At 60.9% G+C, this 57,671-nt stretch carries 50 protein-coding genes and 2 pseudogenes (1 of these 52 running past the window's edge); 26 read left to right on the top strand and 26 right to left on the bottom strand.

Going from position 1 to position 57,671, the window contains the following annotated elements:
* On the bottom strand, nt 1-270 hold the 5' portion of the coding sequence (locus NQL71_RS14360; RefSeq protein WP_077183875.1) for a Csu type fimbrial protein. The gene continues 261 nt to the left of window position 1, outside the view; the window shows 270 of its 531 coding nt (coding positions 1-270); it begins with the start codon at nt 268-270; its stop codon lies beyond the left edge, outside the window.
* 106 nt (nt 271-376) lie between these two features.
* Complete coding sequence (locus NQL71_RS14355; protein WP_274642860.1) at nt 377-904, bottom strand: Csu type fimbrial protein; 528 nt, start codon at nt 902-904, stop codon at nt 377-379.
* 187 nt (nt 905-1,091) lie between these two features.
* Here NQL71_RS14355 and NQL71_RS14350 point away from each other — a divergent pair, with 187 nt between their 5' ends.
* The 4 genes from NQL71_RS14350 to NQL71_RS14335 all read left to right on the top strand — a co-directional run bounded on the left by NQL71_RS14350 (nt 1,092) and on the right by NQL71_RS14335 (nt 6,326).
* On the top strand, nt 1,092-2,015 hold the full coding sequence (locus NQL71_RS14350; RefSeq protein ID WP_046819266.1) for a LysR family transcriptional regulator: 924 nt from the start codon (nt 1,092-1,094) through the stop codon (nt 2,013-2,015).
* Nucleotides 2,016-2,344: 329 nt separating this feature from the next.
* Nucleotides 2,345-3,634: an MFS transporter gene (locus NQL71_RS14345; RefSeq protein ID WP_248686744.1), complete on the top strand. Its 1,290-nt coding sequence runs from the start codon at nt 2,345-2,347 to the stop codon at nt 3,632-3,634.
* Nucleotides 3,635-3,638: 4 nt separating this feature from the next.
* Nucleotides 3,639-4,835 (top strand): M20 aminoacylase family protein, encoded by a 1,197-nt coding sequence (locus tag NQL71_RS14340; RefSeq protein ID WP_077183359.1) that lies wholly within the window; start codon nt 3,639-3,641, stop codon nt 4,833-4,835.
* Nucleotides 4,836-4,985: 150 nt separating this feature from the next.
* Nucleotides 4,986-6,326 (top strand): OprD family outer membrane porin, encoded by a 1,341-nt coding sequence (locus tag NQL71_RS14335; RefSeq protein ID WP_274642859.1) that lies wholly within the window; start codon nt 4,986-4,988, stop codon nt 6,324-6,326.
* 144 nt (nt 6,327-6,470) lie between these two features.
* Here NQL71_RS14335 and NQL71_RS14330 read toward each other — a convergent pair whose 3' ends face one another.
* On the bottom strand, nt 6,471-7,544 hold the full coding sequence (locus NQL71_RS14330) for an NAD(P)-dependent alcohol dehydrogenase (protein ID WP_274642858.1): 1,074 nt from the start codon (nt 7,542-7,544) through the stop codon (nt 6,471-6,473).
* A gap of 334 nt (nt 7,545-7,878) precedes the next feature.
* Here NQL71_RS14330 and NQL71_RS14325 point away from each other — a divergent pair, with 334 nt between their 5' ends.
* The 3 genes and pseudogenes from NQL71_RS14325 to NQL71_RS14315 all read left to right on the top strand — a co-directional run bounded on the left by NQL71_RS14325 (nt 7,879) and on the right by NQL71_RS14315 (nt 12,022).
* On the top strand, nt 7,879-9,354 hold the full coding sequence (locus NQL71_RS14325; RefSeq protein ID WP_046819271.1) for an APC family permease: 1,476 nt from the start codon (nt 7,879-7,881) through the stop codon (nt 9,352-9,354).
* Between the two features lie 55 nt (nt 9,355-9,409).
* Complete coding sequence (locus NQL71_RS14320) at nt 9,410-10,603, top strand: iron-containing alcohol dehydrogenase (RefSeq protein WP_274642986.1); 1,194 nt, start codon at nt 9,410-9,412, stop codon at nt 10,601-10,603.
* Nucleotides 10,600-12,022: pseudogene (locus NQL71_RS14315) on the top strand (aldehyde dehydrogenase family protein). Before NQL71_RS14320 ends, NQL71_RS14315 begins: the two are co-directional and overlap by 4 nt.
* Here the strand turns inward: NQL71_RS14315 and NQL71_RS14310 are convergent.
* From NQL71_RS14310 to NQL71_RS14285, 6 genes are all read right to left on the bottom strand, one after another.
* Entirely contained in the window at nt 12,003-12,923 is a 921-nt protein-coding gene (locus tag NQL71_RS14310) for a LysR family transcriptional regulator (RefSeq protein ID WP_046819274.1), read from the bottom strand. The pseudogene NQL71_RS14315 and the gene NQL71_RS14310 overlap by 20 nt on opposite strands.
* 131 nt (nt 12,924-13,054) lie before the next feature.
* Nucleotides 13,055-13,735 carry a nitroreductase gene (locus NQL71_RS14305; protein WP_274642857.1) on the bottom strand — a complete coding sequence of 227 codons (681 nt, stop codon included), beginning with the start codon at nt 13,733-13,735 and terminating at the stop codon, nt 13,055-13,057.
* Nucleotides 13,736-13,868: 133 nt separating this feature from the next.
* Complete coding sequence (locus NQL71_RS14300; protein WP_166619578.1) at nt 13,869-14,717, bottom strand: ureidoglycolate lyase; 849 nt, start codon at nt 14,715-14,717, stop codon at nt 13,869-13,871.
* A 38-nt stretch (nt 14,718-14,755) separates the two neighbouring features.
* On the bottom strand, nt 14,756-15,496 hold the full coding sequence (locus NQL71_RS14295; RefSeq protein WP_274642856.1) for an SDR family oxidoreductase: 741 nt from the start codon (nt 15,494-15,496) through the stop codon (nt 14,756-14,758).
* On the bottom strand, nt 15,493-16,875 hold the full coding sequence (locus NQL71_RS14290) for an MFS transporter (protein ID WP_046819278.1): 1,383 nt from the start codon (nt 16,873-16,875) through the stop codon (nt 15,493-15,495). The genes NQL71_RS14295 and NQL71_RS14290 overlap by 4 nt, the downstream gene beginning before the upstream one ends.
* Before the next feature lie 145 nt (nt 16,876-17,020).
* Complete coding sequence (locus NQL71_RS14285; RefSeq protein WP_046819279.1) at nt 17,021-17,971, bottom strand: LysR family transcriptional regulator; 951 nt, start codon at nt 17,969-17,971, stop codon at nt 17,021-17,023.
* Between the two features lie 112 nt (nt 17,972-18,083).
* On the opposite strand from NQL71_RS14285, the gene NQL71_RS14280 reads away from it, so the two are divergent.
* Together NQL71_RS14280 and NQL71_RS14275 are read left to right on the top strand one after the other, a co-directional pair.
* Nucleotides 18,084-19,265, top strand: a complete 1,182-nt coding sequence (locus tag NQL71_RS14280) for a fumarylacetoacetate hydrolase family protein (protein WP_046819280.1) — start codon at nt 18,084-18,086, stop codon at nt 19,263-19,265.
* A gap of 47 nt (nt 19,266-19,312) precedes the next feature.
* Nucleotides 19,313-21,100 carry an IlvD/Edd family dehydratase gene (locus NQL71_RS14275; RefSeq protein WP_274642855.1) on the top strand — a complete coding sequence of 596 codons (1,788 nt, stop codon included), beginning with the start codon at nt 19,313-19,315 and terminating at the stop codon, nt 21,098-21,100.
* A gap of 112 nt (nt 21,101-21,212) precedes the next feature.
* Here NQL71_RS14275 and NQL71_RS14270 read toward each other — a convergent pair whose 3' ends face one another.
* Together NQL71_RS14270 and NQL71_RS14265 are read right to left on the bottom strand one after the other, a co-directional pair.
* Nucleotides 21,213-22,034 carry an SDR family oxidoreductase gene (locus NQL71_RS14270; protein WP_046819282.1) on the bottom strand — a complete coding sequence of 274 codons (822 nt, stop codon included), beginning with the start codon at nt 22,032-22,034 and terminating at the stop codon, nt 21,213-21,215.
* Between the two features lie 150 nt (nt 22,035-22,184).
* The gene (locus tag NQL71_RS14265; protein WP_248686750.1) at nt 22,185-22,544 is read right to left on the bottom strand and encodes a DUF6124 family protein; all 360 of its coding nucleotides are present in this window, start codon (nt 22,542-22,544) and stop codon (nt 22,185-22,187) included.
* 558 nt (nt 22,545-23,102) lie between these two features.
* Between NQL71_RS14265 and NQL71_RS14260 the strand changes: the two genes are divergently transcribed.
* The 3 genes from NQL71_RS14260 to NQL71_RS14250 all read left to right on the top strand — a co-directional run bounded on the left by NQL71_RS14260 (nt 23,103) and on the right by NQL71_RS14250 (nt 27,346).
* Nucleotides 23,103-23,543, top strand: coding sequence for a VOC family protein (locus NQL71_RS14260; protein ID WP_343228876.1), 441 nt, complete (start codon nt 23,103-23,105; stop codon nt 23,541-23,543).
* A 93-nt stretch (nt 23,544-23,636) separates the two neighbouring features.
* Complete coding sequence (locus NQL71_RS14255) at nt 23,637-25,793, top strand: ATP-binding protein (RefSeq protein ID WP_248686752.1); 2,157 nt, start codon at nt 23,637-23,639, stop codon at nt 25,791-25,793.
* Nucleotides 25,794-26,023: 230 nt separating this feature from the next.
* Nucleotides 26,024-27,346, top strand: a complete 1,323-nt coding sequence (locus tag NQL71_RS14250; RefSeq protein WP_046819286.1) for a DUF1329 domain-containing protein — start codon at nt 26,024-26,026, stop codon at nt 27,344-27,346.
* A 136-nt stretch (nt 27,347-27,482) separates the two neighbouring features.
* Here the strand turns inward: NQL71_RS14250 and NQL71_RS14245 are convergent.
* Nucleotides 27,483-27,645, bottom strand: a pseudogene (locus tag NQL71_RS14245) (dihydrofolate reductase family protein); the annotation flags it as partial.
* 251 nt (nt 27,646-27,896) lie between these two features.
* Here NQL71_RS14245 and yghU point away from each other — a divergent pair.
* Nucleotides 27,897-28,736 (top strand): glutathione-dependent disulfide-bond oxidoreductase, encoded by an 840-nt coding sequence (gene yghU / locus NQL71_RS14240; protein ID WP_274642853.1) that lies wholly within the window; start codon nt 27,897-27,899, stop codon nt 28,734-28,736.
* Between the two features lie 23 nt (nt 28,737-28,759).
* Here yghU and NQL71_RS14235 read toward each other — a convergent pair whose 3' ends face one another.
* From NQL71_RS14235 to NQL71_RS14225, 3 genes are read right to left on the bottom strand one after another with little or no spacing between them, the layout of a single operon-like run.
* Nucleotides 28,760-30,520: a SulP family inorganic anion transporter gene (locus NQL71_RS14235; protein ID WP_248686754.1), complete on the bottom strand. Its 1,761-nt coding sequence runs from the start codon at nt 30,518-30,520 to the stop codon at nt 28,760-28,762.
* 50 nt (nt 30,521-30,570) lie between these two features.
* Entirely contained in the window at nt 30,571-31,392 is an 822-nt protein-coding gene (gene ppk2 / locus NQL71_RS14230; protein WP_046819289.1) for a polyphosphate kinase 2, read from the bottom strand.
* Nucleotides 31,393-31,448: 56 nt separating this feature from the next.
* Nucleotides 31,449-32,111, bottom strand: a complete 663-nt coding sequence (locus tag NQL71_RS14225; RefSeq protein WP_077183346.1) for a VIT1/CCC1 transporter family protein — start codon at nt 32,109-32,111, stop codon at nt 31,449-31,451.
* Between the two features lie 189 nt (nt 32,112-32,300).
* Between NQL71_RS14225 and NQL71_RS14220 the strand changes: the two genes are divergently transcribed.
* On the top strand, nt 32,301-32,456 hold the full coding sequence (locus tag NQL71_RS14220) for a hypothetical protein (RefSeq protein WP_160309960.1): 156 nt from the start codon (nt 32,301-32,303) through the stop codon (nt 32,454-32,456).
* 12 nt (nt 32,457-32,468) lie between these two features.
* On the opposite strand, the gene NQL71_RS14215 is transcribed toward NQL71_RS14220, so the two are convergent.
* From NQL71_RS14215 to NQL71_RS14180, 8 genes are all read right to left on the bottom strand, one after another.
* A complete protein-coding gene (locus tag NQL71_RS14215) occupies nt 32,469-33,464 on the bottom strand; it encodes a membrane dipeptidase (protein ID WP_274642852.1) in 996 nt (331 codons plus the stop codon).
* Nucleotides 33,465-33,656: 192 nt separating this feature from the next.
* Entirely contained in the window at nt 33,657-34,874 is a 1,218-nt protein-coding gene (locus tag NQL71_RS14210) for a DUF3422 domain-containing protein (protein WP_077183345.1), read from the bottom strand.
* Between the two features lie 115 nt (nt 34,875-34,989).
* The gene (locus NQL71_RS14205; protein WP_274642851.1) at nt 34,990-35,589 is read right to left on the bottom strand and encodes an eCIS core domain-containing protein; all 600 of its coding nucleotides are present in this window, start codon (nt 35,587-35,589) and stop codon (nt 34,990-34,992) included.
* A gap of 125 nt (nt 35,590-35,714) precedes the next feature.
* The gene (locus tag NQL71_RS14200) at nt 35,715-36,362 is read right to left on the bottom strand and encodes an amino acid ABC transporter permease (RefSeq protein WP_166619585.1); all 648 of its coding nucleotides are present in this window, start codon (nt 36,360-36,362) and stop codon (nt 35,715-35,717) included.
* A 1-nt stretch (nt 36,363) separates the two neighbouring features.
* The gene (locus NQL71_RS14195; protein WP_166619586.1) at nt 36,364-37,044 is read right to left on the bottom strand and encodes an amino acid ABC transporter permease; all 681 of its coding nucleotides are present in this window, start codon (nt 37,042-37,044) and stop codon (nt 36,364-36,366) included.
* A gap of 3 nt (nt 37,045-37,047) precedes the next feature.
* Nucleotides 37,048-37,824, bottom strand: coding sequence for an amino acid ABC transporter ATP-binding protein (locus NQL71_RS14190; protein WP_274642850.1), 777 nt, complete (start codon nt 37,822-37,824; stop codon nt 37,048-37,050).
* A 16-nt stretch (nt 37,825-37,840) separates the two neighbouring features.
* Entirely contained in the window at nt 37,841-38,806 is a 966-nt protein-coding gene (locus NQL71_RS14185) for an ABC transporter substrate-binding protein (RefSeq protein ID WP_166619588.1), read from the bottom strand.
* Between the two features lie 91 nt (nt 38,807-38,897).
* Entirely contained in the window at nt 38,898-40,331 is a 1,434-nt protein-coding gene (locus tag NQL71_RS14180) for an amino acid permease (RefSeq protein WP_166619589.1), read from the bottom strand.
* Between the two features lie 348 nt (nt 40,332-40,679).
* Between NQL71_RS14180 and NQL71_RS14175 the strand changes: the two genes are divergently transcribed.
* The 7 genes from NQL71_RS14175 to NQL71_RS14145 all read left to right on the top strand — a co-directional run bounded on the left by NQL71_RS14175 (nt 40,680) and on the right by NQL71_RS14145 (nt 47,372).
* Nucleotides 40,680-42,098, top strand: a complete 1,419-nt coding sequence (locus NQL71_RS14175; RefSeq protein ID WP_166619590.1) for an aminotransferase-like domain-containing protein — start codon at nt 40,680-40,682, stop codon at nt 42,096-42,098.
* Between the two features lie 4 nt (nt 42,099-42,102).
* Complete coding sequence (locus NQL71_RS14170) at nt 42,103-43,347, top strand: NAD(P)/FAD-dependent oxidoreductase (protein ID WP_274642849.1); 1,245 nt, start codon at nt 42,103-42,105, stop codon at nt 43,345-43,347.
* Between the two features lie 28 nt (nt 43,348-43,375).
* On the top strand, nt 43,376-43,726 hold the full coding sequence (locus NQL71_RS14165) for a RidA family protein (RefSeq protein ID WP_166619592.1): 351 nt from the start codon (nt 43,376-43,378) through the stop codon (nt 43,724-43,726).
* Between the two features lie 127 nt (nt 43,727-43,853).
* Nucleotides 43,854-44,291 carry a potassium channel family protein gene (locus NQL71_RS14160; RefSeq protein ID WP_077183344.1) on the top strand — a complete coding sequence of 146 codons (438 nt, stop codon included), beginning with the start codon at nt 43,854-43,856 and terminating at the stop codon, nt 44,289-44,291.
* A gap of 197 nt (nt 44,292-44,488) precedes the next feature.
* Complete coding sequence (locus NQL71_RS14155) at nt 44,489-46,069, top strand: sensor domain-containing diguanylate cyclase (RefSeq protein ID WP_274642848.1); 1,581 nt, start codon at nt 44,489-44,491, stop codon at nt 46,067-46,069.
* A gap of 142 nt (nt 46,070-46,211) precedes the next feature.
* On the top strand, nt 46,212-46,655 hold the full coding sequence (locus NQL71_RS14150; protein ID WP_080957073.1) for a hypothetical protein: 444 nt from the start codon (nt 46,212-46,214) through the stop codon (nt 46,653-46,655).
* A 132-nt stretch (nt 46,656-46,787) separates the two neighbouring features.
* Entirely contained in the window at nt 46,788-47,372 is a 585-nt protein-coding gene (locus NQL71_RS14145) for a hypothetical protein (protein WP_046819295.1), read from the top strand.
* Between the two features lie 44 nt (nt 47,373-47,416).
* Here NQL71_RS14145 and NQL71_RS14140 read toward each other — a convergent pair whose 3' ends face one another.
* The 3 genes from NQL71_RS14140 to NQL71_RS14130 all read right to left on the bottom strand — a co-directional run bounded on the left by NQL71_RS14140 (nt 47,417) and on the right by NQL71_RS14130 (nt 51,500).
* Nucleotides 47,417-48,508 carry an AI-2E family transporter gene (locus NQL71_RS14140; RefSeq protein ID WP_046819296.1) on the bottom strand — a complete coding sequence of 364 codons (1,092 nt, stop codon included), beginning with the start codon at nt 48,506-48,508 and terminating at the stop codon, nt 47,417-47,419.
* A gap of 75 nt (nt 48,509-48,583) precedes the next feature.
* A complete protein-coding gene (locus tag NQL71_RS14135) occupies nt 48,584-49,219 on the bottom strand; it encodes a response regulator transcription factor (protein ID WP_046819297.1) in 636 nt (211 codons plus the stop codon).
* A 4-nt stretch (nt 49,220-49,223) separates the two neighbouring features.
* Entirely contained in the window at nt 49,224-51,500 is a 2,277-nt protein-coding gene (locus NQL71_RS14130) for a PAS domain-containing sensor histidine kinase (RefSeq protein WP_274642847.1), read from the bottom strand.
* Nucleotides 51,501-51,731: 231 nt separating this feature from the next.
* Between NQL71_RS14130 and NQL71_RS14125 the strand changes: the two genes are divergently transcribed.
* The 5 genes from NQL71_RS14125 to NQL71_RS14105 form a co-directional block, all read left to right on the top strand.
* Complete coding sequence (locus tag NQL71_RS14125) at nt 51,732-53,354, top strand: acyl-CoA synthetase (RefSeq protein ID WP_274642846.1); 1,623 nt, start codon at nt 51,732-51,734, stop codon at nt 53,352-53,354.
* A gap of 120 nt (nt 53,355-53,474) precedes the next feature.
* Nucleotides 53,475-53,801, top strand: coding sequence for a DUF485 domain-containing protein (locus tag NQL71_RS14120; protein ID WP_077183340.1), 327 nt, complete (start codon nt 53,475-53,477; stop codon nt 53,799-53,801).
* On the top strand, nt 53,801-55,471 hold the full coding sequence (locus NQL71_RS14115) for a cation acetate symporter (protein WP_274642845.1): 1,671 nt from the start codon (nt 53,801-53,803) through the stop codon (nt 55,469-55,471). The genes NQL71_RS14120 and NQL71_RS14115 overlap by 1 nt, the downstream gene beginning before the upstream one ends.
* Before the next feature lie 67 nt (nt 55,472-55,538).
* The gene (locus NQL71_RS14110) at nt 55,539-57,311 is read left to right on the top strand and encodes an acyl-CoA dehydrogenase C-terminal domain-containing protein (protein ID WP_274642844.1); all 1,773 of its coding nucleotides are present in this window, start codon (nt 55,539-55,541) and stop codon (nt 57,309-57,311) included.
* Between the two features lie 126 nt (nt 57,312-57,437).
* Nucleotides 57,438-57,671, top strand: a 234-nt coding sequence (locus tag NQL71_RS14105) for an OprD family outer membrane porin (RefSeq protein WP_274642843.1), incomplete at its 3' end; no start/stop codon positions are given.

Raw genomic sequence — 57,671 nt, 5'->3', positions numbered from 1 at the left:
GGTGACCGAAGGGTTGCAGGCCACGTTCAATTTGCCGCTGACTTCGTCATTGATATTGGCCTTGATCGGGTTGCTCCAGGTCGGGCCTTGCTGGCCGAAATCCAAGGCGCCGAGGTCGCTGGACGGGCTGTCGGGATGGCCGCCGTTAGTCACTTCGCAACCGGCGATAAGCGTCAGCCGCGCCTGGATCTGCCCGCTGACGGCCGCCTGTACGGCACCGGTCAACAACACCAGCGCGCCCGCGGCAAACATCTTCCAGAACCTGGTCATGACACCCATCCCGATTCCCTCAGGTTGACAACACGGTCGTTCGATCGCGAACGCCCCCTTCCCTGCACAACCCGGACTCCGCTTGGGCTGTTGACGGCTCATGCGATTACCAGGTGAGCGTCACCTTCACCTGATCAGAATAGCGACTGACCCTGGGTATCTGTGCCAAGGGTTCGATGCGGGCGTACAACGGCAGATCCACCGAGCCGGTATCCGGCACCCGACCACTCACTGGCACATCCACTGCCAGCGCAATTCGCCGCGCCGGGTCCTGATAGAGTCGATAAGGAATGGGTTTGCTGTGTTCGGCGCTACCGGCCATGTAACGAACGTCGCCGACGCCCCCGTGCAGGCCGCCATCGACGCGTATTTGATAAGTGGTATCGGGATTGCATTCGAGCCGGGGCAGGCGTTCGTTCATCAAGGCGGCCCCGAGCGGCCCAGCGGGATCGTCCAGGCGCGCGCTGCTGCCGAAGTCCAGCACGCCCAATTGCTCGACACCCGCACTGCGTTGTTGCCCGACCAGTTGGCAGCCACGTTGCACATCGAGCCGCACCTGCACCTGGAGTTCGGCGCCCGACACGGTTGCACTGAGCCCTACGCCCAAGACTGCCAATAGCCTACGTCCATTCACGACCCCATTCCTTGTGAGGGATGTCTTGTAGGACTGAGGCTAGCAATGCACGGGGAAATCGCCAGTGATCGGGTAAAAATCGCTCCATGGATGGCTCATGCCAGTCCCCACAATGTCACCATGGACGCGGCGGCCTGGCACTTGTAACGTGCATCACCTTCGTCGCACTGCAAGGACCTGTCGTTAAGTGAAACTCCATCAAATCAAGGCACTGGTCGCCATCCACCAGACCGGCAGCATCAGTGAAGCCTCGCAGATCCTGCATGTCACCCAGCCCGCCATCAGCCGATCTATCAAGGACCTGGAGAGCGAACTGGGCCTGGCCCTGTTGCAGCGATCCCACAAGGGCATGTCGCTCACCGACGAAGGCCGCCGCATCATTCGCCATGCACAGTTGACGGTCGAAAGCATGCGCCGCCTGCAACTGGAGGCGGAAAACATCAGGGACATGCAGGTCGGTGAAGTCACCATCGGTGTCACGTCCCTGACATCGGTGCTCAAGGGCCTGGGTGAATGCATTGCCGGATTCCAGACCCGCAATCCGCGTGTGCGCATCCGCCTGGTGGATCTTCGGCCCAACCTGATGCTGCAGCGACTGCGGGACGGCACGCTGGATTTTGCCATCACCTCGCAGCAGCATACCCAGCGGCTGAACCTGGATTGGGAGGCGCTGAGCCGCATGCAGGGCCTCGTGGTCTGCCGAAAGAACAACCCGCTGCGCCACTCCCACTCGCTGCGTCAGTTGCAGTTCGCCAACTGGATCAGCCTCGATGCCATCGACGATCACTCGTCGCAGTTCTATCAGATGTTCGAAGACAACGAGATTCCTCCCCCGCAGCGGATCACTGAGTGTTCATCGGTATTGTTGGCGCTGGATCTGTTGCACCACGCCGATGCGTTCATGACGCTCAGCGAAGCCGGCATGGAAAACTCGCTGCCCAAGGGCCTCAATGAAGACCTGGTGCAGGTCAAGATCGAAGAAATCATTCCCGAATACCCCATCTACCTGGTCTGTATCGACCGCAACGCCCTGACCACGACGGCTCGCGACCTGTATTACGCGATCAGGGATGTGCTCTCAAAGCATGGATCAGCGGATTCTTCGCGCTAGCGCAGCCCCGAGAAACTTAAGAAAAACGCAACGATATGCCTGACGGTTAAGTTTCTCCCGATCCGTTGGGCCCGGTCACCCTAACGTCCCGCACAGTGGGCTGGAACCTGTAGCCACGGCCTGCACGAGGTGCCAGCAAGACGGCGTCGCTGTTGTCAAACAGTGCGAGTGATCGATAATCGACCGATATCGCACCGAACTGGCGCCGCGATTGCCAAGAGCGGCCAGGCATCTTAACCAACGGTTAATCCTCGAAGAAAAGCGCAAGTGCGCCGTGACAGTGTTTGCCGGATATTCGGGCCACAACAAAACTGTCACAGGAAAAACCGATGACTACCCTGCAAGCGCCCCCCCTCCGCTGCGCCGCGACGCCCACCGCGATCGGTTCCAGGAAAGCCACTGTCGCCTGCGCGCTAGGCAACGCCCTGGAAATGTATGACTTCACGATCTACAGCTTCTTCGCGGTGGTGATCGCGAAAAACTTCTTCCCCGCACAATCGGCCATGGCTTCGCTACTGATGTCCCTGGCTACCTTTGGCGTCGGTTTCCTCATGCGCCCGGTGGGCGCCGTGGTGATCGGACGCTTTGCCGACCGCCGGGGTCGCAAGGCCGCGTTGAGCCTGACGATCAGCCTGATGACCTGCGGCACCGCACTGATCGCCTTCGCACCGTCCTATCAGGACATAGGCTTGTTCGGCACCTTGTTGCTGGTGGCTGGCCGCCTCACCCAGGGCTTTTCCGCCGGCGGGGAAATAGGCACCGCGTCGGTGTACCTGATGGAGTCCAGCGCCACGGCAAATCGCTGCCGCAATGTGAGTTGGCAGGCCGCCAGCCAAGGCTACGCGGCCATGGTCGGGGCCGGTCTCGGTTTGCTGCTCAACAATGCGTTGAGTGTCGAGGACCTTGAAAGCTGGGGCTGGCGCATCCCCTTCATGCTCGGGCTGCTGATCGGACCGCTGGGCTGGTACATCCGTCGCTGCCTGCCGGAAACCCACGAAGCCGAACCGAGCAAACGCGACGGTCGGTTGCGCGATCACATCGACCTGCGTCACACCCTGCTGGCGATCGGCCTGATGGCCAGCGCCACCATCGGCATCTACCTGTTCATTTTCTATATGCCCGCCTACCTGACGGTCACCCTGGGTTACCCGCAGCGCAGCGCCTTGGCCATCGCCTGCGTGGCCAGTGCCTGCCTGGCGATCATCACGCCCCTGGCCGGGCGCTTTGCCGACCGCCACGGCCTGCGCAAGAAACTGCTGGCCTGGACCATCACCCTGCCCGTGCTGATGGCGTGGCCTGCCTTCTACCTGCTCGGTTTGAGCACCAATTTGTGGGTGGCGATGTTCGTCATCGCCATGCTGGTGCTGCCTGGCTGTATCGGTTCGGGTGCCTTCTTCGCCCTGATCATGGAAGCCTTTCCAAAAAATCGCCGGGCGCTGGGTACCGCCGTCAGCTACAGCTTCGGCGTCACCCTGTTCGGCGGCTTCTCCCCGTTGATCGCCACCTGGCTCACGGCGGTCCTGGATAACCCCCAGGCGCCGGCCCTGTACCTGCTCGCCGGCGGCGCCATTAGCCTGGCGTGCCTGGCGGTATTCCCCGAAAACCCTGGTCGGGAGTGACCTGATGAATGCATTTAGCCCAACCCAAAGCCCTAGCCAAACCCCGGCCGAACTGGACCTGGAAGCTTTTATCCAGCTGCGTCGGGACATCCACCAAAACCCTGAACTAGGCGCGCACACCCCGCTGACCGCCGAACTGGTGGCCAGCAAACTCGAAGAATGGGGCTACGAAGTGCATCGCGGTATCGGGGGTCATGGCGTAGTCGGCGTACTGCGCCGAGGCAGCGGCACGCGTCGCCTGGGCCTGCGCGCCGACATGGATGCCCTGCCGATGCAGGAGAACAACCGCTTCGCCCATGCTAGCCGGATCGATGGCCGCATGCACGCCTGCGGCCACGACGGCCATACCGCCATCCTGCTGGCTGCCGCCTGGCGAATCGCCCGGTCGCCCGACTTCAATGGCACCCTCAACCTGATTTTCCAACCGGACGAGGAAGGCCTGGGCGGCGCCAAGGCCATGATGGACGACGGTCTGTTCACACGTTTTCCGTGTGACGCGATCTTTGCCTTGCACAACTTGCCGGGAATACCGCTGGGCACCGCTGTGGTCCAGGCCGGTCCTACCATGGCCTCTTCGGAATGCGTGCGCGTGCTGATCAAGGGTCGCGGCGGCCATGGCGCGATGCCCGAGCGTTCGGTCGATCCGGTACCGGTGCTGGCGAGCCTGATCAGCGCGATCCAGACCGTGAAGTCGCGCAATCTGTGCGTTGATGAACACGCCGTGATCAGCATCGGCATGGTCGAGGCCGGCACTGTCTACAACATCATTCCCGACACGGCCTCGATGCTGATCAGCGTGCGCACCGACACCGCGCAGACCGAAGGCAAGATCAACCAGCGCCTGGCAGAAATCGCCCAAGGCCATGAATTCACGTTCGGCGTCAAGATCGAACTTGAAACCACGCAACTGGCGCCAGCGCTGGTCAATACGGCGACGGAAACGGAGTTGCTTCGCCAGAGCCTGACGCCGCTGTTCGAGCCCGGCCACCTGTTGCCGCACGCGGCGAAGATCATGGCGACCGAAGATTTCGCCTGGATGCTCACCGAAGTGCCCGGCTGCTATTTCTTCCTGGGCAACGGCGAAGGCGAGTTTCATGGCTGCTCCGTGCATAACCCCCACTACGACTTCAATGACGAGCTGATTCGCATCGGCTCCGACTGCTGGCTGAAACTGGTGAAGGACTATCTCCCTAGCCGCTAACCCGACCACCCGATAACTGAACGATCACCCTCAGGCCAGCTGCGGCCTGAGGGGCACGTCGGGCCACGCCCTGCCCGCGCAAAAAACTTCATAACGATGACTCGGCGACTTACTTCTTATCTGCCCTAAAAACAACAACAGGCAAGGTCTATGTATCGCACAGGTAATTTGGCGTTATTCACCGTCGGCTCGCTGGCGGCTGCAGTTTCTTCTTCCCAGGTTCATGCCCAGGAACAGGGTTTTCTGCAAGACAGCTCACTGACGCTCAATACCCGTCAGTGGTACTCACACGAAGTGGGCCACAAGGACACTTTTTTCAGGCTGCAAACACCCGACGGGGTCCGCAAGCTGCGTGACCGTACCGCCTGGCTGCAAGGCATCAGGCTCGACTTCGTCTCCGGTTTTACCCAAGGGCCGGTGAAGTTTGGCCTGGATCTGTCAACCTTCTCGGCCGTGGCGCTGGAACGTAGCCGCGAAGCTGCGGCAGGCGGCAGTAACCGATTGCTGGTGAACCAGGACGGCGATGTGGTGGATGACTGGAGCAAACTCGGCATCGCGGCGCTGAAGTTCAAGGTCGCCGACACACTGCTCAAGGTGGGCCGGCAGCAAGTCAGGACCCCGATGATGTCCTATACCGATACCCGTACCTTGCCTTCATCGTTCAATGGGGTGTCCCTGGAAAGTCATGACATCGAAGGCTTGACGATCAAGTCTGGCTATTTCGACAAGGGTTCGCCGCGCACTGGAGCCGGAAGCCAGGACTTGACGCCCACTTATGGATCGCCCCTGGTCACCAGTGACTTCAACGCTTACGCCGGCGCCGATTATGTGTCGAGCGCTGGCTGGCGCAGCAGCGCCTATGTCTCTCGCTTCGACGATATCTGGGATCGTGAATACCTGGGCCTGGGCAGGAAAACCAACTGGGGACCGGTCACGGTCGACGTACAACTGGATGCCTACAACACCCGCTCCAGTGGTCGCGAAACCGGCGGAAAAATCGACCAGCAGGCCTATGGCCTGAGTATCACGCCGCAATGGCGCAACCACTCGCTGAAGATCGGCCTGCAGAAAATCAAGGGTGACGAATATTTCGATTATCCCTTCGAGTCCAATGCCATCAGCCTGCCCAATATCATGATGTCTTTCTTCAACGGTCCCAATGAGCACTCGGTCGGGGTGTTCTACAGCAACGACCTGGTCGCTTACGGGCTACCGGGCCTGAAGACTACGCTCTGGTACATCAAGGGCATGGGCATCGACGGCAGTCATTACGACGGTGGCCCGAACGGCATCTACGATTCGGTACTCAAGCAGCAGGGGGAAAACCACTATGAAGTGGGCGTCAATGCCAGCTACACCGTGCAATCGGGCACCTTCAGGAACATCAATCTGATCACCAGTTATTCCACGCACCGTGCCAGTGACTATCAGCTGGAAGGCAATGAGGACGAGCTCAGGCTGATCGTCAACGTACCGATCAAGGTGTTCTAGCCACACAGCGGCAGGTCGGCCCGATGAGACGGTGAAACAGCCGCAAGGTGCACAACTGGCCTTGCGGTTTTCTCGACGGGTTCAAACTCAACCAACAAGACCTGGACGAGCCAGTTGCATGAAGTTTGTTTTTCTCATGGATCCTCACGGGGTAATCGCCACCTTCATGACCCCATCCCTTTGATGAGCAAACAACTCATACGCCGCTTCGATGTCATCAAGCTTGTACCGATGAGTCACCAGCGGCGACAGATCCACCCCGCCACTTTCCACCACCGCCATCAAGCGGCGCATGCGTTCCTTGCCGCCGGGGCACAAGGTCGTGATGATGCTGTAGTCGCCCAGGCCGGCAGCGAAAGCGTCCAGAGGAATGCGCAGATCGCTGGAGTAAACCCCCAGGCTGGAAAGCCGACCACCCGGACGCAAAACCCGCAGTGCCGATTCAAACGTACCCTGAGTGCCCAACGCCTCGATGGACACATCGACACCACGCCCATCGGTCAGGGCCATGATCTGTTCAACCACATCGCCGTCCTTGCAATTGACTACATGGGTTGCGCCCAGTTGTTTGGCGACGGTCATGCGTTCGGCGACTGCATCGACGCCGATAATCGTGGTCGCGCCTTTGAGGCGTGCACCCGCCACCGCACAGAGCCCGATCGGCCCCAGGGCGAACACCGCGACGCTATCGCCGATTTCCACCCCGCCTCGCTCGGCCCCGGAAAAGCCAGTGGACATGATGTCCGGGCACATCAGCACCTGTTCGTCGCTGAGGCCGTCCGGTATCGGGCACAGGTTGGCCAGCGCATCCGGCACCACTACGTATTCAGCCTGGCAACCATCGATGATATTGCCGAACTTCCAGCCACCGGTGGCCCGAAAGCCGTGCCGGGTGTCCGGGCCATCCTGTGAACCGCAGCCGCACAGGCAGGCATAACTCTGTCCACTGGGAGTTATCGCACCCGCGATCACCCGCTGGCCTTCGGTAAAACCGCGCACCTGCGAACCCAGTCGCTCGATGATGCCGACAGGCTCGTGCCCCACTGTCAGGCCCTTGGCGACTGGGTATTCGCCGCGCAGGATATGCACGTCGGTGCCGCAGATCGTGGTGGTGGTGATGCGAACCAGGGCATCGAGCGGCCCGACTTCAGGGATGGGTTTGTCGTCGAGCACAATCCGGTTTTTCTCGACGAATACTGCGGCTTTCATGGTGGCCATGGCGATCGCTCCTGATCAGTGCTGCGATTGAGTTCAGCACGTAATCGGGATGCTGACGGATTGCCGGATCAAAGGTTGATGGCCGCGTGTATCCCTGTAAGAGCTGCCTCGTTGCATTCGACAGCCCTTGAAGGGGATGCGCAGAGGGATCAGAACCGCTCTGCAATACATCAATAATTCCAGATGTCAGCCTCAACACATATGAATTTTCTTTGATGTTTCGCCCCTTTAAGCTTCTTCCCACTCCTTTCCCGAAGGAGCTCGTTTCGTCGGTACGCCTGATCAAACAAGGCGATCCTAAAAATAAATGTGTCTGCCGACTCAAGGAATTCCTATGTCATCTACACGGCAAAGCGCCGATGAACACCTGCTGCACAGCCAGGGTTATGCCCAGGAGCTGCATCGCGGGCTGTCCCTGTGGTCATCATTTTCAGTAGGTTTCGCCACGGTTTCGCCCGTGGTCGGTATCTATTCGGTCATGTCGCTGGGTGCCATGAGTGTCGGGCCCTCATGGGTCTGGATCGTGCCGCTGTGCCTGGCGCTGCAGCTGCTGGTGGCGCTGGTCTATGCCGAGCTGGCCTCGCAGTACCCGCTTGCCGGCGGTTGCTACCAATGGGTCAAGCGCCTGGCGGGCGATCGTTGGGCATGGTTCACCGGTTTCATGTACCTGGCCTCTGCGCTGGCCTCGTTAACCACCGTGGCCTATTTGGGCGGATTCTGGCTGTGGCTGTTTTTCACAGGCTTACCGCCCACCGCCAACGCCCAGGTGTTCAGTGGTGCAGTGCTGTTGCTGCTGGGTCTTGGGGTGAATCTGTTCGGGATCAACCCGCTCAAGTATTTCGTCAATGCCGGCATCATCGCCGAGGCGATTGCCTCCATCGGCATCGGCGTATTGCTGCTGTTGTTCTTCCGCAACCATTCGCTGTCGCTGGTGTTTGAAGGCCTGACGTCTACACAGGGCTCCGACGGTTCCTACCTGTCGGGCTTCCTGACGGCCATGGCCGTGGGGGGTTGGGCGTTCCTTGGTTTTGACGCCTGCTCGCAAGTGTCTGAGGAGACCGCTGACGCCCGCACTTCGACCCCACGGGCCATCCTGCGCTCGATGATTCTGGTCGGACTGACCGTGATGCTGACGGCGTTCGCCGTCACCCTGTCCTACACCGACACCGCGGCGATGGTGTCCGGCCAGGTCGTCGACCCGGTCACCCCTGCTGTCGTCGATGCCTTTGGCGCCTGGTCGGAACGGCCGTTCGTGGGCATCGTGCTGGTCGCGTTCATTGCCTGTGTCGTCTCTGTGCAGACCTACATCGGCCGCGCCGTGTTCGGCATGGCTCGGGATTCGATCCTGCCCGCATCCAGGCTGTTGCGCCGCGTGGACAAGCGCAAAGTGCCGTTTGCCGCCATGGTGTTCAGCACGCTGTTTGCCAGCTTCGGCCTGGCCCTGGGCTTGAACGCAACGGCGGTCGGCACCCTGATCGCGTTTGGCAGCGGCGGTTTCTTCGTGGTGTTCCTGATCGTGGTGACCTGCGCCCTGCTCGCTCGCCTGAGCGGTAAATGGAAAGCCGAGCCTGGTGTGTTCAGCCTCGGCCGCTGGGGCGTGCCGATCAACCTCGCCGCGTTTTTCTGGCTGGTGTTCGAAAGCATCAACGTGGCCTGGCCCCGGGAATCCCTCGCACCAGCCGGTGCACCCTGGTTCCAGGTCTGGGCGGTGATCCTGGTGTTCTCGATCCTGGCGGTACTGGGCCTGATCTACATGGTCTGCGCCAAACCCTATCTACGCACCGTCAGCCCGCACCTGCACGCTCAATAACGCCTTTGTCTTGCCGAGCAAGGCGCCTCCCCTGCGCCTTGCCGATCTGGAGTTTCTGATGTCCCTTCACTATTGGAATTACCCCACGGATATTTTCTGCGGACCGAGTGCGCTCCAAGCATTGGCAGAGCGCTGCACCTTGCTGGGCATGCGCCGTCCCTTGCTGGTCACCGACCCTGGCATGTTGTCCCTGGAACCATTGGCGCTGCTCAAGGCTCACCTGACCGAGGCCGACATAACGTTCAGCGTGTTCAGCGAAGTGGCCAGCAACCCGAGCATGGCGAACGTGGCCCAAGGCGTTGCGGCGTTCAAGGCCGGCAAGCATGATTCACTGATCGCCCTGGGCGGCGGCAGCGCGATGGATGCCGCCAAAGGCATCAGCCTGGCGACCGTCGATGCGCAAGGCTTGCAGCGGTTCGAATGGTCCCGGGTCATCGCCCACTACCCTACCCTGGCGGACTTTCCGCGCCTGGGGCTGCCCCCTTTGATTGCGTTGCCGACCACGGCTGGCACCGGGTCGGAACTGGGCCGCGAAGCCGTGTTGACCCAAAGCGAAGAGAACATCAAGCGGGTGATCAGCCACCCGGAACTGCTCCCGTCCACCGTGATCCTCGACCCGCTGCTGACCCGAGGTCTGCCGCCGACCCTGACGGCGGCAACGGGAATGGACGCCCTGACCCATCACATTGAAGCCTTTTGCTCGCCCCTGTATCACCCGATGTCGTCGGGCGTTGCCGTGGAGGGCATTCGCCTGATCCAGCAGCATTTGATCAATGCCCATGCCAATGGCCAGGACATGGTCGCGCGCGAAGGCATGCTCGTCGCTTCCGCCATGGCCGCCGTGGCCTTTCAGAAAGGCCTGGGCGGTGTGCACGCGCTCGCCCATCCACTGGGCGCCCGCTATCACAAGCACCACGGCTTGCTGAACGCGATCCTCCTGCCCTATGTATTGATGGCCAACCGGGAAAGTATTGCCCCGGACATCGCGCGCCTGGCGCGCTATCTGGAGTTGCCACAAGCGGATTTCGAAGGCTTTCTCGATTGGGTGCTGGATCTGCGCAAACGCCTCGGCATTCCTCACTCACTGGGTGAAATCGGTCTTGATGCCGACGCAGCGACCTGGGTGGGAGAACAGGCGCTGGCGGACATTTCTTCATCGGACACCAATGCCTGCGTCCTCAGCGCTGACGATTACAGCCAGATTTTTCGCAACGCTGTCCAGGGCGTGCTTCAGGGAGTACGGCCATGACCGCCGCGCATTACATCGACGGTCGCTGGGTAGCCGGTGAAGGCGTCGACTGCATCACCGTCTTTGACCCGGCCTTGGGCCAACCCTTTGCCGAGCTCACCGCAGCCAGTGCCCGGCAAGTCGATCAAGCCATTGCCGCCGCGCGCCTGGCACTCCCCGGCTGGCGCAACCTCAGTGGGTCGCAACGCGCAGCTTATTTGACTGGTTTCGCCCAACAGATTGAAATGCGCCGCGAAGCACTGATCGCGCTGCAGATGCAGAACAACGGCAAACCCCGCCATGAAGCCGTGGTGGACATCGACGATGCCGTCGCCACGTTTCGCTATTACGCCGGCCTGGCGGAAGGACTGGACGCCCGGCAGGACCGGGACGTACCGCTGGCCGTAGCGGGCTTCAATGCCCACACGCGCCTTGAACCGGTGGGCGTGGTCGGCTTGATCGTGCCGTGGAACTTCCCCTTGGTCACCAGTGCCTGGAAGCTCGCGCCGGCGCTGGCCGCCGGTTGCACCGTGGTGCTCAAGCCGTCGGACATCACGCCATTGATCGAGCAGACCTACGGCCAAATCGCCGATGCGCTGGGCCTGCCCCCGGGCGTGCTGAACATCGTCGGCGGTAAAGCCGAAGTCGGTGCAGCGCTGAGCAACCATGCGGGCATCGACAAGCTGTCGTTCACCGGCAGCAACGCCGTCGGCAGTCAGGTCATGCGCAGCTCGGCTGCCCATTGCCGGCCGGTTACCCTGGAACTGGGCGGCAAGTCCGCCATTCTCGTGTTCGACGATAGCGACCTTGATCAGGCCGTTGAATGGATCGTCGCCGGTATCTGCTGGAATGCCGGGCAAATGTGCTCGGCGACCTCGCGTCTGCTCGTCCAGGACAGCATCGCCGATGCGTTGATGCTGCGTCTGAAGAGCGCATTCGAAACACTGCGGGTCGGCAATCCGCTGAACGGCGAAGTCGATATGGGCCCGCTCACCAGTCAGGCGCAATGGTCCAAAGTCTCGGAATATTTCGCCATCGCCCGCAGCGAAGGCTTGCATTGCCTGACCGGTGGCGACGTGCAGCGTGACCCGGGCTGGTTCGTCAACCGCGGACGTGCCGGTGGCCAGCCGCTTGTGGAGCGAAGAGATTTTCGGCCCGGTGTTGTGTACCCGTCGTTTTTCAACGGAGCAAGAGGCGCTGGCATTGGCCAACGACAGCCGCTTTGGCCTGGTGGCTACCGTCATCAGCGCCGATCTGGTCCGCGCTGAACGGGTCGCCCAGGCCCTGGAGGTCGGCCACGTCTGGATCAACTCGATTCAGGCGGTGTTCGTCGAGACGTCCTGGGGCGGCACCAAGGGCAGCGGCATCGGCCGCGAGCTGGGGCCATGGGGCCTGGCGGCCTATCAGTCAGTCAAGCACATTACCCGTTGCCTTGGCTGACAGGCTGCAGGTTGTGCTCGGCCAGCAAGTCTTCGATGAAGGCACGCACGGCTTCGCTTTGCGGGTGCCCGACGTGGGTGATCATGCTGTGTTGGACCTCGTAGCGCAGCGTCGCCGGATGCAACGCGCGCATTTGTCCGCTCGCCAGCCAGGGCCGGGCGTAATGGGCCGGCAGATACCCCAGGTGTGTCCCGGCCAGTACGCCATGGGCCACCGCTTCCATATGATGGGCGGTGGCTGAAGCGCGCTCGGGTGTCACCGGCAGGACCTGGTCGGCCGGCAGGAAACCATGCCTGATCCAGTCACTGGCCTGCAGTTGTTCGACAGTGGGCACGTTGACGGAGAACAACGGGTGCTTGTGCCCGCAGAAAATACCGATCTCCTCCTTGTACAACGGCTGGTAGGCCAGCGTCGGTAATGGCCGGCTGAAATACGAAATCGCCAGGTCCAGTTGCCCATCGATGACCGCCAACTCCAACTCCGTGGGCGAGTTGACGAAGATGTGCACGTGCATGTCATGGTCGCGCTGATAAAAACGGCTGATCGCCGCATCGATCCGGGCTGTTGGCAACGTCGCGATGTTATCGGCCAGACCGAGGTACAGATCACCTACCAGGCGCCCGGCCAGATCCTGTGCCTCGTCGCGAAATGCATCCACGGCACCGAACAACGCCGACGAAGCCTTGAGGATTCGCTGACCTTTTTCGGTCAAGCGAAAACCGCCCTTGCCGCGCTCGCAGATGCGATAACCGAGGCGTTTTTCCAGGCTTGAAATATGCGTGCTGATATTGGACTGGCTCATGTTCAACTCGGCCTGCGCAGCCGTAAAGCCACCGCACTTCACGACAATGGAGAAAATGCGCAACAGGCGCAGATCCATGTCCGTCACACTTCTCAGCACAGTTGATCTCGCTACCCGTTGAATGGGCGCCCTTTGTGAGGCGCGATTTGAACACTGCCATTCAACGATCGGGGCCTGTTGCACGTCAATGAAAGTTTGCGCAAAGCCCGAAAGCGAGCCTCGAATCCCTCTCAGCGGTCATGCCAGCAAAGCATCTCCTGCGCGGGTGCTCGTGTTGTGTAGAAATCATTGGCTGGCGATTCGTGGTCGGCATACCCGAAGGAAACACCACAGACCACGAGCCGATCCTCACCGATTGCAAAATGTCGGCGCACAAACCCGGAGTAGCTGGCCAGCGCGGCCTGGGCAATGATCCCCAGGCCAAGTGCCTCGGCTGCCAGCAGCAAGTTGGCCAGGTAGCCGCCACAGTCGATTGCGCCGTATGTGCCTAGCGCACGATCACTGGTAATGATCGCGACATGCGGTGCGTCGAACAGGGAAAAATTGCGCAGGGTCTGTTGCTGGCTGGCGACCCGGTCTCCCGGGGCGATGCCGATGCTTTCGTACAGTTGTCGTGCGCATTCGCGTCGACGCTGCTGATACACGCCCTGGTATTCACCGGGGAAAGGCAAGTCTGGCGCCGGCGAGCCCGTCTGCAGCTCATTGAGGTAGGCGGCGCGGAAGCGCTCGGTGGCGGCGCCCCGGGTGACGATGACCTGCCATGGCTGCGTGTTGCACCAGGACGCAGTGCGTTGCGCCAGGGCGAACAGGCGCGTGATCAGTGCGGGGTCGACGGGTTGTGGAAGAAATGCGCGGCAGCTGCGGCGGCGCTGCAGCAAATGCTCGAGCGTTTGCACCTCGGTCGGGTTCATGAGCCTGTCTCCATTGCGCCCCGATAGCCCGCAAGGGGATCAGGTTAGTTTGCAGCTTAACCAGAGAACGGCCTGCATGTACCTCCCTTGAATGGGGGGGGGCAACGTCCGGGTTGACCCCACCCCTGGCTCCTCAATCCGCTTGCACAGTCACTTGCCGCTGCTCGCCCAACCCCGCGATGCCCAGGCGCACCGTCTGCCCCGCACGCAGGAAGACCGGCTGGGGCTTGATGCCCAACCCGACGCCCGGTGGCGTGCCCGTGGAAATCACATCGCCCGGTTGCAGGCTCATGCAGCGGCTCAGGTAGGCAATCAGTTGCGGCACGTTGAAGATCAGCGTGCGCGTGTTGCCCTGTTGGTAGCGGTGGCCGTCGACCTCCAGCCACAGGTCCAGCGCATGCGGGTCGGCAATTTCATCGCGGGTGACCAGCCACGGGCCGAGCGGGCCGAACGTATCGAAGCCTTTGCCCTTGTCCCAGGTACCACCGCGCTCCAGTTGCCATTCACGCTCGGAGACATCGTTGATCACGCAGTAGCCGGCGACGTGCTCCATGGCGTTCGCTTCATCGATATAACGCCCGCCCTTGCCGATGACCACGCCGAGCTCCACTTCCCAATCCGTCTTGAGCGAGCCCCGCGGAATCTCGAGGTTGTCGTTCGGCCCGCAGATGGCGCTGGTCCATTTGTTGAAGATGATCGGCTCTTTGGGCACTTCCATGTTCGACTCGGCCGCATGGTCGGCGTAATTCAAGCCGATGCAGATGAACTTCCCGACCTGGCCTACGCAAGCGCCAATGCGCGGCTGCCCGGCAACGATCGGCAGACTGGCAGGATCAATGGCGGCAAGCGCTGCCAGGCTTTCAGGACTCAGGACCTGCCCGGCGATATCCGGCACATGGCCCGAGAGATCGCGGACTTGATTGTCGGCATCGAGCAGGCCGGGTTTTTCCGAACCTTTTTCGCCATAACGCAACAGTTTCATGTGCTTCTCCTGCTTAAACTGAAAGTGCAAACCGGGTCTCAGATGCTCATGCCACCGTCGATGACGTGCACGCCACCAGTGGTGTAGGCGCTCGCATCACTGCCCAGGTACAGGGCCAACTGGGCAATCTCATGGGCGCTGCCGATTCGCCCCATGGGTTGGCGGTCGAGAAATTGCTTGAAGACCTGTGCTTCGTCAACGCCTTGCTGCGCGGCCTGCGCGGCAATGCGCTGGCGCAGCGACGGTGATTCTACTGTGCCGGGGCAAATCGCATTGCAGCGAATGCCCTGGCCAATGAAGTCAGCCGCCACCGCTTTCGTCAGCCCTACCACGGCAGCCTTGCTGGCAGCGTAGGCAAATCGGTTGGGCACGCCCTTGACGCTCGACGCCACCGAAGACATGTTGATGATCGATCCACCGCCACGTTCCAGCATGCCTGGCAGAAAGGCTCGGATCATCCGGTACATGGCCGTGACATTGATGTCCATTGAGCGCGCCCAGGCCGCTTCGTCGCACTCCAGGATATTACCGCTGTGCACATAACCCGCGCAGTTGAACAACACGTCCAGTCCACCGATAAGTTCGCAGGTTTCGCTGATGGCATCGACTGACGTCACGTCGAGAGTCATGGCGGTGATGCCTTCAACACCCGCCAGCCCCTGGATATCGATGTCCGTGGCAAACACCTCGGCACCGGCCTGGGCAAAAGCCATGGCGCTGGCCAGGCCGATACCCTGCCCTGCTGCGGTGATCAGCACTCGTTTGTCCTGCAGGTTCATGCGGCCTCCAGCTTCGCGGTAGCGGTCGCGATTTTCGGGGTTCGGCCGAGCATCGAAGCGGGAATGGCCAGGATCAGCCCGCCGCTGACGAACAGGCACAGCGCCAAGACATAGGTACCGTTGTTGATATTGCCGGTGAGGTTTTCCGCCACGGCCGTGATCATGGAGCCAGTAAAGCCGGACAGATTGCCGATGGCGTTGATCATGCCGATGCCGGCAGCCGCCGCGACACCCGACAGCACGGTCCCCGGCAGGGTCCAGAAAATCGGCATCAGGCTGAGAATCCCGGAAGCCGCGATACTGAGGAAGAACACCGACAGCACCAGGTTGTCGGCAAAGAAGGCGCTGAGGATCAGGCCAACGCCACCGATGAACGCAGGAATCGCAGCGTGCAGGCGGCGCTCGCCGGTGCGGTTGGAGTGGCGGGCGTTGAGCAGCATGGCCACGACGGCCACCGCATAGGGAATGGCGGTCAGGAAGCCAATGTGCAGGCTGTTGGTGATACCGGTGCTCTTGATGATCGAAGGCATCCAGAACGCCAGCCCGTAGAAACCGGTGTTGAAGGTCAGCAGGATCAGGACCAGCAGCCACACCCGCGGATTGAAGAACACTTCGCTCAGGCGCGAGGCCTTGCCCTGGTTATCGGTGTGCAGATTGGCCTTGAGCATGGCTTTCTCCGCCGCGGACAGCCATTTGGCAGAGTCGATGTTGTTGGCCAGGCAGACGATGACGACGAACGCCATGATCACCGACGGAATGCCCTCGATGATCAGCATCCATTGCCAGCCGGACATGCCGTGCACGCCTTGCATGCTGTTCATCAACCAGCCGGACAGGATGCCGCCCAGGGTCAGGCTGATCGGCATGGCCATCAGGAACCCGGACATCACCCGGCTTTGCCGATGGGTTGGAAACCAATAATTGAGATAGAGAATCACGCCGGGGAAGAAGCCGGCTTCACAGATCCCCAGCAAAAAGCGCAGCACGTAGAACATCGTGCTCGATTCGATGTGGAAGAGGCCCGCCAGTGGCACGGTGAATGCCACGGCCATGGAAATCGCGGCCCAGGTCAACATGATACGGGCGATCCAGAAGCGTGCACCGTAGCGATGCAGCAACAGGTTGCTCGGCACTTCAAAGAGGAAGTAGCCCCAGAAGAACATACTGGCGCCCAAGGCATACACCGTATTGCTGAATTGCAACTCGTTGAGCATGTCGAGCTTGGCAAAGCCGATGTTGACCCGGTCCAGGTAGGCGGCCATGTAACACAGGAGCAGGACGGGAAGGATGCGCCAGATGACCTTGCGGTAGGTTCGGTCTTCAAAGTCGAGCTCGCTGGCTTGCGCCTGCGCAGGTAACTGCTCGGAAATCGTTTGCATGAGGTAACCCCTGGGCATGTGGACATGCCTGATTGTTTTTATCGACGGGGTCACTCTACTGTCGCGAATCGATTCATTCCCAATGGCATTTTCGGATTAACCGATAACGGACTGTTATCGAATAAATCCTGCCAATGCTGCGGTTTCACTTCGTCGAAGCCTTGGTCAGCCGGGCGTTGTCCTTCAATATTTCGGCAAACTCCAGGGCTGCCCCCACCAGTAGCTCGCCCTTGCGCGTGAGAATGCCGTAATCCTGTGGCACCAGATGCAACGGCGTATCGAGGATTTTGAGCTGGCCGCTCTCGAGAAGCGGATTGACCATGGCGTTGGGCAGCATTCCGATCATGGGCCCGCGTTGCAGCACCTGCAGGAAGGTCTGCATGGAGATGGTGTCGACGGTGTTTCGCGGCATGCCCACGCCGGCCTCGGCGAACGCCAGTTCCATGCGGCCGCGAATGGGTGTGCCCACCGGGTAGAGAATCCACGGCAAGTCCACCAATTGCTGCAATGAGAGGGGCCCGGCAGCGGCCAGCGGGTGTCGGTCGTTGACCACGATGCAGAACGGTTCGGGCGCCAGTGGCTGGAAATCGTAATGTTGCTGCTGGCTCTGATCGGTGAACCGGGCGATGGCCAGGTCGAGTTTTTTTTCTTCGAGCATTTTCATCAAGTGGTTACTGGTTTGCTCCACCACCTCGATCGACAGCAATGGCCAGCGTTCCTTGATCTGCAAAATGGCCTCGGGCAAGGCCACGGCGGTGGCGGCGAAAATACCGCCGATCCTGAGGTGGCCGTGACCGCCTTCGCGCAGACTGCTGATTTGTTCGACGAACGAGCGCGCGTCATTCAGGGCAATTTGCGCATAGCGCAGCACATGCTCACCCAGCGGAGTGGGTGGCATGCTCCGTGGCAGGCGTTCGAACAAAGCAAAGCCCAGCAGGCTTTCGATTTCCTTGAGCATCTTGCTGAGGGCCGGCTGACTGAGATTCATCTGTTGCGCCGCCAGGTGCATGTTACGTGTGCGCCCCAGCGTGTCGATCAGCTGCAAATGCCTGAATTTGAGCCATCCGCAAAAGTGGGTGAATGAAAGATCCGACATGGGCACACCTCGGGCAGCAATAACCGTGCGTTATCATTTATTGAAATTATCTCATTGGAGTTTATCGGCTGTGCGCCCTAGCGTGAAGCCTTTACGAACCAGGAAGATTGCCATGTCGCTAATGCTTACTCCCGAAAACACTCTGCCAGTCGATGGTGTGGCCGGTACCTTGATCGGCCGTGCCTGGGTGCCGGGCCAAATCGCCGGACCTTCGCCGATCGTCCTGCGCGCTGACGGCGTATTCGACCTGTCGGAGCGTTTCGCGACCTTGAGTGACTTGCTGGAATCCGATGCTCCGCTCTCGGCGGTACGCGACACGCCCGGGATTTTCATTGCCAGTGTCAAAGACCTGCTGGCCAACACCGGCCCCGACGCCGACCCCTCCAGAGCTTATTTGTTGCCCCCCCTGGATCTGCAAGTGATCAAGGCGGCCGGCGTGACCTTTGCCGCCAGCATGATCGAGCGAGTGATCGAGGAGCAGGCTGGTGGCGATGCCGCCAAGGCTGAAGCGGTGCGGGCCACTGTGCAGGGCGTGATCGGCGACAACCTGCGCTCGATCGTTCCAGGCTCGGAACAGGCCATGCGCTTGAAAGCCTTTCTGATCGAACAAGGCATGTGGTCACAGTATCTGGAAGTGGGTATCGGTCCGGACGCGGAAATCTTCACCAAGGCACCGGTCCTGGCCTCTGTCGGCAGCGGCAGCCGGATTGGCATTCACCAAGGTTCGCAGTGGAACAACCCGGAGCCGGAAGTGGTGCTGGCGGTAAACAGCCGCGGGCAGATTCAGGGGGCAACCCTGGGCAATGACGTCAACCTGCGCGACTTCGAAGGCCGTAGTGCGCTGTTGCTCAGCAAGGCCAAGGACAATAACGCTTCCTGCTCGATCGGGCCTTTCATCCGCTTGTTCGACGAGCACTTCAGCCTGGACGACGTCCGCGCCTGCGTGGTCGACCTTGAGGTGCAAGGCGAGGATGGTTACCGGATGCACGGATCGAGCTCCATGAGCCAGATCAGCCGGGACCCGCAAGACCTGGCCGGCCAGACCCTCAACGCCAATCACCAGTACCCCGATGGCTTCCTGCTGTTTCTCGGTACGCTGTTCGCCCCTACCGAAGATCGCGATCATGTCGGCAGCGGGTTCACCCACAAACTGGGTGACCGGGTGCGTATCAGCAGCCCATTGCTTGGCAGCCTGCACAACCAGGTGACCCACAGTTCCGAGGCAACGCCTTGGACCTTTGGCGTGAGTGCCTTGCTGCGCAACCTGGCTGCCCGTGGACTGCTTGCACGCTGAACCACGACAGATTGCCGATTCATCCAATGACAAGAGAGAAATGAATCATGAGTGATACGCCTGGACGTCGCCTGCGCAGCGAGCAATGGTTCAATGACCCTGCCCACGCCGACATGACTGCCCTGTATGTCGAACGCTACATGAACTACGGCATGACCCGTGAAGAGCTGCAATCGGGCCGCCCGATCATTGGCATCGCCCAGACTGGCAGCGACCTGACCCCGTGCAACCGTCATCATCTGGAACTTGCGCAGCGGGTCAAGGCGGGCATTCGTGATGCCGGCGGCATTCCCATGGAATTCCCTGTCCATCCCATCGCCGAACAGTCACGCCGGCCTACGGCTGCACTGGACCGTAACCTGGCTTATCTGGGGCTGGTGGAGATTCTCCACGGCTATCCACTCGATGGTGTCGTCCTCACCACCGGTTGCGACAAGACCACCCCGGCCTGCCTGATGGCCGCCGCCACCACTGATCTTCCTTCCATTGTCCTGTCGGGCGGGCCGATGCTCGATGGCCACCACAAAGGTGAACTGATCGGCTCGGGCACCGTACTCTGGCATGCACGCAACCTGATGGCCGCCGGGGAAATCGATTACGAAGGCTTCATGGAAATGACCACCGCGGCCTCGCCCTCGGTGGGCCACTGCAACACCATGGGCACCGCCTTGTCGATGAACGCCCTGGCTGAAGCCCTGGGCATGTCGTTGCCGGGTTGCGCGAGCATTCCGGCGCCTTACCGTGAGCGCGGACAAATGGCCTACGCCACCGGCAAGCGCATCTGCGAATTGGTCATGCAGGATGTGCGTCCGTCGCAGATCATGACCCGTGAAGCCTTCGAAAATGCGATCGCCGTGGCCTCGGCACTGGGGGCATCGAGTAACTGCCCGCCTCACCTGATCGCCATCGCCCGCCATATGGGCGTCGAACTGAGCCTCGATGACTGGCAACGCATCGGCGAAGACGTACCCTTGCTGGTCAACTGCATGCCGGCAGGCAAATACCTGGGCGAAGGTTTCCATCGTGCGGGCGGCGTACCGGCCGTGATGCATGAGCTGCAGAAAGCCGGGCGCCTGCACGAAGACTGCGCCACGGTCAGCGGCAAGAGCATCGGCGAAATCGTCAGCAGCACACTGACCAGCAACGCCGACGTGATCTACCCCTTTGAAACGCCACTCAAGCACCGCGCAGGTTTCATTGTGCTCAGCGGTAACTTCTTCGACAGTGCGATCATGAAGATGTCGGTGGTGGGTGACGCGTTTCGCAAGACCTACCTGTCTGAACCGGGCGCGGAAAACAGCTTCGAAGCGCGCGCGATCGTGTTCGAAGGACCGGAGGATTACCACGCCCGGATCGATGACCCGGCGCTGGACATCGATGAGCGCTGCATTCTGGTCATTCGTGGCGCAGGCACCGTGGGCTACCCAGGCAGTGCTGAAGTCGTGAACATGGCCCCTCCGGCCGCGCTGATCAAGCAAGGCATCGACTCGCTGCCCTGCCTTGGCGACGGTCGCCAGAGCGGCACTTCAGCCAGCCCTTCGATCCTCAATATGTCACCCGAAGCTGCCGTCGGTGGTGGCCTGGCGTTACTCAAAACCAACGACCGCCTGCGCGTGGACCTCAACGCACGCTCGGTCAACCTTTTGGTCGACGAGACCGAAATGGCCCGCCGCCGTGCCGAGTGGACACCCAACATCCCGGCCTCGCAAACCCCGTGGCAAGAGCTGTACCGGCAACTGGTCGGCCAGCTCTCCACTGGCGGCTGCCTGGAACCGGCCACCCTGCATTTGCGGGTCATTGCCCGAAGTGGAGGCGAGCCACGGCATTCGCATTGACGGCTTTGATGTGGGGTCTGCTAGCGGAGACGACTTGACTGTCGAGCAGAGTTCTACGCCTCTGCGAGCTCACGCCCGTTCAGTGCATTGCCGATCGAAACTGCGCCGTGCATCAGGCCCCAGTGTCATCCCCTACGGCAGGCGTCGCCGCCGTGCCAGCCAAGAGGCCACCGTCGATATTGAACTCACTGCCCGTGATGTACGTCGCCTCATCCGAGGCCAGCAACAGCGCCACCGCCGCAACCTCTTCGGGCATGCCGAACCTTCTCAGCGGTGTATCTCGAACCAGCGCATCCATTCGCGCCTGACGATCTGAGCCCGTGCCCAACATGGGTTCCCACATGGGTGTGAGGATGGCCGCTGGATGAATGGCGTTGCAGCGCACGGTGAGCCCTTGCTCAGCGCAGTAAAGCGCCACCGTCTTGGTGTGATTACGCACTGCACCCTTGGACGACGCATAGGCCGCTGCGCCCGGAATACCGACCAGGCCAGAGCGAGAGGAGATGTTGATGATGGAGCCTGCTCTGTGAGGCCGCATGGAGCGAATGGCGTACTTGCACCCCAGGAACACCCCGTCGAGATTGGTCTGGTGAACCGCGTGCCAGTCCTCCAGGCGCGCGTGCTCCGGGTCATGCCGCACGGCACCGTGCTCAAATCCGGTAATGCCTGCATTGTTCACCAGCACGTCCAGTCTGCCGCGCTCCTCCAGGATGAGCGTCGTCACTCGCAACCAGTCTTCCTCGCGTCGCACATCAAGGCGCAGATAGCGGGCGCGATCACCGAGTGAATCTGCAACGGCTTTACCGAGGTCGTCATTGATATCGGTAACGTAGACAAAGCAATCCTCCTGGGCGAAGAGTCGCACAATCGCTGCGCCGATCCCTTGGGCGGCACCGGTCACGATCGCCGTCTTTGAAGTGAGTTTGCCGGCCATGAATGCTGATGCCCTCCTACCAGGCTTGGTTGCCAAATCGTTCCCGAGTATAGACGGCCTCGGTGAAACGCCAGCGGGCGCAGCGTATGGCGCGACCACGCCGTACTCCCCTCCTTCGCCGCGCCGGTGTTTCGTGTCCGCGCTTGGCGACTATTCAGGCGGATCGATCTGATCCAGCACCCGGTTCGCGGTGATTTCCGCCAGCATCACGCTGTTGGAAATGCCCAGCAGCGCGTTGCGCGACCCACCGTCCAGATGATCGACCAACTGGTGCACCATCACATCGACCGACGCCAATGTCTCGACCAGAAAAACCATCAGGGTTTCGCTGGTGGCTTGCGGGTCGACGCTAAACAGCGTGCCGGGGGTGCGCGGCGTGGCCTTGATGTCGGCGGTCGAGGGGAAATGGAAATCGAGGGCGCGTTCGGCGGCTTCGTTGAGTTTGTTTGAATCGGGTTCGTATGGGGACGCGGGATCGGTGTCCGGCGGGTTTGGCGTTACCTTTAACATGTTTTGGATTCCTGAATTGGGCCGTCACCCATCCCTACTAAAGAAGGGGTGGCAGCTGTACGCAGGTTAGTAGACCGGGGAATCCAAGAAACCGGCGCGCCCAAGGGCGCCCTACGTACAGCCACCATCAGAATGCAGGCGCAATGCCTGATTGCTGGAAGCGTTGTACGTCTTGGATTAAAACCACCGAGCTACTAAACCCGATCACTGATGGGCAGTGACGCGAATCAAGGTACCGAGCAGCCCCAAGGCGCACAAGCCGGCGGATTCTGGCGTACCCGTAGGCAACGACGCAAGGTCTTGTAGCTTTCAGGAAGTAAGGTGTAGGGCGCTTAAACAGACACTTAAACAGCCACCTCACCTCCAGGTCACCAGCACGTCCACCACACCAAAGGTGAACGGTATCCCCACCCCTTCGAGTCTAAAGACATACTGGTTCGCTAGCGCCAACACGGGCAGATCTCGGGCAGGCTGTTTGCTCGCTATACTCACTCGCCCGGGTCGATCCAGACGCCCATTCCCCAAATCCGCGACACCGGTGAAACAGGAGCGAAGGCCATGACAGTCAAGCGAATGGACAACGTGCTGATCGTTGTCGACGATCTCGAAGCGGTGAAGGCGTTTTTTATCGAGTTGGGCCTCGAACTTGAGGGCCAGGCCACCGTTGAAGGGCCTGCTATCGGCAAGCTCATAGGGCTTGAAGATGTGCGAGCCACCCTCGCCATGCTGCGCACAGCCGATGGCCAGGGCGTTGAGCTGGACAAATTCCACACGCCAGACGCCGTCAGGTTCGGGCCTGTGAATACACCCGTGAACGCGCTGGGTCTTCGTCGCATCATGTTTGCCGTCGATGACATCGATGCGGTCGTTGCGCGGATGCAGGCCCATGGCGCAGAGCTGATTGGCCAGATGCAGTACGAGACATCGTACCGGCTCGCCTATATTCGGGGGCCTGAGGGCCTCATCGTCGGGCTTGCCGAGAAATCAACGCCTGAATAAAGGATCGAGCACCACGTAAAACCATTTGATCACATCGATTGAACCTCGGCCGACACCCGATCCTCGGATACTAAAACGCCCATAGGTGATGACATGGCAACCGAGGATACGCTTCTGCGCCAGCGCAAGGTGCTCGCCAAATTCGGCGAGCTGGCCCTGGCGTCAGATGATCTGGAGCACATTCTCAACGAGGCTTGTCGTTTGGTCGGCGATGCCCTCCAGACCAATATGGCCAAATTCATGCTGCTGCAAGAAGACGGCATCACCTTCCTGGTGCGCAATGGTGTGGGCTGGGCACCCGATGTGGTCGGCAAAGTCCGGGTACAAGCTCACGAGGGCACTCCGGAGCGGCATTCGCTGGACACCAACGGGCCGGTGATATCGACGGACAGTTCGTCAGAAACGCGATTCCGTTATCACGACTTTCAAATAGCCAACGGGGTGAAAGCCTTTGTCAACGTGCTTGTCCACGGCGCTGACGGAGAACGTCCTTTCGGGATCTTTGAAGTCGATAGTCGGGTTCCCCGCCAGTTCACCGACAGCGATATCGATTTTCTCAGGGGCTATAGCAACCTGCTGGGCGCCGCGCTGAAGCGTTCGAAAACCATGTTAGCCATGCGCTTGACCGAAAAAAAACTGCGTGAAAGCGACAGGCATTACCGCATCGCCGCTGAGCTCAACCCACTCTGGCCCTGGACGGCGGATACCAAGGGCGACCTTATTTCCATTGATCAGCGCTGGTTGGAATATACCGGTTTGACGCCTGAGCAAACGTTAGGGCGTCAATGGGCCAATGCGGTTCATCCTCAGGATAAAGCGTCATTGATCCAGCTTTGGAACCAATCATTGACCTCCTTGCAACCTTTCGACTCGCAGATCCGATTGCGCAAACACACGGCAGATTACCGATGGTTCAGGATCCGCGCGCTGTGTAGCCTCGGCATCGATGGACGCTGCGAACAGTGGTACGGCACCATTGAGGACATCGATGATCGTGTGCAGCTGGAGAGCGCGTTGCGTGACTGGAACGACCTGCTCGAAGATCGCATCGTCCAGCGCACCCAGCAGCTTGAAACCGAACAGCACGAACGCGCGATGGCCGAACTCAAACTTCGGCAAAGTCAAAAAATGGAAGCGGTCGGTCAGCTTACCGGCGGAATCGCCCATGACTTCAACAATCTGTTGGCTGGCATCATCGGTAACCTGGAATTGATGCAACGGCGAATCGATGCGGGTCGCTACGACGAATTGGCCCGCTATAACGCCGTCGCCATGACGTCCGCCTCTCGCGCAGCCGCCCTGACGCAACGGCTGCTGGCATTCTCAAGACAGCAATCACTCGATCCCGAGCTTCTCGAGCCTCGCAAGGTCGTGGCGGATCTGGAAGACATGATCCGCCGTTCAGTCGGCCCAAGCATCTCAGTGGAGTGTTCATTCAAGGCCAATGACCGTATCAAGTGCGATCTCAACCAGCTGGAAAATGCCCTGCTCAACCTCGCGATCAACGCCCGCGATGCCATGCCCAAAGGCGGCAGGCTGGATCTTCTGGTCGACCGCTGCGTCATTGATCCAGCGTCGTCATCGGACAAAATGATGCCAGCGGGAACCTATGTGCGCATTTCCGTCACGGACTCCGGCACCGGAATCAGTCCGGACATCCTGCCACGCATTTTCGATCCGTTTTTCACCACCAAAAAAATTGGCGAAGGCACCGGGCTTGGCCTTTCGATGATTTATGGGTTTACCCAGCAATCAGGGGGCCAGGCGCGCGTTCACAGCAAAGTCGGTGTAGGAACCACTGTGTCCCTGTATTTTCCCGTCGACCATTCACAACCGGTACAGGCCAACATCCGTTCGGACACGTCCCAAACAGCGCAGGCACCCGGTCATAACGAAACCATTTTGTTGGTGGACGACGAAGCAGCTGTACGCCAGATGGCCGCTGAGCTGTTGAGCGAAACCGGCTACCGCGTCGTGGAAGCGGTGGACAGCGTGTCTGCGCTCAACCAGGCAGAGAAACTGGAACACCTGGATTTACTCCTGACCGATATCGGCTTGCCAGGAATGATGAACGGCATCAGCCTGGCCGCCGAGCTGAAACTTAAACACCCGCAGCTCAAGGTGCTCTACATCACCGGTTTCGCGGGCGGCTCCAGCCTGGTATCGGTTGATGCGACCACCCGGGTCCTGGCCAAACCCTTCAGCCTCAACGAACTCAGTTCACGCGTACATGCGCTGATCCGATCCTGAGGCAGTGGCAATACTTGAGTCCCTGCAATAGACACGCTCGTGCATCGCTCCCTTGGCAAGCCCGCAGCTGTGTCATGAATAGTCAAGCAACTGTCGTCAAATGCGAAGCGCCCCCGAATCGGGGGCTTTTTAATGGGGGTACTAAAAAGTCTCTGGCAATTGAGTCGACGGATCCCACCGCGACCCCTGAGTCACGAGTTGCCTGGTACGCCAGGCAGGAGAATAACAATATGAAATCCGTGAAAAGTCTGCTGGCTGCCATTCCCCTCATGGCGCTGGCCATCGATGCCAACGCCTATGTATCGAGTCAGGAAGCCGCCCGGCTGGGCACCAGCCTGACATCGGTGGGTGCCGAAAAGGCCGGCAACGCCGATGGCTCCATTCCGCCCTACAGCGGTGGCCTGACCACTGCCCCGGCCAGTTTCAAGGCCGGCGACAGCATGCGCCCTGACCCCTTTGCCCACGAAAAACCGCTGATGGTGATCAACGGCAAGAACGTTGACGCGTACGCGGGCATGCTGACTGCCACCACGATAGAGCTGGCCCGGCGCTACCCCGGCTTTCGCGTCGACGTGTATCCGACCCACCGCACGGCATCGCTGCCACAGGCGGTCCTGGACAATAGCCGCACAAATGCCACCAACGCCAAAACCCTCAACGGCGGGACCGCCATCGACAATGTGATGCCCGGGGTGCCGTTCCCGATCCCGCAGTCAGGCGCCGAGGCGATGTGGAACTTCCTGCTGCGCTACCAGGGCGTCAACATCCATTCCAAGTACGACTCCTGGAGCGTGGACACGGCAGGCGTACCGAGTCTGGCCGTCACCGGCGAGGCTTTCGTCTCGTTCCCGATCTACGAGAACATGTCGAAGCCGTTCAACAGCTCGGACATTTACTATCAGTTGAAGCTGTCCTACACCGGGCCTGCGCGCCGAGCCGGCGAGTCGATCATGCTCAAGAACGCCACCAATCCCAAGGAGTTTCCCGGCCGTGCCTGGCAATACATGCCGGCCCAGCGCCGAGTCAAGCAGATTTCGATCCTGGCCTACGACACCCCCAACCCCGGCACCGCCCGTGCACTGGAGCTGTATGACTGGACGCTGGTAGGCAAGCGGGAAATGATCGTGCCCTACAACACCTACAAACTCACCTACGCTCGCGACGCAAAATCGTTGACCACCCCCGATTTCATCTCACCGGATTTCGTGCGCTGGGAAAAGCACCGCGTCTACGTCGTGGAAGGCAACCTCAAGGCCGGTGCCAAGCACATCTACCAGAAGCGCCGCTTTTACCTGGATGAAGATACCTGGGCCGCCGTGGCGTCCGATCAGTACGACACCCGTGGCAAGCTGTATCGTGGTTCCTTCGCGTTCTTCAGCCAGAGCTATGACCAGCAAGTCCCGGATGCCACCCCGTTCATGACTTACGACTTGTCGCGTGGCACCTACAACATCAATGGCGTGGTCGGCCCCCATGGCGGCATCCGCTACATCGAGCCACTCTCGACGGCGCAGTGGGTGCCGGAGTCCATGGCGGGGACTGGTATTCGTTAGGGTTTCCAGTTGCGGCTCCCTGATCATTTCGCGCGACTGCGCAACCTGAAAGATCGAGGTGGTCCAGGGTTTGCGTACGACCATTGCGAGGCTGTTCGACACTGCACTATCGGGCCTCGCCGACGGGCGTCCGCACTCAGTAGGGTCCGACTGCGGCAAACGATCCCGTGCGCACTTCCCCGCTGCGCACGTATCGGCTGATCAATACACCGCCAGGGGTGCTGATCGACTTCTCCAGCGTGAAAGCCCGAGGCTTGTGCATTGTCGTCGAACAGGCGCTTGCCGCGCCCCAGGACAACAGCTGTTGTGCCAATTCAGCCAATCGGGTCGATGGGTGGAAAGCGGCAACGATGAGCTCACGCATACTGTTCTCCTGATTTGTCCTCGTTCAGGGAACGTCGGCCCGAATGCTTTCCCTACCCCATAGTCGAATGGGACTGTGTGAATTCGACAGCGGTTGCTCGTAACGCTCGCGCGACATACTGTTTCAGCCCAACGCGATCGCAAGCAGTCAATGTCATCACCACAAACAAACTATGGGGATCATCTCGTGAGCAAAGCGTCTTATGTTCCGCCCAAGGTCTGGAAACACAACGCGCCGTCTGGCGGCCAGTTCGCCAACATCAACCGCCCGGTTGCCGGCCCGACCCATGACAAGACGCTGCCGACAGGCAAGCATCCGTTGCAATTGTATTCGCTGGCCACGCCGAATGGCGTGAAGGTGACCATCCTGCTGGAAGAGCTGTTGGCGCTTGGGCATGGCGATGCCGAGTACGACGCCTGGCTGATCCGTATCAGCGAGGGTGAACAGTTCTCCAGCGGCTTCGTCGAGATCAACCCGAACTCGAAGATACCGGCGCTACTGGACCGCAGCGTCGAGCCGCCGATCCGCGTCTTCGAATCCGGTTCGATCCTGCTCTACCTCGCGGAAAAGTTCGGCGCCTTCCTGCCCACCGATCCTGCAGGGCGCACCGAAACCCTGAACTGGCTGTTCTGGCAGATGGGTGCGGCCCCGTATCTGGGCGGCGGCTTCGGGCATTTCTACGCCTACGCGCCGGAAAAACTCGAATACCCGATCAACCGCTTTGCGATGGAGACCAAGCGTCAGCTGGATGTCCTCGACCACCGACTTGCGCAAAGTCCCTACCTGGCCGGTGATGTCTACACCATCGCCGACATCGCGGTGTGGCCCTGGTACGGCCAGTTGGTGCGCGACAATGTGTATTCGGCTGCCGAGTTTCTATCAGCCCACCAGTACACCCATGTGCAGCGCTGGGCGGAAGACATCGCCAACCGGCCTGCGGTCATCCGTGGCCAGCGCGTCAACCGGACGTGGGGGGATGAGGCGAGCCAGGTGCCTGAACGGCATCAGGCGCACGATCTGGACTGAAAACCTGGGCAGGTCCCGCGCTATCAAGGCGCGGGATGTATCTCCAGATAACGACCGACCGCATCGTCTATGGTGGGGAAAAACGCTGACTCGCCAAACCGGGCGAAAAGCCCGAAGCGCTTGAGCTTGTCCTTGACCGGGTCTTTCATTTCCGCCACGCACAGCTTGATACCCGCCGCGTGCAAGGTTTCGTCCAGTTCCGCCAACATGTCGGCGGAGGTGACGTCCACACTGGTGACCGGCTCTGCCGCCACGACCAGCCAGCGCACCGGCGTGGGCGATGCCGCCACGGCGTTGAGCACGCGCTCGTTGAACAGCTCGGCGTTGGCAAAGAACAACGGCGCGTCCCAGCGGAACAGGACCAGGCCGGGGATCAGGCTTGCGTTCGGGTAACGCTGGATATCGTGGTAGCCCCTGACCCCCTCGGCTTGCCCCAGCACGGTGGAATAAGGTCGCCAGCCATCCCACAGGAATTCGATGACGGCGATCACGATCGCCAGGCCAATGCCCTCGATCGCACCGAACACCGCGACGCCAATGGTACAGGCGATCGACAGCCAGAATTCCCAGCGCTGGATACGATAAATGCGTCGCAGGTCGGTGACTTCAATCAAGCCGATGGCCGACGCAATCACCACCGCTGCCAATGCGCTGTTGGGCAGGTCCTGCAAAAGGTTCGGTGCCACCATCAGCAACAGGGCCACCGCCAGTGCGCCGACCACGCCGGTCAACTGGGTCTTGGCGCCAGCCGCTTCGGCTACGGGCGTGCGCGAGGAACTGCTGCTGATGGGAAAACCCTGGAAAAAACCCGCCGCCAGATTGGCGAAGCCAAGCCCGGCCATCTCCTGGTTCGGGTCGACAAAGGTACGGGTACGTGCTGCATAGACTCGCGAGAGCACGCTGGTGTCGGCGAACGAGACAAGGGCGACGGCGCAACCGCCGATGATGACCGGAACAATGTCGGCGCGGCTGATCCAGGGGATGGCGAACGCCGGCAACCCTTGTGGAAGCGTACCGAGGACCGACACGCCAGCGCCCGTGGCAAGGTCCAGCACATCCACAGCGACGGTCGCGCCGACCACGGCGATCAGGATGCCCGGGATACGCTTGTTGCCTTTGAGCAGCAGGATCACCGCCAGCGTGGCGGCCCCCACCATGAAGGTGGTCCAGTTGGTCTGGCCCTCCATCACCCCGGAGGCGATGGCCCACAGGTTTCTGATCGGGCCGTCGGACTCGATCGAAAAACCGAAGATCTTCGGCAATTGACTGATCAAGACCGTCACGGCGATCCCGTTCATGTAGCCGTAGCGGATCGGCTTGGAAAGCAGTTCCGTGATGAAACCCAGGCGGGCAATGCCGGCCAGGATGCACACGACTCCCGACACGATCGCCATCATGCCCGCCAGGGCGACAGCGCGTTGAGGGTCGCCCCCCGACAGTGGCAGGACGACAGCGAGGATAACCGCAGCCAGTGAGGAATCCGGACCCAGTACCAGAATCCGGCTGGGTCCGAACAGGGCATAAGCGATCAGCGGGACAATGGTTGCGTACAGCCCATAGATGCCGGGTACGCCCGAGGCCACAGCGTAGGCGATGCCAACAGGTACCAGCATCGTGGTGAGCACCAGCCCGGCCATGATGTCGTGGCGCAGCCAGGCCATCTGGTACTCGCGCAGCATCCGCAGCCCAGGCAGCCAACGACTCCAGCCGACGCTGGCGCCGCTGTCGCGACGAGCAATACGACCCGGCTCCGGGGTAGGCGGCAAAGCATCCGAATGGCGCATGGGACTGTGACCCTTGAGTGTCCGACCTGGATGTGACTAAACGCTGCCCATCAGAATTTTTCGGGAATGTGCCGCAGCGGATAATCCGGTTCGCGGTAACCGCCAGCCTTCTGCCGTTTGGGCAGGACCACCTTCTCACGCACGACATCCTCATAAGGAACGCGGCTGAGCAAATCGCAAATGATGTTCAGGCGCGCGCGCCGCTTGTCGTTGGAGTTGGCCACCAGCCAGGGGGCATGTTCGGTATCGGTCGCCTGGAACATGTCGTCACGCGCCCGCGAATAGTCATACCAGCGGCTGTATGACTTGAGGTCCATGGGCGTCAGTTTCCAGATCTTGCGCCCATCCTTGATGCGCGCCTCGAGCCGGCGAGTCTGTTCCTCAGGGCTGACTTCCAGCCAATACTTGAGCAGGATCACGCCGGAGTCGACAATTGCCCGCTCCACGTTGGGCGCCGTTTTCAGAAACCCGGCCACCTGCTCCTTGCTGCAGAATCCCATCACCCGCTCGACGCCCGCACGGTTGTACCAACTGCGATCGAAGATCACCACTTCGCCCGCCGCCGGCAGATGTGGCAGGTAACGCTGGACATACATCTGGCTTTTTTCCCGATCCGTCGGTGCCGGCAGCGCCACCACGCGAAACACCCGCGGGCTCACGCGTTCGGTAATCGCCTTGATCGTCCCGCCCTTGCCGGCCCCGTCGCGCCCCTCGAAGACAATGCAGATCTTGATGCCCTTGGCTTTTACCCATTCCTGCAGTTTGACCAGTTCGACGTGCAGCAGGCGCAGTTGCTCCAGATACTCCTTGTTCTTGAGCTTCAGACTTTCAGCGGAATATCCCTTTGCGGCTTTCTTTTTGTCCTTTGCCATGGGGCAACACCTCAAAAACAAGTTATCGACGGGTAAACAATGTCATGGCTGGCGGCTCAACCACCGAGCGCGATGATCGCGACGATCAGGACGGCACCGGTCACCGCCATCGCAACGCCACCCAGCAAGGGTTTTGCTCCGGCATAGCGCGCGAGTATCCAGCCGGCGATGAACAGCACCACCAGCCCGACCAGGTTGGACAGGCGTACGGCAAGCGCGGTCTGGTCGAGTAACAGAAACGGCACCACGAGGGGAAACGTCGAAGCCACCACCAACAGGAACACTCCGATCGCGCCCTTGATGTCGTCCCAGGTGAGACGCGGCTGTACCGAGGTACTGGCATAGTTGATCAAGCGCAGCCGCAGCGACTCCAGTTCTTCGGGGCCGGCCGCCGCAACGAGACGCGGTGGCAGCGCCTCGGCAATCAGCGCCTGCCCGGTGGCCGCATCCGCTTTGCCGCGCAGGGCTGCGAACAGCGTGCGTTTGCGCGTGTGTTCGATCAGGGTTCGCAGCAAGTACATCACCGCGTCGGCAAGTCCCCAGGCCAGGTTGCACCCCAGCGCGGCGAACATCATCGTGCGTTCATCCTCCTGGCCCGCCGTGGCCACGCTGATCGTTCCGGTGAAGGTCATTGCCATGAGCAGGCCAAAGATCACTTCCGTCACCCGATCGACCGGATCCAGGACGCGTGCCCGCTTTTGCTCTCCTGTGCCTTGCATGCTGTCATCCTCGCCACGGCCGCGTCAGCGTGAGGCCCTTTCAGACAGGTATGCAGGCCAAGGCACCGGTCTTGTTTCACAGGGCGGTTTCAACAGGATTTGAGTGTAGTTTGAAAAGTTTTTTTCGCTGCCGATTCAAACCTGAGCCAGCACGCCTAACGATTGAACCTGAGGTCCAAGGAAATGTTCGTGAGCAGCGCTTCCCCTGTCCGAACTCGATGCCGCCCTGCCCGGCCAGGCGCCTTCTCGACGTTCATTTCGCGGATCAAACTGGATGTGCTCGATCTGGATGTGCTCATGGCCTTTGCCGATGAACATGAAGACGATGCCAGCGCCTGGTTCTAGCCGAGTTCAGGCTTACTGCCAGGTGGCTTCGGCGACCCGCATGAAGTTATCGCCGAATATCGCGTTGATGTCAGAGTCTTGATAGCCAAGCCGCTCGAGTGCCTGCGCGATCTCTGGCAATTTTTCAGGTTGTAGCTGGGTTTGTGCGCTCACGCCCCCATAGAACGCCTTCGGCCACCAGGCTTCTTCATTTTCGCCTGCAGGCAGGTCGTTCACACCTGGACAGAGTTCGGTATCAAGGCCCAGGCCAATATGGGCTGTACCAACGCGTTCCGCCAAATAGTCAATCTGGCGCACAAAAGCCATCACGGACGCCTCAGGGTCACCCAGAAATATTCCCAGTCCCGTCAAGCCGATAACCCCGCCTGTGGCGGCGCAGGCCAGTATCTGTTCGTCATCGACAGTCCGTGGATGATCAAACACGGCTTTGACATTGGTATGGGAAAAAACCACCGGGCGCCGGGACAACTGCATGATTTCAAGGCTGGAACGCTTGCTGGTATGTGAGCAGTCCATGATCACGCCAGCGGTGTTTATCGCCGCCACAATGTCACGTCCAACGCAAGAAAGTCCGAAATCCGCGCCGTGACAGCCACCTGCGCAGCTATTGTCCCGGTTATAGGCCAGCAGTATCTGCTTGACCCCAAGGGAAGCGAACAACGCGACCATCGCGGGATCCTGCAGAAGCATGTTCGAGCCTTCCAGATCAAACGACACCGCCAACTTTCCTTGCTGCCGCGCACGCTGGATGTCAGCGACATTACCCACCAACACCAGTCTTTCCGAGTGATGAGCGATCCGGTTCCTGAAGCCCGCAATGACCTGCATCACCGTAGAAAAGGGTGTCATGTCCATGCCGACGTTTAGCGAAACATGGTGAAATCCAGCTTCCTGATAGCGAAGGAGCGCAGACAGGTCCTGGTTGGGAAGCAACGGAAGGCAGGCATGGGCTTCCCACCTGATCCCCCCAGCACCTGTCGAATACGAATCAGTGACTGCCTGTCCCACGCCGAACTCCAGATGTAATGGGTGTACGCAAAATGAATTTTTATATCACCCCAACCCGATACGCAAAGGCGTTCTGCCTCTGCCCCTCAAGCGACTTGCACATGGCGCGCTTGTTCAGATGACTTTCAAGATACCTCGTTTATCCAATCGGACATAAGGGAGGCGCACCTGGCCCGGGGACCTTCAGGTACTTCAGTGCTCTTTGACTTTCCTGATATGGAGGATGATCCACGCCAGTATCCCGATCGCGAGGGGCGCCATGACCAACAGGGCTTCGCGCGGGGTCAGCCCGACGCCGAGCACGTGCATGCCTGAGTAACCGAGTTTGAGCAGACTGAGCAAGTAGTAGCTGATGGCAATGATCGACAGGCCTTCCACGGCGCGCTGGATCTTGATCTGCGCGTCGGCGCGGGCGTTCAGGCTCTTGAGAATTTCCGAGTTCTGTTCTTCCATTTCGACCTGGACCCGTGCCTGCAACAGATCCCCCAGGTTGGCCACGCTTTCGGCCAGATGCTCCAGTCGCTGCTCGGTGGCGGTGCAATACCTGACGGTGGGTTTGAAGCGGCGCTCGATGAACACGCCAAGGCGCTGGCAATCACCCACGTGACTTTCTCGCAATTCGCCCAGGCGTTCGAACACCAATTGGGCATAGGCCTGGGTGGCACTGAAGCGGTGGCGGGTTTTCGCGGTACTGCTGACCACCTGGGCAGACAGGCTGGAGATATCCGCCAGCAGGGCTTTGGCATTACTGCCATCGGGGTGGGCGTTTCGTTCGGACAGTGTCACCAACGTCTTGTCAAAGACATCGAGCTGGCCGCTCAAGTCTTTAGCCATGGTCAGTGTCAACGAGGCCATCATCCGGTAGGTCTCGATTTCCAGCAGGCGGCGGATCATCCGGCCCTGGCGGTACGCATTCAGGCGCCGGTTGACGAAGAGTATGTGGTTGCTGCCATCCTCACTGATCCGAAAATCGCTCCAGACCACCGCATCGCCACCGCCCACACAGGAACCGCAAGGGTCCTTGAAGCCGTAGCGGGTCAGATCCAGCTGCGCTTCGCCACGCACCACGATCTGCACTGAGTTGATCAGCCCTGGCAAATGCGTGTGGATTTTCTGCGCCAACACTTCGGGCAGCGCCGTCCAGGACAACTCGTCGCTGGATGAAGTGACCACCAGGGTCAGGGTGAAAAACTCGGCATGGCGCTCCCATTTCAGCGCGTGGCCGCCGAGTTGGGTAATGCCTTGGGCGGCATTCAGATCGAGGGCGGCCAGGCTGCAGTCCTGAAGAAACGCATTGCACACCTGTTCGCTGCCGAGAAAAGCCAGGTGAAACACGTGGGCCGGTTCATCGAAATACAGTGACGGGCGCGCGTGCAGTTCGTTGTGCAGGCTTTGTCGTAACGGGTGCATGGGGTATGACCGTGTTGGCGTTGTTTGTTGTGGGACAGGTTGATGGACCCGCGAGTCACGCTCGCAGGGGAAGATTGACGCGATCCCTGCAGGAGCTGCCGCAGGCTGCGATCGTTCAAGGCAACGCCTGTTGCTGATCCCGCACCGAGCGCCTGACTTCGGCCTGTATGGCATAAGCCGGCGCTTCCACGGCATTGAAGTCCTGGCTATAGCGCTGGGCAAATCCTTCCACCCCCCAATCCTGGTACTGCTGCACATGCTTCAATTCGTGGGCCCAGAGCGCGACGTTCTGTTCTGCGGTTTCAGCGTCGCGAAAGAGGATAATGTCGATCAGCGTCACAGCGCCGACATCGGGGTTTTGCAGCATGGCGGTGGCAGCCGTGAACTGGCCGTTGTCGCTGACCTTGTAGCGCGCGGCATCGAGGACGCCGGGGTCGTACCAGCGCAGCAGTTGCTCGCGGATGTGCGGTGGAATCGGTTGGGTGCCGGCGATGGCGGCTTCAGTGCGGGCCTGGGTCAGCCATAGCGCCAGGGCCGGTGCGGCGATCTGGTAGATGTCGTCCGGCAACTGCCACAGGTCCGGCAGGCAGATACAGCCGTCCAGGCAGACCTGCTTTTCGCCAGCCGGACAGTCGCTGGCCTGGGCTGGCGCTTCAAGTGCCAGGCACAGAAGCAGCAGCGCCAGCCAGGGCGAGAACGCAGAATGTTGAGCCAAGATCTTTGCTACCCACCTGGATTGGCAATCACGTCGAGATGATTGAATTTAACCCAATCTGTCGCGGCTGTGCCCGTTCTACTGTGGGCGCCGGCCTGACAGCCGACCTGTTTATCCTGAACCTATCAGTGTCGCGTCCTGCGCTCAAGCAAGCGCACACCGAGTGACAGCGGGTAACACAACGCAAAGTAGATCGCGCCCACGAGGATGTAGATTTCCAGCGGCATGAAGTACACGGAACTCAAGTCCTGGGCCCGCAACATCAGGTCCGGCGCGGCGATCAAAGACGCCACGGACGTGTCTTTGAGCAGCGAGATCGCAACGTTGCCAATCGGCGCCAGCACAATGCGAATGGCCTGGGGCAATACAACCCAGCGCAACACCTTGAGATGGGGCATGCCAATCGCCTTCGCCGCTTCTACCTGGCCTTTGGGCACGGCTTGCAGCCCCGAGCGGTAGATTTCCGATAGGTACGCCGCGGCATTCAGCCCCAGTCCGATCATCGCAGCCTGGAACGAGCTGAACTGAACGCCGATTTCAGTCAGGCTGAAATAGACGATGAACAGTTGCACCAGCGCTGGCGTGCCACGAAAGACCTCGATGTAGAACAACGCCGCCCGGCGCAATGGCCGACTGTTCGACAGCCGTGCCAGCGCCACCAGCAAGCCGACAATCAAACCGATGACCAGCGCGCCAAATGCCAATTGAAGGGTGGCCCAGGCGGCCGCCAGCAATTCGACATGGGTTGCTTCCCACAGCTCGCCATAGCCCATTTCAATTCTCCTTGACGACTTTGAGACGGCGCTCGGTACGAGCCGCGCAATGGGAAAGCACCAGGCTCAAGATCAGATAGATCATTGCCAGCAGGAAGTAGATCAAGTTGGTCTGGTAGGTTTCGCTGACCAGCATTTTTGCCTTGAACGTCAGCTCCGGCACGGCTGCCGCCGACGCCAGGGAGGTGTCCTTGAGGAGCCCGATGGCGAAGTTGGCCATCCCCGGAATGGCAACTTTGAACGCCTGCGGCAACACGATGATGCGCATCGCCAGAGATCGGGTCATGCCGATGGAGTAAGCCGCTTCGCTTTGCCCACGGTCGATGGTGCGAATGCTCGCGCGAAACACTTCCGACAGGATCGCCGCCCCATTGAGCCCGAACCCGATGATCGCCGCGCCAATGGCTGGCAATGTAATGCCGATGTAGGTGAGCCCGAAGTAAAGGATGAACAGCTGGGTCAGGATCGGTATGTTGCGGAAAATCTCCAGGTAGACGCTGGCGATCAGGCTCAGCACGCGGCTTCGTGAAAGCCGCATCAACGCCAGGCAGAACCCCAGCAGTGCTGCCACGACGAAGGCGGCGGCGGTCAAGCCGACGGTGGTCATTGCACCGATGCCCAGTACATTCAAAAAATACGGCAGCATCTCGATGGCTTTGTGCAACGCAGTGGTATCGAGCATCGATCAATGCTCCTTGACGGCGCGGATGAAGTTGCGGGTGCGCTCGATCCTACTCTCGCGAAAAATCTGCTGCGGTGGCCCCTGCTCGACGATGTTACCGTCGGCCATGAAGATCACTTGGTCGGAGACGCTTTCGGCGAAGCTCATCTCGTGGGTCACGATGATCATCGTCATGCCCTCCTCCGCTAGTTTGCGCATGACGCCCAAGACCTCACCGACCAGTTCCGGGTCGAGCGCCGAAGTCGCCTCGTCAAACAGCATCAGCTTGGGCCGCATCGCCAGCGCCCGGGCAATGGCGATGCGTTGCTGTTGCCCGCCGGAGAGCTGTTCCGGGAATGCATCGCGCTTGGCGAACATGCCGACCTTGTTCAGCAGATCCTCGGCCAGTTCCACCGCTTCGCCACGGTTTCTCTGTTGCACCTTGAGCGGGCCGATAATGATGTTCTCCAGCACCGAGAGGTGCGGGAACAGATTGAAGCGCTGGAACACCATGCCGATCTCGGCGCGCATCCGTGCCAGCTCCCTGTCGCTCATGGGCACCTTGCGGGTGCCCACCAGGCGCTGCCCGATCAGCTCGTTATCGATGTAGATGTCGCCTTTGGTCGGCTCTTCCAGGTAGTTGACGCAGCGCAGCAAGGTGGTCTTGCCCGAGCCGCTGGGGCCGATGAGCGAGATCTTCTGGCCCTGCTGCACATTGAGGTCAATGCCTTTGAGGACATCCAGGCTACCGAAGGACTTGTGCAGCCCTTCGATTCGCACCAGTGCGGTTGATTCAGCCATGAGCTATGTCCTCGACTCAGGCAAAGGCCTGACTGAAATCACGGGCGGGGTGCGCGAATGGCCCGATGAGGTTGCCTTTCTCGTCACGGTCCACGCCAATGCGCGGGTCCTTGGCCGGTGGCACCAGGTAGTCGGGGTTCTTGATCCCGTATTTGGCGAGAATGGGTTTGATCTGATCCGTGGCTTTCAACCAGCGCAGCCCCTGGTTCACGCCATCGAACAAGTCCTGGTTCTGCGGATGAACACCCCAGATCGCCTCGAACTTGGCGGTCAGGCTGGGGAACTTTTCATCGTAGGCCATGGGGATCTGTTTGAGTTTGAGGCTTGGGTCCTGAAGGATCATGTAGTCGATGGTCGGCGCGTCCAGCACGGCAAAATCCAGGCGACCGGCGCGCACGTCACGCAGGCAGGAGTCGGTATTGTCGTAAAGTTTGACCTCCTTCACGCCTTCGATTTTCTTCATGTCGGGGATGGTGAAATAACCGGTGATGGCGCCGATGGTGCGCCCCTTCACGTCGTTGACGGAGATCGTGGTATCGAACGGCTCGTTGTCACGCATGATCACGTAGGCACCGGTGTAAAACACCGGGTCCGTCAACAAGAGGATTTTCGAGCGCATGGCGTTCCAGGCAAAATTGCCGCCAAACCAGTCGGCACGTCCCGATCTCACGGCTTCGACGACGGCCGGGAAACCCATGGTCAACACATCGAGCTTGAGTTCGAGACGGTCGGCGATGAGCTTGAGCAGTTCCAGGTCGGTGCCCACGGGCACACCCTCGCGCAGCGCACCCAAAGGCATGTCGCCCAGGCAGGCCGCGGTCAGGTAGCCGGGGCGGACGGTCTTGATCGGCTGCCCCGCGGCGAATGCGAAAGGCACCGGGCCCAACGCGCTGCCCAGCAATGCCGCCAATGATCCGTAGCCAGTTGCCTTGAGCAGCCCGCGCCGGGAGAAACCCTGTGAATCAAACTTGAAGTCGGACATAGATCACCTATTGGCAAATATTATTGTTTTGACCGGTACAAGCCTTAGCCGTCCCTGGCTCATGCCTCCTGTTGTTTGAACGACCTGTGATTCATGAACGCGCAGACAGTCCCTCCAGGATGTCGATGGCGCTGACATGGGGTTTGTTGGCCTGCACGCGACGACGCTTGAGCATCAGATAGGCAGCGGATACCACGCCAAGACTGACGAGGCTGGCCAGGAACTGGGTACGCAGGGATTCCTGGAACGCCATGGCGACCAAAACACCCGCAATGACTGCCACCACAGCATAGGACAGCCATGGAAACAGCCACATCCGGAGGGTCAGCCGGGCCGGTGCCGAGGCTTCGACCTGGCGTCTAACCTTGATCTGCGCCAGCGCTACCGCGAGGTACACGAACAGCATCACCGCACCCGAAGCGTTGACCAGAAACAGGAATACGCCCTCTGGAGAAATGATTGCCGCCATGATGGCAAGGTAGCCGATCACACTACTGAGCATCACCGCGGCTCGAGGTACTTTGCGCCCGGTCAGCACCGACAGTTTCGCCGGTGCGTCACCCCGCTGGCTGAGGCCGAACAGAATCCGCGAAGACACGTACAACCCCGAGTTCAGCGCCGACAGCACGGCCACCAGCACCACCGCTTGCATGATCATTGCCGCACCGGGAATGCGCAGCACGTCCAGCGCCGCCACGAACGGCGAATGACCGGCAACGATCTGTCCCCAGGGCACCACGCAGACAATCAGGAAAATCGAGCCGACATAAAAGGTGATGACGCGAAAGATCACCGAGCGGGTCATGTTCGCCACGTTCTTCGACGGGTCGTCGGATTCGGCAGCGGCAATCGTCGCAATCTCGGCGCCGCCCACGGCGAAAATCACCGTCGGTACCCCGGCCAGGATGGCACTCACACCGTAGGGCATGAAGCCGCGGTCATTCACCAGGTTGCCCAGCAGCGTGCTGGTGCTTGGCGCGAAACCGAACAGGTAGGCGGCAAGGACAATGATGAAGACGATGATTGCGAAGACCTTCAAGGAGGCGAACCAGTACTCGAACTCGCCATAGGATTTGACCGACAGGCAGTTGATGGCGGTCATGATCGCCAGCAGGCTCAGGCCGATCATCCAGGCTGGCAGCGGTATCCACTGCTCCAGGATGTTGGCGCCGACCACCGCTTCCACCGCCACCACGATGACCCAGAAATACCAGTACAACCAGCCGCTGGTGAACCCGACCCAGTTACCCAGGCCGATCCGCGCGTATTCGGTAAAGGAACCGACACCGGGCAGCGCCACGGCCATTTCACCGAGCATGCGCATGACCAGCATCACCACGATGCCAGCAGCGAGATAACTGAGAAAAGCCGCCGGCCCAATGGCCTGGATCGTCGCGCTGCTGCCGACAAACAGACCGGCGCCAATAATGCCGCCCAGGGAAATCATGGTGATATGGCGCTGGCGCAGTGCCCCGCTGAGGCGCTGCTGTCCGGGTTTTGTCCCGATTGGCTGGACATTGCTCATCGGATGGCCTCCGCGGCGTTGGATAAGGTCGATCGACCGGATAATTTCATCGAAGACTTTGCGCGAGGGGTACAACTCACCGGATACTCTGTGCCGCCCGTGGCCAGGCGCAAGGGTCGCTGGTGTCGAGTTGCCAGGGCTGAGCCTGGCTGGATCGTCTGATTAGTCATGTGCATTACCTTCAGGGCTGAGCATGGCAGCCATTTTCTTATTGTGTTGCATGACAAGCATTACAACTCACACACTAATCACGGATTTATAGCTTGTCAATGGGCCTTGTATCGGATAAAAAGCAATACAAATCTGCTCATTGTCTTGCTACAAGCATGACAACAGGGATAAAGCACCATGAGTCAATTCGAACAATTGCTGGATGAACTGAAGGCCAGTGCCGCATTGCAGCGTGACAAGGCCGAAACCCTCTATGCGCAACTGGCTGATTCGCTGGCTGATGCGATTGCCAATGGCAAGCTCAAACCCGGCGAACGCCTGCCGCCCCATCGCGACTTTGCCAGTGCCCTGGGGGTGAACATCACCACGGTAACCAAGGCCATGGCGGTGCTGCAGCAAAAGGGCCTGGTGGAGAGTCGCCCGGGACGCGGAACCCAGGTCGCGCAACCGCGGCATCCGGCCACGCAGTTTCAGTCGGCACCGAGCAATACCCCGGGCACGGTCGACCTGAGCGTCAATCGCCCGGCCACCGACGGCTTCAACCGGGTCCTGGCCCAGTTGCTTCCGCGCCTGGCCAGCGACCCGCGCTTTGGCGACATGAAGGACTACCATCCTTCCGAAGGTCCGCTGTGGGCCCGGGAGGCGGCGGCGCAATGGCTGCGTCACACCGGCGTCGAGGCCCAGGCCTCGCAGATGCTGATCGTCGAAGGCGCACAGCACGGCATCGCCAGTACATTGCGCAGCCTCACCAACAGCGGCGATACCGTGTTGGCCGACAGCGTGACCTATCAAGGCATCAATGCCCTCTGCCGTTCGCTGGGGCTGATCCTGGTCGGGGTTGACGCCGACGAACGCGGGATGTCTCCCGACGCGCTGCGCCAGGCCTGCGCCGAACATCAACCGCGGCTGTTGTTTCTGGTGCCGTCGATTCACAACCCGACCGCCATCACCCTGGACGCAGAACGACGTGCGCAACTGGCGAGCGTCATTCGCGAAACCGATCTGCTGGTGATCGAGGACGACGTGTATCGCCCGCTGCTGGATCAGTCTCCGCCGCCGCTCGTAGCCTTGATGCCAGAGCGCACGATCTACATTTGCGCCCTGTCCAAGTGCATCGCACCGGGCCTGCGCATGGGCTTTGTCATGGCACCGCCGCCACTGGTGCAGGACATCGCCGCCATGCAGCGCATCGACTGCTGGAGCACCTCGCCGCTGACCGCGCTGATCGCCGCACGGTTGATCGAAGACGGCGATGCCGAGCAACTGGTCGCGGAGCAGCGCGAAGAGCTGCGCATTCGCCAGGCTTTGCTCGCCACTCACCTTGAGGGCCTGGAGTTCCAGCACAGCGCCACCGGCACCCATGCCTGGCTGGTATTGCCCGAACCCTGGACAGGCTCGCGCTTCGCCCGTCTCTGCCAGGACCGCGGCGTGGTCCTGCTCGCCGGTGGCGCCTTTACCTTGCGCCCGGAGCTTTCGCCGCAAGCGGTGCGCATCAACATCTCGGCGGCCCTGTCACGGGAGCAGCTGATCAAAGCCCTGAGTGTCATCAGTCAATTGGCACGCCAGGGTCATCTCCACATGCACAACCGGATCTGAGGACATGACACAGCCAGTTCATTGTGAAATCGCCGTTATCGGCGCCGGGGTGGTCGGGGTCGCCACTGCGCTCTGGCTACGCCGCCAGGGTTACCAGGTGGCGCTGCTGGAGCGCGACGCCATTGCCAGCGGCGCGTCTTATGGCAATGCCGGCACCCTGGCACCCTACGGCGTCATGCCGATCGCCCAGCCGGCGTTGTTGAAGGCCATTCCCTCGCTGCTGTTTTCGAAGGAATCGCCCTTCGTCATCAATTGGGCACGTCTTCCCCAGCTGATGCCATGGCTGTTGCGGTTTCTCAATGAATGTCGCGCCTCGCGTTGCGAAGCCAATACCCAGGCACTGCGCGCAATCCTCGAACACACTTACAGCGGTTATGCGCCGCTGCTGGCCGACTGCCCGCAGGCCAAGGAGCATCTGCGCCATAACGGCTGCCTCTATGCCTACGGCACCGCGCAAGGTTTCGCCAGCGCCCAGGCGGCCATCCAATTGCGCCGCTCGATAGGCATTGCCCAGCAGGTGCTGACTACAGCGGACATCGAACAACTGGAACCGGCCCTGGCGGACAAGGCGGTGGCCGGCATCCTGTTTCCCGACTCGTCGCACATGGATGACCCGCGGGCCTTCATCGAAGCGCTGGCAGCCCCGCTGGTTGGCGAAGGCGCATTGCATCAGGCGACCATCACGGGCGTGCAACGAAAAAGCGATGGCTTGTACCTGAGCAGCGCCGAAGGTAAAGCCTGGCGCGCCGACCGAGTCGTGCTGTGCGGCGGCGCCTGGTCTGCGGCGTTGGCCCGGCAGGTGGGCGATCACATTCCGCTGGATACCGAACGCGGCTATCACCTCGAATTCGACCTGCAGGACACCCTGCTCAACCGCCCGTGCTGCCCGGTCGAAAGCGCGTTCTACATGACGCCGATGGCGGGGCGTCTACGGGTGGCGGGCACGGTGGAGCTGGGTTCTATCTCGGACCCGGCCAACCCGCGGCGTTTCGAGTACCTGGAGCGACACGTACGCCGGGTCATGGGCCTGACGCAACCGGTGGCGCGCAAATGGCTGGGCTTTCGCCCTTCCCTGCCAGATTCGCTGCCGGTCATTGGCCCGTCGCCAAACGAGCCGCGAATGATCTACGCCTTCGGCCATCAGCACCTGGGCTTGACGCTGGCCGGGGCCACCGGCCAGTTGGTCGCCGACTGCATCGCCGGCAAGGTGCCCCAATGGCTGGGCAGTTTTTCCGTTCAACGCTTCTGAGCAACGCCTATCCACAGGAGAACAATGGATGCAAACCATCGAGCGCCAACAGACCAACCCACGCATGAGCCAGGTCGTTATCCACGGCAATACCGTTTACCTGGCCGGGCAAGTGGGCGAACCCCATCACAATGTTGCCGAGCAAACCCGCGATGCGCTGGCACGGGTCGATGCCTTGCTCGAGCAAGCCGGTTCATCCCGGGAACAGCTATTGCAGGTCACCATCTGGCTCGCCGACATGGCCGATTTCGCAGCGATGAACGCCGTATGGGACGCCTGGGTACCAGCGGGACATGCACCCGCCCGAGCCTGTGGCGAGGCGAAACTGGCGGATAAGGCGTTGTTGGTCGAAGTGATTGTCTGCGCCGCAAGGGGATGAATTTTTTGGATATCCGCGAGGTGCGAAGAGACATGCTGGTGGCCTTGCCGTCCATCGACTAGAGTCAAGCGGCACCCCCTGCGCTGCATCTCTCGGGTGCCTGGTCGATCTGGACGGAGGAACACCGATGCCTTCAAATATCCTTTTCGCTTGGGGACTGGCGGCCGGTACTGTGATCGTACATGCCGTCGGTATCGCGCTGATGCTCAGGGTTCTGCATCGCAGGAAGTCTGCGACGCGACTCTGGGCCATCAGTTGGAGGTTGGCCTGGGTGGCGGTTTACCTGATCTTGCTCCACCTGGTGGAAATTTCGTTCTGGGCAGCGTTTTACCTGTGGCAGCAATGTCTGCCCGATCTCGAAACGGCGCTCTACTTCTCGGCAGTCACCTACGCAACGATTGGCTATGGCGAGGTGGTGCTGGCAACGCCATGGCGATTGCTCGCGCCAATCGAAGGCCTGACCGGCATCCTCATGTGCGGGTTATCGACGGGCCTCTTCTTCGCGATGGTCAACCACATCTACCAACGAACCCAGACGCACATCCATGACGATCGCGAGGCCTGATGGTACCGGCTTGCGGAACGCAAGAGCGACTGCAGGGTCACTTGTACTAGACACCCTGGTGTCGCAAACCCTTGAGATACAGAGGTGATCGTCATGAACAATATCATCTACATCGTTGGTGCCGTCGTGATCGTCCTGGTTATCCTGTCATTCGTCGGTCTTGTATAGCGCAGGATAGCTGGCACAAGGAGTTGTTGATGCCCGGACGCAAGCCGCCACCGCCCATGGTCGATGGCGACATTGAAACCGTCCCTGCGAAAACGCTGCGAGCTGGAGCGGTCTTCCGACTCACCGTGAGCTTCATGCTGGTGGTGATCCTGGCGTTTCTCGCGGTCGAGGGTTGGCGGACGTGGCGTGACTATCGGGCTGCCTTCGCCTCAGCCCGCGACTCCGTGACCAACCTGGCGCGAGCCACGGCGCAGCACGCCGAGGATGCCATTCGGCAAGTGGATGTACTGACTGCCGCACTTGGGGAGCGGGTCGAAGGCGACGGGCTGCAGAACATCGACGTCCCGCGTATTCACAAACTGCTAATCCAGCAATCGAAAATCATGCCGCAGCTGCACGGCCTGTTCATCTACGGCCCTGACGGGCAATGGATAGTCACGGACAAGGACGCCACGCCAGAGCCCGTGAATAACGCCGACCGCGATTACTTCCAATATCACCGCACGCACGAGGATAAAAACGTGCGCATCGGCGAAGTGGTTACCAGTAGATCCACCAACGACCTGATCATCCCTATCTCCCGGCGCCTGGATAATCCGGATGGCACCTTCGCCGGCGTGCTGCTGGGAACCATCAAGGTCAGCTACTTCGTCGACTATTACGGCGACTTCAAGATCGATGACAAGGGCGCCCTGGTGCTGGCCACGCGCAGCGGAACCATCCTGGTGCGGCGTCCTTTCATTGAATCGGTGGTCGGCAAGAGCCTGGCAGACAGCGAGATTTTCAAGCGCTATCTACCCAACGCCAACCAGGGCATCGCCGAGGTCAAGGCCGTCGTGGACGACACCGAGCGCCTGTACGGCTATCGGGCCTTGACCACCTACCCGCTTGTGGTTGAAGCCGGACTTTCCCGTGAGTCCATCATCGCCCCCTGGCGCCGTGACCTGCTCAAGACAGGGTGGGTGCTGGTGGTGCTGATTGGTGTGCTTGCGGTGTTCGGGCTCATCGTGCTGACTCAATTGCGCCAGAGAATGGTGACGGAGAGAAAGCTGCGTCACGCTCACCAGTCCATGCGCGACATGGCGCTGACCGACAGCCTGACCGGCCTGGGCAATCGTCGACGCCTGGATACTGCGCTGCTGGAAGAGATTCGTCTCGCTGCACGCCAGGGATCTGCGCTGTCGCTGATCATGCTCGATGTCGATTTCTTCAAACGCTACAACGACAGCTATGGCCACGCCGCCGGCGATGACTGCCTGGGCGCAGTAGGCGCAGCGATCCGGCAGGCGGTCAAAAGACCCGGCGACCTGGCCGTCAGGTACGGTGGCGAGGAATTCACGGTGCTGCTCCCCAATACCGATGGTGCAGGCGCAGCACAGGTCGCTGAAGAAATTCTGCAAGCCATTCGATCAATGGACATCGAGCACCGCGCCCATCCCTTGGGCAGGGTCACGGCCAGTGCGGGTATCACCACCAGCCGGCCGAGCGTCGATGACGTGACACCGGCCACCTTGATCAAAGCCGCTGACGTCCTGCTTTATGCGGCGAAACGACAAGGACGAAACCGCTGGTGCGCCGCCAACCAGTCAAGCGAAAGTAACCGCGCGTGAGCGCGAACTTTGTCCTGCAAAGCCTTTCTTGCTAACCAGATGGCACTGGAGTGCCACCCAGTCTGCTACGCTTTTCATTCCCCCGAATGGATTCGGGAATCATGCCAAAGGCTGTTTCGCTGGCCACTTGAGGGGATGGAATGTGAAAGCCAAGCTACTGGGGGTCGCTGTAACCATTGTCGTCATCGGTACCGCTGTCTATGGATTGATCACCTGGAAAGAGCTCCAGAGCCAGCGCCAGGAAGCGGTCTGTACATTAGCGCGCCAGCACCTCAAGGACCTGGAAGTTCAGGCCCGGGCACTGGCTGCCGGGATGTCGGTCGAGGCCTACGCCGAAGCCGAAAAGGCCGAAGCGGGCAAACTGGTGCAGGCGTTGGATACTGCGAAAAACGTAGCCGAGGTCGATGCGGTGATCGATCAGCATTCTGCCGCCATCGAAAAACAGATCCATGCTGAAGATGCCGAGGTCAAGTCCCGGGGCGAGCAGAAGTTCCTCGGCCAGGAACGCAAGGAGCAGCGCATCACCACCGACATGAAGCAGGAAATCCAGCGTGCCGAGAAAGCCGTTGCCGATGACTGCGAATAACTTGGCCAGGTCAATTTTTTAAATGCGCATGCTTATCAAAGTGACTAACGCGTTCTAGACTCCACTACTGGCAGGTTCATCCAAGCTCCGCGTCCCTGACAAAAAAGCCAATAAAAACCAGGAAATCCAGCCTTGAAAACTTCAACTATCGGTGTTGTGGGGAGTCTGCTGGTCTCGGGCGCGGTGTCAGCCACAGGGATTTCTCCTGTGCTCGACCTGGACTTCAGTAGATCAGCCATGGAAACCCTTAAAAAGCGTGGGATCGACGACGCGTGCATCGTCGCCGCCTCCAGCCCCGGGACGTTCACCTATTGCCGGGAAGGATCAAACACACTTTGGCAATATCAGACCCTGGACCTGGTGCAACAGGCCAAACTGCTCAATGAAGGCGCACGGCCTTCGACCGATCATGGGCAAATCAGCGTCGCGCAAGTCGACAGCGCGGCCTGCGAAGATGAGCACGGGAATGCGGTGGCCGGACCGACGACCTTTGCCACCCTGCTCCTCAGCCTGGCGAGCCTGTTCCTGTTGATCGGGTTGCGCTACACCTACCTGGCAATCATGCGCGGACGCTATCAACCGGTGGCCTGTTCCGACCCCCGCCTGCAGCGCATGATCAACCCCGTGTCCACGCATCCGTTGACCATCAAGGCGCTGGGCGCCTTTGGTGTCGCCGCCGCACTGGCCCTGATCTACTGCTGTTACCTCGGATTCTGAACGAGGAACCGGCCGATGGTGCGCCGGTCCCTGTTCGATCCTCTTTACAGCCGTTCTTGCGCCACGGGCGGCGGGTCCTGCACCCACTGCCAGAACAACTGATACCCCACCGCCAGCACCACCGGGCCAATGAACAAGCCAAGAATGCCGCCAGTGACCATGCCGCCCAAGGCACCGATCAATACCACCGGCATCGGCACATCGACCCCGCGCCCCAGCAGCAATGGCTTGAGCACGTTGTCCACCAGGCCCGCGACGAAGACATAGATGGAGAAGATGATGGTCACGGTGTTGGGCCCTTCGGTAGCCATGACATAGGCAATGACCGGCACGGTTATCAAGGTTGCCGGCAACTGCATGATGCCCAGCAGCAGCACCGCCAAGGCCAGCAACCCGGCACCGGGAACACCCTTGAACACGAACCCGAGGCCCACCAGCAGCATCTGGATGAACGCGATGCCGACCACCCCGAGCGCCACGGCACGGATGGTGGCGGTACACAGGGCGGCGACCTGGGGGCCTTTCTCCGGTCCACTGATCCGCGAGGCGATCTGCACCGAGGCGCGGCTACCCGCTTCGCCATAGGCCATGAAGATCCCGGCAATGATCAGCGCGACAATGAACATCAACAAACCCATGCCGACGCCGGCCACCTTGCCCAGCATCATCAGGCTGGCGTCCTTGATTTGCGGTATGTACTTGGCCGTCAGGCCGGGAAGGTCGGTGGCCGCTTGCGTCCACAGCGCCGACACCTGTTTACCTACCAGGGGCCAGGTAGCGACGGAATCAGCCGGGGGCGGAATGCGGATGCCTTCGTCGCGAACCACGGTCATGGCGTTTTCGACCGAGTCGGCTATCGAGGTGCCCAACAGATAGATCGGCACCATGAGGATGGCGATGGCCACCAGCACGATCAGCGTCGCAATGCGCCCGTCCTTTTCTCCCATCGGCCCCCTGAGCTTCTGCTGCAAAGGGTAGAGGGTGATGGCCAGGATGATCGACCACAGCATCAGGTCGCGAAACGGACGGAAAATCTCAAAGCAGAACAGCACCAGCACGACAATCAGCCCGGCGCGGATAAAGATATCTAGCAACCCGCGGGACAAGGCCTTCTCTGACAGCGGCATGGGCACCATGGACGTCTCCTGACAGTTCACTCGGAAGGAAAACCGGTTAGCCCAGCATAGACGCACAATTGACAACGTGAAGGATCAACGCAGCTTAAGTGGATCCACCATGTTGGCCGCGATCGCCATGCCCACCAGGTCCGGCAGCGTGCTGGCCTGCATGCGCTTCATCACGCGGGAGCGATACAGGTCGACGGTTTTGGCGCTGACCCCCAGTTGCTCGGCGATTTCGCGGGTGGTGTAGCCCTGCACCAAGGGCAACATGACGTCGCGCTCTCGCGGCGTCAGCGTGAGCAAACGGGCCTGCAACGCCTCCTGGCCCTGATTGCCGCAGCGTTGCGCGGCGCAATTGCCCAGCGCCTGTTGCACGCTGTCCAGCAGCAACTGCTCGTTATACGGCTTCTCGATGAAATCATGCGCACCCGCCTTGAATGCACGCACCACGATTGGCACATCGGCGTGCCCGCTGACGAAAATGATGGGCAGATCCAGTTGGCGAACGCGCATTTCTTCCTGCACGTTAAGCCCACCCATGCCGGGCATGCGAACGTCAAGCAGCACGCAGGCGTCCAGACTGGCATCGCAGGCCTCCAGAAAAGCGACACCGCTGGTAAACGGCAGGGCCTTGAGGCCCACCGATTCCAATAACCAGACCGTTGAATCGAGCATCCCCTGGTCATCGTCGACCACATACACCACGTGCTCCGCCACACCTGCCATTACGTCATTCCTGTTGTTGTTTTTTTGCGCCGGCAAGCGGCAATCGGCAACACATCAGCAGCCCGACAGGCTGTCGTCGGGCATTGAGTTCGCCACCAAACCCTTCGATGATGCTGCGGCTCATGGACAACCCGAGCCCCAGGCCATCGGGCTTGCTGGTATAGAACGGGGTAAATATCTGCTCGAGTTCGGGCTCGCTGACGCCCGGCCCCTGGTCTTGCACACTGATGTCCACGCTGGCGCCACTGCCCTGCTCCACTGCCATCACGATCAGCGAAGGCTGCCCTGGATGCTGTTCGCGGTTGGCGTCGATGGCATTGCGCAACAGATTGAGCAGCACCTGTTCCAGCAACACGCGGTCGGCATAAACGGGTGGCAGATTATCCGGCAGTCGATCCTCGATTGTCACTTGGCAATTACTGGCCTCCCAGGCACACAAGCGCACGGCTTCGCGGGCGACCTCGCTCAAGTTCAACGCCTGCATGCGACGCTGCCCCTTGCGCAAAAACGAGCGTAACCGGCGGATCACTTCGGAGGCGTGGGTGGCGTGATAGGTAATGCGTTCCAGGCCTTGCGCCACTCTGACGGCGGCCTGGGGATTGGAGCCCAGTGTCTGCAGATAGCGTTGGCTGGCATTGGCATAGTTCACCACGGCAGCCAGCGGCTGGTTGATTTCGTGGGCGATACCCGAGGCCAGTTCACCCAGGGTGACCAACCGCGCGGTATGTGCCAGTTCGTCCTGATGGCGGCGCTGTTGTGCTTCGCGCAGTTCCCGTTCGGTCATGTCCCGCGCGACCAGCGAGTAATAACGCTCGCCGCCGGCGGACCGGTGCGCCAGCAACACCAGCGACACCGGCACGGATCTACCGCCGCCCGGTGGTAACAAACGTGCATCGGTGCTCCAGACGCCGTCGCGCTCGGCACTGCTCCAGCCATCGCGTTGCAGGCGCGCAAGATCGCCGCTGGCGAACAGATCGGCCAGGGCCGGCATCGGTTGCTGCTCTTCGATCCCGAGGATGCGGCACGCGGCGGGATTGAGGTAAGTGACCTGCCCCTCGGGGGCGATGAACAACACCGGATCGATGTTGGCCTCGACCACTTCGGCCAGGCGTCGCTTGTTCTCCTCGGCGAGCACCCGGGCCGTGATGTCCCGGGATACGCTGACCACTTCGACCACCGTTCCCGTGTACGTTTCGCGGATAGCCCGGCTGGCGGTTTCGAACCACAGGTAATGCCCGTCGCGATGGCGGATGCGATAGGTCATCGTATGGTAGCCGTCCTGTTCCAGTGCATCCCGTGCACGCTGCATCAGGCCGGCGAGCTCCTGGCCATGAAACAGTCCCTGGGCCATTTGCCCGCGCAACTCTTCGGGCCAGTAGCCGAGCAATGTCCAGGACGCGGGCGATGCATCGAGGAAGCGCCCGTCGGGGGTGTGGCGGGAAATCAGGTCGGTGGTGTTCTCGATGATCAGCCGATACAGCCGACGTGCCGTGGCCGCTTCACGTTCTGCCAGGACCTGGCTCGTGGCATCGCGGCAACGGGCAAGCACGCGGTTGTCCTGTGGGTCTGGAATGAATGTCCAGATCAGGATCTGCGATTCGAACTGGGCCTCGACGCCTTCGATGGCCCGTTGCTGATCCAGGCAGGCGCGCACCAGCACCCGATGGTTGACCGGCAGGAAGCCCGGCACATCGGCCAATGGCTTCTCGGCCAGCAATGCCAACAACGCCGCATTGAACTCCAGCGGGCGCCCCTGTGCATCGAGCAACAGGCTCGGTTGTGGATCGTGGCCCAGCATCGGCGAGCCGCGCAGCATGCCGCTGACGCTGCTCAACAGCGTCGTCAACAAATCCCGCACCCAGCCAAGCCAGTCAAGACTTACACCCTCGCACACTTCCACCAGCAGCAATCCTGCCTGACCCGGCTGCAGGGCCAGGTCGAACACCTGGCCATGACTGATGGCCGCCCGGCGCAGGCGGCCGGACAGCCAGCAATCCAGTTGGCGCACTTGCGCCAGATCCAGGCGCCCGGCCTCGGTCAGTTGCTCAAACAACAACTGGTCACTTGCCAGCGCCGGATCGCCAAGCCCAGGCGGGAAATGTTGGGCCGCCCCCTCATGGCTGTAGATCCGCGCATTGGGCTGCCAGCTCAGGTACACCGCCCGCCGCACTTCCGGGCAATCCTGCAGGGCATGACACAAGGCATCGGCCCGGGCAGCCAGGGACACGCCTTCGCGTTGCAGGCGCAACCAGCTGTGTAGTCGAACGGGAGTCAGGGTCATTGCGGGTCCACTTTGTCAGGAAAACCAAGCATATACCGGTCCTGGAAGTTTCGCGGCATTGGATTTGGCGTCGCAAGAAGCCAATATAGTACATTTACTATACTGCGTAGGTTGTACTTCCATACCGATGGCTGGATGTTATATAAAGTACTCCGGACACAAAAGGCGTCCCCGGCGCGTACACCGCCAGGGCACCTATAGAGCTAACAATCAGCCACCGAGTACCCGTACATGTCGATCTATGAACAAGGGCTAGGCCCTTCGGCTGTCAACCATATTGCCCTGTCCCCGCTCAGCTTCATCGAGCGCACCGCCAACGTATACCCGGATTATCCCGCCGTCATCCACGGCTCGATCCGCCGCACCTGGGCCCAGACCTACACCCGTTGCCGGCGCCTGGCCTCGGCGCTGGCCGGTCGCGGTATCGGCAAGGACGACACGGTGGCGGTGATGCTGCCCAACATTCCTGAGATGCTGGAAGTGCATTTCGGCGTGCCTATGATCGGCGCCGTGCTCAACCCGCTCAACGTGCGCCTGGATGCCGAGGCCATCGCCTTCATGCTGCAACACGGCGAAGCCAAGGTGCTGATTACCGACCGCGAGTTCCACAGCGTGATTCACGCGGCCATCGGCATGCTGGATCACCCGCCCCTGGTGATCGACGTCAATGACCCGGAGTACGGCGAAGGCCAGGCCGTCAGCGACCTGGACTACGAAGCGCTGCTGGCCGAAGGTGATCCTGCCTTCGCCTGGCAATGGCCGACGGATGAGTGGCAAGCCATCTCGCTGAACTACACCTCCGGCACCACCGGCAACCCCAAGGGCGTGGTCTATCACCACCGCGGCGCCTACCTGAACGCCCTGGGCAACCAGATGACCTGGGCCATGGGCAACCATCCGGTGTACCTCTGGACCCTGCCGATGTTCCATTGCAACGGCTGGTGCTACCCCTGGACCATTACCGCCATGGCCGGGGTGCACGTGTTCCTGCGGCGGGTCGACCCGCAGAAAATCCTCACCTTGATCCGCGAGCACCAGATCACTCACTTGTGCGGCGCGCCGATCGTGCTCAATGCCCTGGTGAACATGCCGGAGTCGGCGAAAGCGGCCATCGATCACCCTGTCAACGCCATGGTCGCCGGCGCCGCGCCGCCGGCCAAAGTGATCGGCGCCGTGGAAGAGATGGGCATCAAGGTCACTCACGTCTACGGCCTGACCGAAACCTATGGCCCGGTGACGTTGTGCGCCTGGCACGCCGAATGGGATGAACTGCCCCTGGACGAACGGGCACAGATCAAGTCCCGCCAGGGCGTGCGCTACACCACGCTCGAAGGCGTGATGGTCGGCGACTCGACGACGCTGGAGCCCACCCCGCGTGATGGCCAGACCATCGGCGAGATCTTCATGCGCGGCAACACTGTGATGAAGGGCTACCTGAAGAACCCGACCGCCACCGCCGAAGCGTTCGAAGGCGGCTGGTTCCACACCGGCGACCTGGCAGTCTGTCATCCCGACGGTTACGTCGAGATCAAGGACCGGCTCAAGGACATCATCATCTCCGGCGGCGAGAACATCTCCACCATCGAGCTCGAGGGCGTGCTCTACCGCCACCCGGGCGTCATGGAAGCGGCCGTGGTCGCCCGGCCCGATGAAAAATGGGGCGAAACGCCCTGCGCCTTCGTGACCTTGAAGGCCGATTACCAGGACGTTCGCGAAGCCGACATCATCAGTTTCTGTCGTGAACACCTGGCCGGATTCAAGGTACCGCGCACCGTGATCTTCACCCTGTTGCCGAAGACGTCCACCGGCAAGGTGCAGAAGTACGTGCTGCGCGACCGGGCCAAGGCGCTCTAACCGAACACTACGTTGTACCCCCTGGCGGCAGGTATTTGACCTGCCGCTTCGGGCTCGTGCACGCCGAATTTGCCTGCCGGGCCCCCACTGACCGATAACAAAAACAAAGTGGAGCTAGCGATGACCGACATCCATTCAACCGACACTCAGCGCTGCGAACGCATTCGCGGCAATCCGAAATTCCTGCAACTGGTGAGCAGCCGCTCGCGCCTGGCCTGGTCGTTGAGCGCCGCGGTGCTGGGCATCTATTACCTGTTCATGCTGGTGGTGGCCTTTGCCCCGCAGTGGCTGCATGCACCACTTGGGGAACATCGCATGTTGACGCTGGGGATGCCGGTGGGCGCGGCGATCATCCTGTTTTCCTGGTTGTTGACCGGCTGGTACGTGTACAGCGCCAACACCCGCTTCGACGCACTGGGCGCCGCCATTCTCGAGGAGAGCAAGTGATGAACCTGTTCCGTACGCTTGCCCTCGCCGCCGCCGGCCTGTTGCCGTTTTCCGTCGCCCTTGCCGCGCCGGCGCTGGGCGTGGTGGACAAACAACCGCTGAACCTGAATGCCATCGGCATGTTCTTCGTCTTCGTGCTGGGCACGCTGGCCATCACCTGGTGGGCTGCTCGCCAGACCAAATCCACCTCCGACTTCTACACGGCGGGCGGTGGCATCACCGGGTTCCAGAACGGCCTGGCGATTGCCGGTGACTACATGTCCGCGGCCACCCTGCTGGGGCTGTCCAGCCTGGTGTTCGCCAAGGGCTACGATGGCTTCATCTATACCATTGGTTTTTTCGTCGGCTGGCCGATCATCACCTTCCTGATGGCCGAGCGTCTGCGCAACCTGGGACGCTATACCTTCGCCGACATCGTTTCCTATCGACTGGACCAGAACAAGGTGCGGATCTTCGCGGCCTTCGGCTCGTTGACCGTGGTGTGCTGCTACCTGATCGTACAGATGGTGGGGGCGGGTCAGTTGATCAAGCTGCTGTTTGGCCTCGACTACCCGGTAGCCGTGGTGATCGTCGGTGCGTTGATGCTGGTCTACGTGATCTTCGGCGGCATGATCGCAACCACCTGGGTACAGATCATCAAGGCCGTGCTGTTGCTGGCCGGCGGTACCACGCTCGCGGTCATGGCCATGTCGCAGTTCGGTTTCAGCTACGAGACCCTGGCCGCCAAGGCCGTCCAGGCCCACGCCAGTGGCTGGAACATCATGGGCCCGGGCTCGATGCTCGCCGACCCGATCAACACCGCCTCGATGTCGTTGGGCCTGGTGTTCGGCATCGCCGGCCTGCCGCACATCCTGATGCGCTTTTTCACCGTGCCCAATGCCAAGGAAGCCCGCAAGTCGGTGTTCTATGCCACCGGCTTCATCGGATTCTTCTTCCTCGTGGTCTGCACCCTCGGCTTCGCCGCGATGGTGATCATCGGTACCGATCCGCAGTATTACGTCAACGGTGAAGTCGGCGGTGCCCTGATCGGCGGCGGCAACATGGTTGCCATGCACCTGGCCAAGGCGGTCGGCGGCAACCTGTTCTTCGGTTTCCTCGCGGCTGTGGCGTTCGCCACCATCCTGGCGGTGGTCTCCGGGCTGGCGCTGGCCGGCGCTTCGGCGATTTCCCACGATCTCTACGCCACCGTGCTCAAGAAAGGCAAGGCCAGCGAGAAACAGGAAATGCGCGTGACGCGCATGGCGACCGTGGGCCTGGGGATCATCGCGATCCTGCTGGGGATCCTGTTCGAAAAGATGAACGTCGCGTTCCTGGTGGGCCTGACCTTCGGCATCGCCGCCTCGACCAACTTCCCGGTGCTGATCATGGCCATGTACTGGAAAGGCCTGACCACCAAGGGCGCGATCATCGGCGGCTTCGCCGGCCTGATCTGCGCACTGGTGCTGGTGATCCTCTCGCCTGCGGTCTGGGTGACCGTGCTCGGTCATGCCCACGCCATCTTCCCGTACGACCACCCCGCCCTGTTTTCCATGCCGCTGGCGTTCCTGGTGATTGTCGTGGTGTCCCGGCTCGACCGCAGCGTGCGCGCCGAGAAGGAGCGTGACGCCTACGCCGACCAGTTCGTGCGCGCCCAGACCGGTCTGGGTGCCGCCAGCGCTAGCAGCCATTGATTGACGGGACACGGCCCGCCGATGCGTGCCGTGTCCATCGCACACCCGTCCTTTTGAGGTTCACGTTATGCCCGAATTCAAAGCCCCGCTGCGCGACCTGCGCTTTGTCCTGCATGAAGTCTTTGACGCCCCGGCCCTGTGGGCGCGCCTGCCGGCCTTGGCCGACAGCGTCGACGCCGATACCGCGGACGCCATTCTTGAGGAGGCGGCAAAAGTTACTTCGCACCTGATCGCACCTCTCAATCGCAGCGGTGACGAAGAAGGCGCGCAGTGGCATGACGGGCGAGTCACCACGCCCAGCGGTTTCAAGCAGGCCTACGCCACCTACATCGAAGGCGGTTGGGTGGGGCTGTCCGGCAACGCCGAATTCGGTGGCATGGGCATGCCAAAAATGCTTGCGGTGCAATTCGAAGAGATGCTTTACGGCGCCAACTCGAGTTTTGCGCTGTATTCGGCGTTGAGTTCCGGCGCCTGCCTGGCGTTGGATGCCCACGCCAGCGAGTCTCTGAAAAACCTCTATCTGCCACCGATGTATGAAGGCCGCTGGGCTGGTTCCATGTGCCTGACCGAAGCCCACGCCGGCACCGACCTGGGGCTCATCCGCACCCGCGCCGAACCCCGGGCGGACGGCAGCTACAGCATCACCGGCAGCAAGATTTTCATCACCGGCGGCGATCAGGACCTGACCGAGAACATCGTGCACCTGGTGCTGGCCAAACTGCCGGATGCGCCGGCGGGCCCGAAAGGCATTTCGCTGTTTGTCGTGCCCAAGGTGCTGGTCAATCCCGACGGCTCTTTGGGCGCCGCCAACGCCGTGGGTTGCGGTTCGATCGAGCACAAGATGGGCATCAAGGCCTCGGCGACCTGCGTGATGAACTTCGACGGCGCCAGCGGCTGGCTGGTTGGCGAGGAAAACAAAGGCCTGGCGGCGATGTTCACCATGATGAACTATGAACGCCTGTCCATCGGCATCCAGGGCATCGGCTGCGCCGAAGCGTCCTACCAGAGCGCCGTGGCCTACGCCCGCGAACGCATCCAGAGCCGCTCGCCGACAGGCGCCGTGGCTCCGGACAAGCTCGCCGACCCGATCATTGTCCACCCCGACGTGCGCCGCATGCTGCTCGGCATGAAGGCCATGACCGAAGGGGGTCGCGCGTTCGCCAGTTATGTTGGGCAACAACTGGACCTGGCGAAATTTTCCGATGACGCCAGCGAGCGCGATAGCGCGCAGGTCCTGGTGGCGCTGCTGACGCCGGTGGCCAAGGCGTTTTTCACCGACACCGGCCTGGAAAGCTGCATCAACGGCCAGCAGGTGTTCGGCGGCCATGGCTACATCCGCGAATGGGGCCAGGAACAATTGGTCCGCGATGTGCGCATCGCGCAGATCTACGAAGGCACCAACGGCATCCAGGCGCTGGACCTGCTGGGGCGCAAAGTGCTCGCCGACAAAGGGGCCGCGCTGCGCCAGTTCACCGGCGAGATCCGCCGCTTCGCCGCCCAGCCCGCTGCACCCTATGCCACGCAGCTGCTCGATGCCGTGCAGCGGCTGGAAGACATCAGCGACTGGCTGCAGGATCGGGCCGCCTCGAACCGCAACGAAATCGGCGCCGCCTCGGTGGAGTACTTGCACCTGTTCGGCTACGTCGCCTACGCCTGGCTCTGGGCGCGCATGGCGCAGGTTTCCGGGCAAAAACGCAGCGAAGACGACAGTTTCTACGGCGCGAAAATCGCCACCGCCGACTTTTACATCCAGCGCCTGTTGCCGCGCATCCTGAGCCTGGAGCAAGCCATTCGTGCTGGCAGCGCTTCGCTGTATGGCCTGACCGCCGAACAGTTCTGACGATTGAACCGCCGCGGCGCCCGCTCCTCTCTTTCGGCGTCGCGGTTTTTATTTCCCGGACCCTTGCCACCGCGGCAGGGTCTGCTGTGCCCGTCATTTCAAAAATAAAAACCAAGGGGCTTCACCATGGACCGCAGCACTCGCACTCTCGCTACCCGTCTCCTGTTGGCCGGCGGCCTCATCAGCCTTACCGCGCCCGCTTGCGCTGACTTTATCAAGGACAGCAAGGCCAACCTGGAACTGCGCAATTTCTACTTCAACCGTGACTTTCGCCAGGCCAACGCCGCGCAATCGAAACAGGAGGAATGGGCCCAGGGTTTCCTCCTGCGCTATGAGTCTGGCTTTACCGAAGGTCTGGTT

Origin of the sequence: Pseudomonas serbica (assembly GCF_028823535.1) — a bacterium.
GTDB lineage: Bacteria > Pseudomonadota > Gammaproteobacteria > Pseudomonadales > Pseudomonadaceae > Aquipseudomonas > Aquipseudomonas serbica.
Note: the sequence above shows the minus strand (reverse complement) of the source record. Positions and strands in the feature narration are given on the sequence as shown.

Bases quoted from the DNA above. Each gene is read 5' to 3' on its own strand.
- NQL71_RS14110 (WP_274642844.1), top strand. From the start codon at position 55,539: ATGCCCGAATTCAAAGCCCCGCTGCGCGACCTGCGCTTTGTCCTGCAT.
- NQL71_RS14275 (WP_274642855.1), top strand. From the start codon at position 19,313: ATGAGTGATACGCCTGGACGTCGCCTGCGCAGCGAGCAATGGTTCAAT.
- NQL71_RS14290 (WP_046819278.1), bottom strand. From the start codon at position 16,875: ATGCAAACGATTTCCGAGCAGTTACCTGCGCAGGCGCAAGCCAGCGAG.
- NQL71_RS14255 (WP_248686752.1), top strand. From the start codon at position 23,637: ATGGCAACCGAGGATACGCTTCTGCGCCAGCGCAAGGTGCTCGCCAAA.
- NQL71_RS14235 (WP_248686754.1), bottom strand. From the start codon at position 30,520: ATGCGCCATTCGGATGCTTTGCCGCCTACCCCGGAGCCGGGTCGTATT.
- NQL71_RS14265 (WP_248686750.1), bottom strand. From the start codon at position 22,544: ATGTTAAAGGTAACGCCAAACCCGCCGGACACCGATCCCGCGTCCCCA.
- NQL71_RS14295 (WP_274642856.1), bottom strand. From the start codon at position 15,496: ATGAACCTGCAGGACAAACGAGTGCTGATCACCGCAGCAGGGCAGGGT.
- NQL71_RS14260 (WP_343228876.1), top strand. From the start codon at position 23,103: ATGACAGTCAAGCGAATGGACAACGTGCTGATCGTTGTCGACGATCTC.
- NQL71_RS14125 (WP_274642846.1), top strand. From the start codon at position 51,732: ATGTCGATCTATGAACAAGGGCTAGGCCCTTCGGCTGTCAACCATATT.
- NQL71_RS14185 (WP_166619588.1), bottom strand. From the start codon at position 38,806: ATGTCCGACTTCAAGTTTGATTCACAGGGTTTCTCCCGGCGCGGGCTG.
- NQL71_RS14160 (WP_077183344.1), top strand. From the start codon at position 43,854: ATGCCTTCAAATATCCTTTTCGCTTGGGGACTGGCGGCCGGTACTGTG.
- NQL71_RS14155 (WP_274642848.1), top strand. From the start codon at position 44,489: ATGCCCGGACGCAAGCCGCCACCGCCCATGGTCGATGGCGACATTGAA.
- NQL71_RS14210 (WP_077183345.1), bottom strand. From the start codon at position 34,874: ATGCACCCGTTACGACAAAGCCTGCACAACGAACTGCACGCGCGCCCG.
- NQL71_RS14115 (WP_274642845.1), top strand. From the start codon at position 53,801: ATGAACCTGTTCCGTACGCTTGCCCTCGCCGCCGCCGGCCTGTTGCCG.
- NQL71_RS14190 (WP_274642850.1), bottom strand. From the start codon at position 37,824: ATGGCTGAATCAACCGCACTGGTGCGAATCGAAGGGCTGCACAAGTCC.
- NQL71_RS14170 (WP_274642849.1), top strand. From the start codon at position 42,103: ATGACACAGCCAGTTCATTGTGAAATCGCCGTTATCGGCGCCGGGGTG.
- NQL71_RS14130 (WP_274642847.1), bottom strand. From the start codon at position 51,500: ATGACCCTGACTCCCGTTCGACTACACAGCTGGTTGCGCCTGCAACGC.
- NQL71_RS14225 (WP_077183346.1), bottom strand. From the start codon at position 32,111: ATGCAAGGCACAGGAGAGCAAAAGCGGGCACGCGTCCTGGATCCGGTC.
- NQL71_RS14330 (WP_274642858.1), bottom strand. From the start codon at position 7,544: ATGGCCACCATGAAAGCCGCAGTATTCGTCGAGAAAAACCGGATTGTG.
- NQL71_RS14270 (WP_046819282.1), bottom strand. From the start codon at position 22,034: ATGGCCGGCAAACTCACTTCAAAGACGGCGATCGTGACCGGTGCCGCC.
- NQL71_RS14345 (WP_248686744.1), top strand. From the start codon at position 2,345: ATGACTACCCTGCAAGCGCCCCCCCTCCGCTGCGCCGCGACGCCCACC.
- NQL71_RS14280 (WP_046819280.1), top strand. From the start codon at position 18,084: ATGTCGCTAATGCTTACTCCCGAAAACACTCTGCCAGTCGATGGTGTG.
- NQL71_RS14325 (WP_046819271.1), top strand. From the start codon at position 7,879: ATGTCATCTACACGGCAAAGCGCCGATGAACACCTGCTGCACAGCCAG.
- NQL71_RS14180 (WP_166619589.1), bottom strand. From the start codon at position 40,331: ATGAGCAATGTCCAGCCAATCGGGACAAAACCCGGACAGCAGCGCCTC.
- NQL71_RS14175 (WP_166619590.1), top strand. From the start codon at position 40,680: ATGAGTCAATTCGAACAATTGCTGGATGAACTGAAGGCCAGTGCCGCA.
- NQL71_RS14305 (WP_274642857.1), bottom strand. From the start codon at position 13,735: ATGAACCCGACCGAGGTGCAAACGCTCGAGCATTTGCTGCAGCGCCGC.
- NQL71_RS14200 (WP_166619585.1), bottom strand. From the start codon at position 36,362: ATGGGCTATGGCGAGCTGTGGGAAGCAACCCATGTCGAATTGCTGGCG.
- NQL71_RS14335 (WP_274642859.1), top strand. From the start codon at position 4,986: ATGTATCGCACAGGTAATTTGGCGTTATTCACCGTCGGCTCGCTGGCG.
- NQL71_RS14340 (WP_077183359.1), top strand. From the start codon at position 3,639: ATGAATGCATTTAGCCCAACCCAAAGCCCTAGCCAAACCCCGGCCGAA.
- NQL71_RS14285 (WP_046819279.1), bottom strand. From the start codon at position 17,971: ATGTCGGATCTTTCATTCACCCACTTTTGCGGATGGCTCAAATTCAGG.
- NQL71_RS14140 (WP_046819296.1), bottom strand. From the start codon at position 48,508: ATGGTGCCCATGCCGCTGTCAGAGAAGGCCTTGTCCCGCGGGTTGCTA.
- ppk2 (WP_046819289.1), bottom strand. From the start codon at position 31,392: ATGGCAAAGGACAAAAAGAAAGCCGCAAAGGGATATTCCGCTGAAAGT.
- NQL71_RS14195 (WP_166619586.1), bottom strand. From the start codon at position 37,044: ATGCTCGATACCACTGCGTTGCACAAAGCCATCGAGATGCTGCCGTAT.
- NQL71_RS14165 (WP_166619592.1), top strand. From the start codon at position 43,376: ATGCAAACCATCGAGCGCCAACAGACCAACCCACGCATGAGCCAGGTC.
- NQL71_RS14250 (WP_046819286.1), top strand. From the start codon at position 26,024: ATGAAATCCGTGAAAAGTCTGCTGGCTGCCATTCCCCTCATGGCGCTG.
- NQL71_RS14135 (WP_046819297.1), bottom strand. From the start codon at position 49,219: ATGGCAGGTGTGGCGGAGCACGTGGTGTATGTGGTCGACGATGACCAG.
- NQL71_RS14300 (WP_166619578.1), bottom strand. From the start codon at position 14,717: ATGAAACTGTTGCGTTATGGCGAAAAAGGTTCGGAAAAACCCGGCCTG.
- NQL71_RS14120 (WP_077183340.1), top strand. From the start codon at position 53,475: ATGACCGACATCCATTCAACCGACACTCAGCGCTGCGAACGCATTCGC.